Raw genomic sequence first — 49,524 nt, 5'->3', positions numbered from 1 at the left:
CCGCCGACACGACGCCTCCGCGCCGAGCGCGGCGCACGCGCCGCACGGGGGGCCGCCCCGTCGGCCGGCGTGGCCCGCGCCATCGAATTCCCGGACGGATTCGTCATCGCGGCACCCGATCAGCGCGCGGCCCACGCGGCGAACCGCTGGTCCAGATCGTCGCCGTGCTCGTCCCAGAACTCGCGATCGTTCACCACGCCCACCGCGGCGTGCTCGGGCGTGTTGGGCAGGCTCTTGCGCTGCTCGGGCGACATCGCCGCGAGCGCCTTGGCGTTCGACGGGCCGCCCGGCTGCCGGGCGAGGAACGCGGCCTGATGATCCGCGGCGATCGTGTAGCCGATGAACTTCATCGCCTCGTCCTTCATCGGCGTGCCCTTCGGGATCACCCAGTAGTCGTAATCCGAAATGGCGCCGTTCCAGACGATGTCGAGCGGCTGGCCCGATTTCTGCGCGGTCACGATGCGGCCGCTGAACACGGTCGACATCGCCACGTCGCCGGACACGAGGAACTGGGCCGGTTGCGCGCCGGCATCCCACCATTGGATCGCCGGACGCAATTGATCGAGCTTGCGGAACGCGCGATCGACGCCGGCCGGCGTGGCCAGCACGCGATAGACGTCCGCCGGCTTCACGCCGTCGGCCATCAAGGCGAACTCGAGATTGCCGCGCGCGGATTTGCGCATGCCGCGCTTGCCGGGAAATTTCTTGACGTCCCAGAAATCGGCCCAACTGGCCGGGGCGGTTTTCAGCAGCTTGGTGTTGTAGGCAAACGCGTTGGCCCAGGCGAACAGGCCGACGCCGCAGCGCGTCTTCGCGGCCGGGTCGAGATTGGCGGCGTCCGGCAGCTTCGACCAGTCGATCCGTTCGTACAGGCCGTTGTCGCAGCCGCGGCCCACGTCCGTCGATTCCACCTCGACGACGTCCCAACTCACCTGATGGCCGTCGACCATCGCCTTGACCTTGGCCTGCTCGCCCGAATACGAGGAGGCCGTGACGTCGATGCCCGTCGCCGCCTTGAACGGCGCGACGAACGCGGCCTGCTGCGCATCCGCCAGCGTGCCGCCGTAATTGACGACCGCCAGCGGACGCGCCTGCGCGCCGAAGGCGAGGAACGATTGCAGGGCGATCGAGAGCGCAACCGCGCCGATCCGTTGTGATTTACGCATGGTATCCACCTCAGTTGACTGAAACGTTCTTGTTAGAAGATCCGGACGTGCTGTTCGGAAAAGCACAGAACGACCTCGTCGCCCCCGCCGATCCGCGCGAGACCTTCGTCGTCGAGCGGCACCTTCACGAAACCCGGCACCTGGTTGTCGAGCTCGTACCGAAAGCGCACGTGGTCCCCGAAATAGAGGGTGCCCGCGCAACGGGTTCGGATCCGGTTGTGTGCCGGGGCCGGCGAAGCCGCCGCCTGCGTGCGCAGCGAGATGCGTTCGGGGCGCACGCAGGCGCGAACCGCATCGCCGACGCGCGGCGCGCCCACCACGCGGCCGGCCAGCACCGCGCCGCCGGGCAGCCCCACCTCGCCCCGCTCGCCGTCCACCTTGAGCAACCGGCCGACGAAAATATTGTTGTCGCCGACGAAGTTCGCGACGATGCCGTTGCCCGGCGTTTCGTACAACGCATCGACGCGGTCGATCTGCTGGATCCGCCCCGCGTCGAACACGGCGACGCGATCGGACATCGTCAACGCCTCGCTCTGATCGTGCGTGACGTAGACGAACGTCAGGCCGAGCCGCGCGTGCAGATCCTTCAGTTCGACCTGCATGTGTTCGCGCAGCCGCTTGTCGAGCGCGCCGAGCGGCTCGTCCATCAGCACGAGGCGCGGGTTGAACACCAAGGCGCGGGCCAGCGCGATGCGCTGCTGCTGGCCGCCCGACAGGCTGCCGGGCAGGCGCGAGGCGAACGCCGACATCTGCACCATGTCCAGCGCCCGCGCCACCGCGGCGGTGCGTTCGGCGGCCGGCATGCGGCGCACGGTGAGCGGATACGCCACGTTCTGCGCCACCGTCATGTGCGGAAACAGCGCGTAGTTCTGGAACACCATGCCGATGTTGCGTTTGTGCGCCGGCGTGGTGTTGAGCAGCGTGTCGCCGAGCCAGATCTCGCCCTCGCTCGGCGATTCGAAGCCGGCGAGCATCATCAGGCAGGTGGTCTTCCCCGAACCCGACGGCCCCAGCAGCGACAGAAACTCGCCTTCGTGAATATCCAGGTCGAGCCCCTCGACCACGCGGTGAACGCCGTCGTAGCTCTTGCCCACGCCGCGAAAGCGCACCAGAGGTTGTTGAGCTTGGGTCATGTCGGTCTCCCTGTGTCCCGTTCCCGATTCGCGAGGCCCGTTCAGGCCATCGCCGCGACCACGAGGTCGCCCATCTGCGCGGTGCCCACCCGCTTGGTGCCGGGCTCGACGATGTCGGCGGTGCGATAGCCCGACGCCAGAACGCGGCGGACCGCGCGCTCGATGCGCGTGGCCGCGTCGTCGGCATCGAAGCTCATGCGCAGCATCATGGCCGCCGACAGGATCGACGCGATCGGGTTCGCCACGTCCTTGCCGGCGATATCGGGCGCGCAGCCGTGCACCGGCTCGTACAGCCCCTTCCTGCCGTTGCCGATCGACGCCGACGGCAGCATGCCGATCGAGCCCGTCAGCATCGACGCCTCGTCGGACAGAATGTCGCCGAACAGGTTGCCCGTCACGATCACGTCGAAATGCAGCGGCGCGCGCAGCAGCGACATGGTCGCCGCGTCGATGTACAGATGTTCGAGTTCGACGTCCGGGTAATCGCGCGCCACTTCCTCCAGCACCGTGCGCCACAGCTCCATCGACTCGAGCACGTTGGCCTTGTCGACCGAGCACACGCGCGAGCGGCGGCCGCGCGCGGCGCGGAACGCCACGTGTGCGATCCGGCGGATTTCGTCTTCGTCGTAGCGCATCGTGTTGATGCCGACGCGCTTGCCGCCCGCCTCGACGATGCCGCGCGGTTCGCCGAAGTACAGGTCGCCGGTCAGCTCGCGAACGATCAGCAGATCGAGCCCGTCGATATACGACGGCTTGAGCGGCGACGCGCCGAACAGCTCGGGATAGGCCACCACGGGGCGAAAGTTCGCGAACAGATCCAGTTCCTGGCGCAGCGCGAGCAGCGCGTCGCCGGGGCGCAGCCCGCGCGGCAGCGTCTCGTACTGGAAGCCGCCCTCGGCGCCGAACAGGATCGCGTCGGCATCGCGGGCAAGCCGCAGGGTTTCCGGCGGCAACGGGTGTCCCGTGCGATCGTAGGCCGTGCCGCCCACCAGCGCCGGCTCGAATTCGAGCGGCAGGCCGTCGCCGGCGATCACGTTCAGGACTTTCAGCGCTTGCTCGGTCACTTCCGGGCCGATCCCATCGCCCGCCAAAACGGCAACTTTCATATGCATTCCTATATAGATTCCGTTCGATCGTTCACAACCAACCGGCCCCGCACGTCACATGGCTGGCAACACCACGCCGCGGCGCCGTTCGTACCTTTCTATTTCCGCGACGAGCCGCAACGTGAGATCGATCTCGTCGGTCCCGTCCAGCAGCGCCTGCTTGGAAAATCCGTCGATCTCGAAGGTCGCGGCCGCGCCGTTCGGGGCAAGCACCCGCTGCGCCCGCAAATCGACCGCCATCGCCGCACCGGGCGACATCGTCAGTTCGCCGATCGCGCGCTCGACGAATGCCGCGTCGGCGCGAATCGGCAAGATGCCGTTCTTCATGCAGTTGACGAAGAAGATGTCGCCGAACGTGGTGCCGACGATCACGCGAATGCCGAAATCGGCCAGCGTGTGCACGGCCTGCTCGCGCGACGATCCGCACCCGAAGTTCGGCCCGACCACCAGCATCCGCGCCTGGCCGTATTCCGGCCGGTTCAGCACCGACGTGGCCAGCGGCGCGCCGGTGCGCGCATCGAAGCGCTGATCGTGAAAGCAGTAGCGGCCGTAATCGACGCGGCGCGCGTGCATGAAGCGGGCCGGCAGGATCTGGTCGGTATCGATGTCGCCGCCCGGCATCGGCACGGCGACGGCTTCCAGCGAATCAAGCGGTTGCATGGCCGAGCAGGCTCCTGTAATCGACGAGGCAGCCCGTCACGGCGGCGCCCGCCGCCATGCCTGGGCTCATCAGATGGGTGCGCACGCCGCGCCCCTGGCGTCCGACGAAATTACGATTGGTGGTGGAGGCGATACGCTCGCCGGCGCGCCCTTCGTCGCCGTTGATCGCGAGGCACATCGAGCAGCCGGGCTCGCGCCATTCGGCGCCCGCGTCCCGGAAAATCCGGTCGAGCCCCTCCGCATTCGCGCTGTCCTGCACCGCGCGCGAGCCCGGCACGATCAAGGTAGGAATGCGAACCTTCCGGCCCTTGAGCACGGCTGCGGCGGCACGCAGATCCTCGAGGCGGCCGTTGGTGCACGAGCCGATGAAGACCCGGTCGATCGCCAGGCCTTCGAGCTTTTGCAGCGGGCGCAGGCCCATGTAGTCGAGCGCCGCGACGGAACGCGCGCGCAATGCCGCATCGGCGATGTCGGCAGGCTCGATCACGGCACCGCCGATCGACGTCGACTGGGCGGGATTGGTGCCCCAGCTGACCATCGGCGCGATGCGCGCGACGTCCACGGCGATCTCGCGCGAAAACGCCGCGCCGTCGTCGGTGGCGAGCGCGCGCCACCGCGCGACCGCGGCGTCCCAGGCCGCGGCGCCCTGCGGCGCGAACGGCCGGCCGCGCAAATACGCGATCGTCGTGTCGTCCGGCGCGATCAGGCCGGCGCGCGCGCCGGCTTCGATCGACAGATTGCAGAGCGTCATGCGGGCCTCGACGGACATCGCGTCGATGGCGTCGCCGGCATACTCGATCACATGGCCGACGCCGCCCGCCACGCCGATCCGGTGGATCATCGCCAGCGCCACGTCCTTCGCGGTGACGCCGAACGGCATGCTGCCGGCGAAGCGCGCGCGCATCGTCGCGGGGCGCCGCTGCCACAAGGTCTGGGTGGCGAGCACATGCGCCACCTCCGACGCGCCGATGCCGAAGCCGAACGCGCCCAGGGCGCCGTGCGTCGACGTGTGACTGTCGCCGCACACCACCGTCATGCCGGGCTGCGTCAGCCCCTGCTCGGGGCCGGTCACGTGCACGATGCCGTGCCGCGGATCGTCGAGACCGAACATCGCGACGCCATGCTTGCCCGTGAACCGGATCAGGTCCTCGACCAGTTCGCGCCGCTCGTCGTCCACGATAGCGCCCAGCGTGCGGCCGCGGGTCGAGGCGTAGTGGTCGGCCATCGCGAACGTCGCGTCCGGCCGGCGCACGGCGAGGCCACGGCGCGACAGGCCCGCGAATACGTCGCGCGGAAGATCGTCGCCGACATAATGCCGATCGATGTAGATGAGCGTTTGCCCGTCGTCGCGCTCGTGGACGACATGGTCGTCCCACAGCTTGTCGAACAGGGTGCGCGCCGGAATCGAAGATGAACTCACGCGAACTCCGTACAGTCCTCGCAGCCCACGGGCAAACGCGTTGCCCGGCCGCTCGGTATCCATGAACGGAACTCAGTCTGCGTGCGTCAAAATTACGGCTGAAGTCGTATTTGGGAACGCTCGATGCGTGAACCGCGATGCCAGAAATCGGCCTGACGCCGCGCTTACGCGGTCAGGAAATCGGCGAGCAGGCGGGTGGCCGGCTGCATCTCCTCGTCCTTGCGGATGCACAGCTTGTGCAGGCGGCTGGCCCACGGCTCGTCGAGCGCGATCTCGGTGATCTGCATCGCCAGCGCGCGGTCGCTCACGAAATAGTCGGGCACGATGCCGACGCCCAGTTCGGCCTGGGCCATGCGGCAGACCGCATCGAATCCCGCGACGCGGATCCGCGATTTCATCACGCGCCCCGCCGCGGTGGCGAGGCGCTCCACCAGGCCCTGTATCGAACTGTAGGGCTCCTGCATGATCAGGGTGTGGTCGAGCAGCTCCTCGAACCGGATCTTGCGGCGGCTGGCGAGCGGATGCGATTTCGGGGCCACCACCACGAGCCGGTCGACGTAACACGACATCACGTTAAGATCGTCGACGGCCTGCTCGCCCCAGAAGATCCCGAGGTCGGCCGCGCCTTCACGCACGGCGCGCACCACGCCCGTGCTGGTGTCGGGCTGCAGTTCGACGGTGATATGCGGGTAATCCCGCATGAATCGTCCCAGCGAATCGGGGAAGAAGCCGAACAATGCCGATTCGTTGGCCGATGCGCGGATATGCCCGCGCGCGCCCTTCGTCGCCGACGAAAACTCGGACATTTCCGTTTCGAGACGCAGCACGTCGCGCAGCAGGCGGCGGGAATGCGACAGCAGCGCCTCGCCCGCATGCGTCAGGCTGACCCCGCGGCGATGCCGCTCGAGCAGCGGCACCCGCACGGCGGCCTCGAGATCCGCGAGCCGCTTGCTGACCGCCGACGGCGCGAGATGCTCGCGGTCGGCGGCCTTGGCGATGCTCGCTTCCTCGACCACGGCGATGAACAGGCGCAGCGTGACCAGATCCAGGCGCGGAAGCAGGTTGCCGCGGAACAACGCGTGAACGTCGTCGGCGCCGGGGCCGGCATGGTCGGAGCGATTCATGGTCGATGGCGTGCGCTGCGGTTGGGTTGGGATGGAACGGCGACGCCACCATCATAACGATTCAAAAAGTACGGCACCGCACGCCGGGCGCCGTACCCGGCACGGCTTAGAACTTGTGACGCATCGCGATCCGCGCCATGACTTGCCGATTGGTCGACGCCGGGCCCGCCGTGTCGGGATTGGCGGCGAATTCGAGGCCGGTCCCCGCCACGGACGCCGCATTGGCCACCAGCACATAGGCGGCCTGCACGTACACGTCGGTGCGCTTCGACAGGTTGTAATCCGCCATTAGCCCGAACTGATGATACTTCGGCGAAGCGCCGCGCCCCGACGTGCCATTGAAGCGCGCGCGCGTGTAGGTGTACATGCCGCCCACATAGAAGGCCGGCGCGAATTGGTATTTCGCGTTCACCTCGACGTTGTCGAAACGTATCGACGACGCCGCGCCGAGCGTCGGGCTGGCCGCGAAATTCGCGTACTGCGTGTCGGTCGGATTCGCGAGATCGGTTCGGATGAACGACAGGCCGAGCGTGGTCGCGCCGATCGTGTAGTTCACGCCGGCGCCCCAGATGCGCTGCCGCCGCGCGGTCCAGCTGCCGTCGGGGCTGCCGTTCGGGCCGATCGACACCGCGCCGCCCGCGTCGGCATTCGGATCGTTGATCTGCAGATAGGCGGCGCCGAGCGCGAGCGGCCCGTTCTGATACTGCGCACCGGCGCTCCAGGCGCGGTTGCGGCCGAACGACGTGCCGTTGCTCATCGCCAGCATGCCGCCGAAGCTGAAGCCGTGGTAATCGCGGCTGGCGTATTTGATGGCGTTGTTCAGTCGGAACGTGTCGTCGGTATTGTCGTTGTCGTACGGATGCGTGAACACGCCGCCGCCCCAGTTGCCGTTCGCGGTCAAGCCGGCCAGGTAATCGGTGACCGAATCGTACTGACGGCCGAGCGTCACCGTGCCATAGCTGGCGCTGGACAGCCCGACGTAGGCTTGACGCCCGAACGCCCGCCCCTGCTGGCCCAACTTGCCGTTGTTGAGATTGAAGCCCGATTCGAGCCGGAAGATCGCGGCAGCGCCGCCGCCGAGATCCTCGCTGCCGCGCAAGCCCCAGCGGCTGCCCTGCGTGTCGCCGCTCGACATCGCGATCAGCCGCTTGCCGCCCACGTTGTTGGTGTAGTTGAGGCCTTCGTCGATCAGGCCGTACAAGGTCACGCTGCTCTGCGCATGCGCCATCCCCGTCGCCACGAGACATCCGCCCGCCGCTGCCGCCATCCACTTTTTCATTGCGATCTCCGTTGGAATGAATCCGTTCCGAGTGCTGCTCACACTCTGTCTTTCACTTTTTTTGATACGTACTACGAAACTATTTTTCGACCTCGAATTCCGATGAAGGGGCGAACGCCGCCCTTATCGCATCGGATAATCGTTTCGATTCATCGGGAAAGCGCGCGCCCGGGCGCGCGGATCATGCAGAAAGCCGGCATGCACCGGCGTGGGCACGCGGCTCAGCCGGAAGCGCGCCCTCGGGACTTGTCGTCGGCCTCTCGGTCGTCTTCGTCAGTGGAGCCCGCTTCCTCGCGCTCCTGATCGAGCATGGCGCGCGCCTGGAAGGTGAGCTTCTCGAGAATGCCGGGCAGCAGGTCGCGTTCGGCCTTGGTCAGGCACGACAGCAAACGCGCGTTGCGCTCGTCCGCCACCGGAAACACCTGCGCCACGAGCGTGCGGCCCGCGTCGGTCAGCGTGATGACCACGCCGCGGCCGTCGTTCTCGTCGGCTTCGCGCGCCACCAGGCCACGCTCCTCGAGGCCGCGCACGGTGCGGCTCGTCAGGCCGCGATCGAACTGCGCATGCTCGGCGAGCCGGTTCATCGACATGCCGCGCCGCCCATGCAGCAGCGCGATGCAGCGCCATTCGTTCATGGTCAGGTTGAAACGGCGCTCGTACGAGCTCGACGAGCCCTTGGTGTAGATATTCGACAGTTGCCGCAACTGGAAGGACACCAGATCGCGCAAATCGCGCAGCCCCACCACGCTCGTCTCCGGCTTCTGCCGCCCTGCCTTCTTGTCCGACGTACTCACGTTCCGCTCCCGCATCGATGCCCGCTCCCGGCAGGAGCGGAATTACATGACAACGTCAAATATTTTATCAGAGCGCCGCGCTCAAGCCCGCTCCTTGCGGCGGCCGCCGACCCATTGCAACGCCAGCAACGAGACGACCGAAATCGAGATCAGCAGCGTGGAGATGGCGGTGATGGTCGGATCAAGCTGATCGCGGATATCCTCGAACATCAGCCGCGTCAGCGTGGCGTTGTCGCCGCCGGACACGAACAGCGCGATCACCACCTCGTCGAACGAGGTCATGAAGGCGAAGAACGCGGCGGCATAGATCGACAGCTTGATCTGCGGCAGCGTCACCGTCAGGAACGCACGCAACCGCGAGGCGCCGAGGCTGCGGGCGACCAGTTCCTGATTCGGATCGTAGGTCTCGAGGCCGCCGTTGACCGAGATGACGACGAACGGCAGCGCCAGCATCGTGTGCGCGATCACCAGCCCGATCTGCGTGTTGTTGAGATCGGCACGCACGTAGATGAAGAACGTGCCGATCGCCACCAGGATCAACGGCACCATCATCGGCAGCATCAGCACGGTACGCAGCACGCGCGCCCAACCGCTTTCGATCGCACGCAGCGCATAGGCCGCCGCCGTGCCCGCGATCACCGACGCGATCGTGGCCGAGACGGCCACGCGCAGCGACACGCCCGTGGCGGCTCGCCACTCGTCCGAGGAGAAATACGCGTGATACCAGCGCAGCCCCCAGTGGTGCGGGGGGAACTCCAGGTAGCTGGCGTTCGAGAACGACATCGGCACGACGATCGCACAGGGCAGGATCAGGAACAGCATCACCACCGCGCAGAACACGTAAAGCCAGAGCCGCTGCGCGTGCGTGACCTGGGTGTCGGTTGCATAGCCAAGCATCTCACTTCCCTCCATACATGCGTTCGACGCCGAACAGGCGGCCGATCGCCGCGAGCACGATCATCGTCAGGACCACAAGCACGATGCCGAGCGCACTCGCCGAGCCCGGGTTGCCGTAGATGGCCACGTCGGACTGGATCTGCATCGACAGCATGTTGATGCGCCCGCCGCCGAGCAGCGCCGGCGTGACGTAGAAACCGAGGCACAACACGAACACCAGCACCGTGCCGGCCGACAAACCCGGCAGCGTCATCGGGAAATAGGCTTGCCTGAACGCCTGCGCCGGCGTCGCGCCGCAATTGGCCGCCGCACGCATATAGACCGGATCGATCGCCTTCATCGCGCCATACAGCGGCAGCACGAGGCAAGGCAGCATCACGTGCGTCATGCCGATCGCGGTGCCGGTGAAGTTGTTGACGAGCTGCAGCGGATGATCGATCAGCCCGCTCGCCGTCAGCCAGGTGTTGATCAGGCCGTTGCGCTGCAACAGCACCATCCAGGCATAGGTACGCACGAGCGTCGAGGTCCAGAACGGCAACACCACGAACACCATGCAGATCGACGCGATCCGCGCCGGCAACTGCGACAGCATGTAGGCCAGCGGGTAGCCGAGCAGCAGCACGAGCCCAGTGACCAGCGCCGACATCTCGAAGGTCGAAATGAAGGCGTTGCGATACAGCGGCGAGAACAGCCGCGTGTAGTTCGACAGCGTCAGCATGCCCGACACGTCGAGCAGCGATTGCCAGCCGAGCCAGAGGATCGGCGCGACCAGCACCATCAGCACGATCAGCAGGGCCGGCACCATCAGCGCACCGAGGCGCAACTGCTCGCCCAGGCGGCTGCGCGCCAGCGCGGCCTGATTCTCCGCGCCCGCCGCGGCGGCGGGCAGGTCTCGCATCATCACGGTAGCGTTCTTCATGATCAGTCCCGCACCACCACGCTGTCCTCGGCGCGCACGCCGACGGTGATCCTGTCACCGGGTTCGAGCCTCGGAGCGCCGGCATCGGCGCCGCCCGTGCCGCGCCGGATCATGATTTCGTTGCCCTGCGGCAGATCGACGTAGAACAGGTTCGAATCGCCTTGATAGATCCGCTGCCGCACCACGCCGGGCAGGCAATTGAGGTCGGCCACCGGCGCGTCGAGCAGGATGGCCCGGTCGGGACGCAGCGCCAGCCACGGCCGGCCGGTGCCGTCCGGCACCGGCGCCTGGGTGCGGAACGGTGCGCCGAAGGCCGAGAACGCGCCGCCCGCTTCGTCGAGCGGCACGAACGCCGTCTCGCCGATGAAGTCGGCCACGAACTTGCTGGCGGGACGCTCGTAGATCGCATCGGGCGTGTCGAACTGCGCGAGCTGCCCCTTGTTGATGATGGCGATCCGGTCGGACATGGTCAGCGCTTCCGTCTGATCGTGCGTCACGTAGATCGTGGTCATGCCGAGCTGCTCGTGCAGGCGGCGGATCTCGATCTGCATGTGCTCGCGCAGTTGCTTGTCGAGCGCCGACAGCGGCTCGTCCATCAGCATGATGTCGGGCTCGAACACGATCGCGCGCGCCAGCGCCACCCGCTGCCGCTGTCCGCCGGACAGGTGCGCGATATTGCGCTCGCCGAGATCGTCGAGCCGCACCACCGACAGCGCCCGACGCACCTTTTCGGCGATCTCCGCGCGATTCATGCGACGCAGCCGCAGCGGGTAGGCGACGTTCTGCGCCACCGTCATGTGCGGAAACAGCGCGTAATTCTGGAACACCATGCCAATGCCGCGCTTGTGCGGCGGCTTGAGCAGCAGCTCCTCACCGCCCACCTTGACACTGCCCGAGCTCGCCCGCACGAACCCGGCGAGCACCATCAGCAGCGTCGTCTTGCCCGACCCGGACGGGCCGAGCAGCGTGACGAACTCGCCTGCCTGGATGTCGAGCGACACGTCGCGCAGCGCCGTGAAATCCTCGTAGGTCTTGCAGACATTCCTGATCGACACTTGCGATGCCATCTTTCCACCTCGTTCTCAAACCTTGGACGCCCCCGCCAACGGCGGGCAGGCGTCGTCCGCACGCCGCAATCAGCGGCTGATCAGCGCGCGCAGCGCTTCGTTACCTTTCTGCAAGTTGTCGTCCTGCCCCCAGTACGCACCGTTCATCTGCACCTGCTGGGTGCGGTTTTGCGGCGAGGAATTGGCCTTCGCCATCACGTCCGGCGAGAACTTGCGCACGTCGAACGCCTTCGCGTTGACGGGGCCGTAGAACGGCATCACTTCGGGGATGTTGGCCTGGATCTGCGGGGTCATCACGTCGGCGATCACCTTGCGCGCCTCGGCCGCATGCTTCGCGCCCTTCGGAATCGCGAGACAGGCGTAGGCCAGCAAACCCTGATTGAACGTGAAGCCGACCGGCGCGCCCGAGGCGATGACCGGTGCGACGCGGCTGCCCCAGATCGCTTCCATGTCCACTTCGCCGTCGCGCAGCAACTGCGCCGACTGCGCGCCCGTCGTCCACCAGGCGGCCACGTTGGGCTTCAGGCGCCCGAGCGCGGCCAGCGCGCGCTTCTGGTCGAGCGGATAGAGCTTGTCCGCGCTCACGCCGTCGCCGAGCAGCGCCACTTCCATGGTTTCCTGCGGCTGGAGCGCCAGCGCGCGGCGGCCCGGGAATGTCTTGGTGTCGAAGAAATCGGCCCAGGTCTTGGGCGGATTGTTCTTGTACTTGTCGGTACGATAGGCCAGCACCACCGAGTAGTAGTTGCTGGCGATCCAGTCGTCGGCGTGCGCGGCGGGCGGAATCCCGTCCAGGTTGATCAGCTTGTAATCGAGCTTTTCGAACAGGCCTTGCGCGGCGCCGGTGGCGCACTCTTCCGCGCCGAGCTGCACGATGTCCCAGGCCGGACGGCCGGACGACACCTGCACCCGCACGGTGGCCAGCCCGTCGTGGCTCTCGGTGCGCAGATCGACGCCTTCCTTCTCCGCGGCCGGTTTGATCAGCGCCTTGACGATGTTCTTCTGATAGTCGCCGCCGTAGCCGGCGAAGGTGACCGAGCCGGCCGCCAGCGCCGGGGCTGCGATGCCCCCCAGCAGCGCGGCGACGGTGGCGGCGATCAGGCCGCGCGAGACCGACGGAATAGTACGCGTGTGATTCATGAAGCTTCTCCGATTCGCATCCTGTTGTGGCCGGGGCCGACGCCCCGGCCTTGCCGCGCCCCGCGCCTCAGCGCGTGCCGCGCACCGTGGCGAGCGCTTCGTCGAGCGCCGTGTCGAGCCGTTCGAACAGCAGGTCGAGCTCGCTTTCGTTGATGATCACCGGCGGCGCGATGCAGATCGCATCGCCGAGCGGACGGACGTTCAGGCGCGCCTGCGCCGCGAAGGCGGAGACGGACGCCGCCACCTTGCGCTCGGCCGGGAACGCGGCGCGTGTGGCCTTGTCCTCGACCAGTTCCAGCGCGCCCATCAGGCCGAGGCCGCGCGCCTCGCCAACCAGCGGATGCTCGGCGCGCTCGCGCAGCTTGCGCTGGAAGATCTCGCCCATCTTGCTGGCGTGACCGATCACGTCGCGCTCGCGATAAATCTCGAACACTTCGTTCGCCACCGCCGCGCAGACCGGATGGCCGCCGTAGGTGTAGCCGTGACCGAACAGGCCGATCTTCGCGGTCTGGGCCTTCAGCACCGCGTACACCTTCTCGTTGATCAGCAGCGCGGAGATCGGCAGATAGGCCGACGACAGGCCCTTCGCGCTGACCAGCATGTCGGGCTCGAGCGCGTAGGCTTCGGCGCCCCACCAGTGGCCCGTGCGACCCATGCCGCAGATCACTTCGTCGACGATGAACAGGATGTCGTATTTCTTCAGCACGGCCTGCACGCGCTCGAAGTAGCCGCGCGGCGGCACCACCACGCCGCCCGTGCCCATCACCGGCTCTGCGATGAAGCCGCCGACCGTGTCCGGGCCTTCGCGCAGGATGGTCTGTTCGAGTTCGTCGGCCAGGCGTGCCGAGAAATCCTCTTCGGTTTCGCCCGGCTCGGCGCCGCGATAGAAATGCGGGCAGCTGACGTGGACGATGCCGGAGATCGGCAGGTTGAAATCGCGATGGATGTGCGGCAGGCCGGTCAAGCTGCCGGTGGCGATCGAGGTGCCGTGGTACGAGCGCTGACGGCTCACGATCTTGCGCTTCTCGGGCTTGCCGATACCGTGGTGGTAATACCAGACCAGCTTCATCGCCGTGTCGTTGGCTTCCGAGCCCGAGCTCTGGAACAGCACCTTCGACATCGGCGCCGGCGCGTGGCGGATCAGGTTCTCGGCGAGCTGGATGGCCGGCTCGGTCGCCTTGTTGGCGAAGTTCTGGTAGTAAGGCAGGCGGGCGAACTGGCGCGCGGCGGCATCGGCCAGGCGCGGCTCGCTGAATCCCAGGTTCGTGCACCACAGCCCCGACATGCCCTCGAGGTATTCGTTGCCGGCGTCATCGGTCACGAACACGCCGCGACCCGAGGCAATCACCATCGGGCCGGCCGCTTCGTGCGCGCCGAAGTTGGTATGGGGGTGGATCTGATAGGCAATGTCGCGATCCCGCAGTGAAGTGTGTTCCATGACGCTCGTCTACCTCTGAAGAAAATGGGGTGGGAGAATCGGGCCGGTGTTGCACCCGTGTCGCCGCCTGAAAACCAGATTAAGTGACAAAGTCACATACGTCAAACGATCAAAAACAAATTGGCGTCGAGATTTACCCTTGCTTCGGGCGAACTGCGCCAAGCACGAACGCGGCGCAGCGTTCGCCGATCATGATCGCGCTCGCATTCGTGTTGCCGCTGACCAGTGACGGCATGACAGAAGCATCCGCCACGCGCAGGCCCGACACGCCCTGAACGCGCAACTGCGGATCCACGACGGCCAGGCGATCGGTGCCGATCCGGCAGCTTCCGGCGGGATGGAAGACCGTCTTGGCCACCGTCCGGATGTGCTGTTCGAGTGCCTCATCCGTGACGTTGTCACTCGATGACGGCGCCAGCTCATGGTCGATCCAGGCTCGCAGCGCCGGCGCGCGCAAGATCGCCCGGCTGATCCGTACGCCCCGCACCATCGCGGCCATGTCGTAGGGATCGCTGAAGAATCGGGCATCGATGCGTGCCGGCGCGGCCGGGTCGCGGCTGGCGAGCCGCACCGTGCCGCGCGACTTCGGCCGCAGCACGCAGGGGCCGATCGTGATGCCATGGCCTTCAAGCGGCTTGCGATCGACATCGCCGACGAGAATCGGCGTGGTGTGAATCTGAATGTCCGGCCGCCCTTCCCCCGCCGTGTCGATGAAGGCGCCGCTCTCGATCACGTTGGAACTGAGCAGGCCAGCACGCGTTGTCAGATAGCGCAGGCCGTGGGCGAGCGCACGCAGGCCGCGATCCTGTCCGAGCAGGCTGGTCGCGGCACGAGCCCGACCGTAGACGGGCGCCGTCAAGTGATCCTGGAAGTTCTCGCCGACGCCAGGCAGATCGTGAATCAAGGGCACGCCGTGCTCGCGCAGATGCTCGGCCGGCCCGATGCCGGACAGCATCAGCAGCTTCGGCGAGCCCACGCCGCCCGCACTGACGATCACCTCGTGACGGCATGCGAGCCGCCGTTCGGTGCCGCTCGCATCGCGCAGCAGCAGCCCGCTCGCGCGGCGGCCGTCGAACAGGATCCGCACCACGTCGGCATCGGTGACGACACGCAGCAGCGGACTGCGACGGACCCGCTTCAGGTAGGTCGCCGCCGCGCTACCGCGCCGCCCGGAAAAAGTAGTGGTCTGGAACAGCCCCGCGCCGTCCTGCCGCGTGCCGTTGAAATCCTCGGTCCGACGAATGCCCGCCTGCTCGGCTGCCTCGACGAATGCGCGCGAGAACGGATGCACGTGACGCGGATCACCGACCTTGAGCGGGCCGTCGCTGCCGTGCAGCGGCGCGCCGAACCGCGCGTTGCCCTCGCTGCGCACGAAGTACGGCAGCACGTCGCGCCAGGCCCAGCCCTGTGCGCCCTGCTCGGCCCAGCCGTCGAAATCCTCGGCCTGGCCGCGGATGTAGATCATGCCGTTGACCGAGCTGCCGCCGCCAAGCGTGCGCCCCTGAGGGATGAAAACCTGCCGGCCGTTGACGTGCGGCTGCGGCTCGGTGCGGTACATCCAGGTCCGGCGCGTGCCGTGGATTTTGAAGAAGGTCGCCGGGATATGAATGAATGGATGGTTGTCGCGCGGCCCCGCCTCGATCAGCGCGACGCTGTGGCCCGCCTCGACAAGCCTTGCCGCGATTGCGCAGCCGGCCGAGCCGCCGCCCGCGATCAGGTAATCGAATGTGTCCATGTGTACCCAGGTCATTGAAATTGGCACGGCCCTGGCTTCAGGCCGTGCGACACGCGTTCGACGTGCCGGCGCGAACGCGCAACGCAAGTGCGGCAGCGATCAGTGCGAGTGCGCCGATCACGAGCAGGCCGGCCGAGTAACTGCCGGTCCGGTATTTGACGAAACCCATCAGATAAGGCGCGCCGAAACCGGCCAGGCTGCCGATGGTGTTGATCACCGCGATGCCGGCCGCCGCACCCGTGCGTTGCAGGAACATAGGCGGAATCGCCCAGAACGGCGGCAGGGAGGCAAACGTGCCACACGCTGCCACGCCAAGGCAGACGATCTTCGGCAGCGCCCCGCTCGCCAGCGCCGCGCCGCCGAAGCCGAGCACGGCAACCACGAGCGGTGCGACGAGATGCCAGCGTCGTTCGTCGAACCGGTCGGAGCGACGCCCCCACAGCACCATCGCGACGGCACCCGCGAGAAACGGCAACGCAGTGATCAGGCCCGTCTGGATGCGGCTAAAGCCGAAGTCCGACACGATCAGGGGCAAGAAAAACACGCAACCGTAGCTGCAGGCGATCAGTGCGACGTTGACGGCACTCAGCAGCCAGACGCGCGGGTGCGCCAGCACGGCCCGCAGCGCGGCGGCACCGTGACCGTCGTTGCCACCGCCTGCCGCATTGGCTCGGGCGGCATCGGCAGCGAGACGCCGCATCAGCCAGTCGCGCTCCGGCGGTGCCAGCCACGCCGCGTCGCGCGGCGTGTCGGTCAGACGAAAGAAGCAGTAGATCGAGAACAGCACCGGCGGCACTGCCTCCAGCAGGAAGACCCACTGCCAGCCAGCCAACCCGGCAATGCCGTCGAGATAGAGAATCGATGCGGACAAAGGGGCGCCGATCACGATCGACAACGGGATCGCAAGCAGGAACCACCCGTAGGCGCGCGCCCGGTAGGCGGCCGGGAACCAGAACGAGATGTAGAAGATCAATCCGGGGAACAGGCCCGCCTCGGCAATGCCAAGCAGAACGCGCAACGTGAACAGCGAATGTGCGCCGACCACGAACGCCGTCGCGCCCGACAGCAGCCCCCAAGTGAGCATGATTCTCGAAATCCACAAGCGCGCGCCGAAACGGCTCATCAGCAGATTCGAGGGAATCTCGCAAACCACGTAGCCGATGAAGAAAATGCCGGCGGCCAGCCCGTAGTCGGCCGGGCTCAGGCCGAGCGCCCGGTTCATCGCGATCGCGGCCACCGCCAGATTGCTGCGATCGATATACGAAATCAGATAGCAGAACACCAGCACCGGCATCAGCCGGCCCATCACGCGACGCATCGCCTGCCGTTCCAGGTTCATCGTGTCGTCTCCATGGTTATGTGCGTGACGCGACGCGGCCGCATGCCGTGTCGCGTGGCCGCACGACGGCCCGAGCCGTCGCGCGGTGTGCCGTCCCGATCAGATGTCGAGCTGCGACACGTACTTCAGATTCAGATACGCGTCGAGCGCCTCGGCGCCGCCCTCGGTGCCGTAGCCGCTGTCCTTGACGCCGCCGAACGGCACTTCGGGGAACGCGATGGCGATCTGGTTCAGCGTCAGCATGCCGGTCTCGACTTCATCGATCACGCGATGCGCGGTGCGCTGCGAACGCGTGTAGGCGAATGCGCACAGCCCGTAAGGCAGGCGGTTCGCCTCGTCGATCATCGCGTCGATGCTGTCGAACGCGTTGAGCACCGCGATCGGGCCGAACGGCTCTTCGCTCATGATCTTCGCGGCCGCCGGGACGTCGGTCAGCATCGTCGGCGCGAAGAAATAGCCGCGCTCGCCGATGCGCTTGCCGCCCGCGCGCAGCGTCGCGCCATTCGATACGGCGTCGTCGACCAGCCCTTCGAGCGCATGCAGGCGGCGCACGTTGGCCAGCGGCCCCATGGTGGTGCCGTCGGCCAGACCGTCGCCGATGCGGATCTTGCCGATCGCGGCCTCGAATGCATCCGCGAAGCGTTCGAACACGCCGCGCTGGATCAGGAAGCGCGTCGGCGAGGTGCAGACCTGGCCGGCATTGCGCAGCTTGAACGCGGCCAGTTGCGCCGCCGCCGTCTCGACATCGGCATCGTCGAACACCAGCACCGGCCCGTGACCGCCGAGCTCCATCGTGACGCGCTTCATGTGCTGCCCGGCCAGCGCGGCAAGCTGCTTGCCGACCACGGTCGAACCGGTGAAGGACACCTTGCGGATCACCGGATGCGGAATCAGGTACGAGGAAATCTCGGCCGGGTCGCCGAACACGAGATTGATCACGCCGGCCGGAACACCGGCATCGGCGAATGCGCGAATCAGTGCCGCGGGCGCGGCCGGCGTTTCCTCGGGCGCCTTCACCACGATCGAGCAGCCAGCCGCCAGCGCGGCCGACAGCTTGCGCACCACCTGATTGATCGGGAAATTCCAGGGCGAGAACGCCGCGACCGGGCCGACCGGCTCCTTGATGACCATCTGGCGCGAGCCCGCGATACGCGACGGCACCAGTTTGCCGTAGGCACGACGACCTTCGTCGGCGAACCAGTCGATCAGGTCTGCCGCCGACATCGCCTCGCCGTTCGCCTCGGCCAGCGGCTTGCCCTGTTCGAGCGTCATCAATTGGGCAATTTCGGCCGCGCGTTCGCGCAGCAGTTGCGCGGCGCGGCGCATGATGCCGGCGCGCTCCCAGGCGCTGACGCGCCGCCATTGGGCGAAACCGCGCTGCGCGGCCGCCAGCGCCGCGTCGAGATCGGCGCGCTCGGCACGCGCGACCTGGCCCAGCACGGTTTCGTCGGCCGGGTTCAGCACGTCGATCGCGCGGCGTTCGGCGCCGTCACACCAGACGCCATCGATAAAAAGCTGCACATCCTGATACATGGAATCGGTCCTCGTTCGGAGTTCGAAGAAAGGGAAAGGCTTGGGACATCCGCAACGCTAGGCGCCGCCGCTGCCGTGCTCGCTGGTCGACGCGGGCAACGGGCCGATCGCGAACACGCCGCTCGCGGTCGCGACGATGTCGCCCGCGGCATCGCGCGCCACGGCCTCGCAGAACGCAAGCCGGCCGCCGCGTTTCAGCACCGAGGCGCTGGCGCAGAGGCGGCCGCGCGCCGGACGCAGATAGGAAACGGTGAGCGTGGCCGTGCCGAAGTTGTCGACCTCGCCGCTGGCGCGGGTGGCCGCGCCCATCGCCGTGTCGAGCAGCGCCGCCACCAGCCCGCCGTGCGCATTGCCGTGACGGTTCACGTGCCGCGCGAACACGTCGCACGACACTTCGGCCCAGTCGTCGCCGCTCGCGCTCAACGCGAAGCCGTGGTCAAGGCAGAACGCCGAGTCGATCCGCGGAGAAAAGGCGGTGAGCGTGTCGATCGGGTCAGACATGACCTTGCTCCACGCGCTGCGCGAGCGCCGGATGGAACCCGGTGCGCGCGACACGGCTCGACAGTTGGCGGCCGAGTACGTCCTCGCAGGCTCGCGAGATGTCGAGCAGCGCGGCCAGATCGAGGCCCGTGCCGACGCCCATGGTTTCGAGCACGTTGACGAAATCTTCCGTGCAGACGTTGCCCGTCACGCCGCCGCCGTACTTGACCTTGGCCGGGTGGCCGCCCACCCCGCCGAGCGCGACGTCGAACCAGCGCACGCCGGCCTCGTATGCCGCGAGGTAGTTGACGATGCCGGTGCCGCGCGTGTCGTGGAAATGCGCGATCGCCTGCACCTCGGGAAATTCGCGCAACACCTGCGCGAACAGCGCCTGGGTGGAGGCCTGCGTGGCCGTGCCGATGGTGTCGCCGAGCGTGACGTGCTTCACGCCGGCCCGCGCGAAGCGTTCGACGTCGCGCAGTACCGACGCCGGATCGATCTCGCCGTCGAACGGGCAGCCGAACGCCACCGAGATCGTGCCGATCAGGCGAAAGCGCCCCTGGGCGGCCGCCGCCATCGCCTCGACACGCTGCCATTGATCCTCGCGCGATTGCTTCAGGTTGCGCTGCGAATGCGATTCGCTGGCGGACACCAGCAGGCTGATCTCGTTCGCGCCGTAGCCGGCATCGAGATCGGCCAGCGCGCGCTCGACCGCGCGCAGGTTCGCGCAGGTGGCCTTGTAGTGGACGCCGGGCAGACGCGGAAGATCGCGCAGCACCTCGGTCGCGTCGGCGAACTGCGGCACCACGGCCGGATTCGAATAGGAGGTGGCCTCGACGCGGACGAAGCCGGCGCGGGCAAAACTGTCGATCAGCGCGACCTTGCGCGCCGTATCGATGAAGTCGGGTTCATGCTGTAGCCCGTCTCGGGCAAAGCATTCGCAGAGGATCAGGTCGGACATGATTCGCGGTCGTTCATCTTAGATGCGTGACAATGCAACACATCTAATCAAACGAAAGAGACAATGTCAATCAACTCGACGGAAGCCATCCTCGTGCAACCCACCCGCTACGGCACTTGACCATCCATGTATCGAGCACTCGAATAACCTAGAGTTAATGCATTAAATTCAGTAACTTGCTCGATAAATCATAACAAATGACAAACTTGCTGAAGCTCGATCTCATATCACCTGGCAGCGGGTAAACACCGATCCGGGATCTGAAAATTTACGCATCAACGTCACTCAAATATTTGACTCACTCACGAAGCTTGCATTACTCTGCTTTCCATCGCGGCGCCTTTGCGTCGCCCTCCTCTCCCGAAACCGAGCTCCTACATGAATGCGAATTCGAGTCTGTTGATCGACGACCACGGCGCCGTGCGCGTGCTGACCATGGATCGCCCCGACAAGCGCAATGCGCTGAACAACGCGCTGACCACCGCGCTGCTGGACGCCTTGCACGAGGCCGACCGCGATCCGGCGATCCGCGCGATCGTGCTGACGGGCGCGGGCAAGGCGTTCTGCGCCGGCGCGGACGTCACCGAATTCGGTGGTTTCGTGAATGCTTCGGATTCGACCTCGGCAGCGCAGGCCGCGCTGGCGCGCGCGCATCTGACGACCAACCTGCACCGCGCGTTCTCGCAGATCGGCAAGCCGGTCATCGCCGCCGCGCACGGCTACGCGATGGGCGGCGGCGCCGGCCTCGCGCTGGCCTGCGACATGGTGGTGGCGGGAGACAGCCTGAAGCTCGGCTATCCGGAACTGAAGCACGGCATCGTCGCCGCGATCGTGATGGCGAATCTGGTGAAGCAGGTCGGCCGCAAGGCGGCGTTCGAGCTGGTGTCGCTCGGCGAAGCGCTCGATGCGCCGCGCGCGCTGGCGCTCGGCATGGTCAATCGCGTGGTGCCGGACGCGTCGATGCTCGATACGGCAATCACCCTTGCCGATCGCCTCGCCGCGTTCGACGCGGCGGCCATGACGGCCACCAAGCGGCTGTTCCACCGCGTCGCGGACCTGCCGCTGCAGACCGCGCTCGACGCTTCGCTCGACACGAACATGATGATGCGCGGCTTCCGCCAGCCGCGTGGCGAGCAAGCATGAACACGCCCGTCAAACCGCTGTCGAACGTCACCATCGTCGAGCTCGCGCGCGTGCTCGCCTGCCCGTTCGCCGACATGATCCTCGCCGAGCTCGGCGCCACGGTCATCAAGATCGAACAGCCCGGCAGCGGCGACGAGACGCGCAGCTTCGAACCGCAGGTCGGCGACCAGTCGGCCTACTACTTCGCCTGCAATCGCAGCAAGCTGTCGGTCACCGCCAATCTCAAGACCGAAGCCGGCCGCCGGATCGTGCGCGAGCTGACGGCCGGCGCGGATGTCCTGCTCGAGAATTTCCCGGTCGGCACGCTGGCGCGCTACGGGCTCGATCACGCCACGCTGCGCGCCACGCATCCGGGGCTGATCTACGTGTCCTGCACCGGCTTCGGTCAGACCGGCCCCTACGCGAAGCGCAAGGGCTACGACACCGTGTTTCAGGCTATGGGCGGGCTGATGAGCCTGACGGGCGAGCGCGACGGCGGCCCGGTCAAGCCGGGCCTGCCGATCGCCGACCTGTCCTCGGGCCTGTGGATCGCGATCTCGATCCTCGCGGCGCTGAACGGTAGGACGCTGACGGGCACGGGCACCCATATCGACTTCTCGATGCTCGATGGCCAGGTGAGCCTGTTGACGCTGGCCGCCGCCCGCTACTTCGCGCTCGGCGAAGTGCCGCCGCGGCTCGGCACCGAACATCCGGGGCGCGTGCCGTCCGCCACCTTCGCCTGCTCCGATGGCCGGCACGTGCATATCACCTGCAGCGATCAGCACTGGATTCCGCTTTGCACGCTGCTGCGGCTCGACGCGCTCGCGGCGGACCCGACGCTGAGCACCAACGCCGGACGCGTCGAACATCGCGAACGCGTGATGGCCGCGCTCACCGCCGCCATCGCCGGCTGGACCCAGCCCGCGCTCTGCGCAGCCTGCGACAACGCCGATGTGCCGGCCGGCCCGATCAACGACGTCGCCCAGGTGCTGGCCGATCCGCACGTCCAGGCGCGCGGCATGGTCGGCGCGTTCACGCATCCCGAAGTCGGCGAATTCGGCGCGCTGCCGATGCCGTTCCGTTTCGACGGCTTCGCCAATCCCGAGATGCAGCGGCCGCCGCTGCTCGGCGAGCACACCGAACAGGTGCTGCGCGACCGGCTCGGCTACGACGCGGCGACGATCGACGCGCTGCGTCGCGAACGCGCCATCTGACCCGCTCGCGGCCCCTATCGACACACCGAGGCGATGGCGCGTTCAGCGCGCCATCGCGACACGAGGAGCATGTATGGAGACACAAGCGACCCTGATCGTCGAGACCCGCGAAGGCGTGGCCGAGATCGTCCTGAACCGCCCGGACCAGCGCAATGCGCTGAACGGCGAGATGTGCGACGCCCTGCGCGCCGCCGCCGATGCACTGCGCAAGGACAGCGCCGTGCGCTGCGTGATCGTGCGCGCCAACGGCCCGGTGTTCTGCGCCGGCGCGGATCTGAAGGAACGTAAGGGCATGGATATCGATGCCGTGCGCGCCCGCCGGCTCAAGGCATTTGCCGCCTACGACGCGCTGGAGCGGATCGGCAAGCCCTGCATCGCGCTGGTCGAGGGCCCCGCCGTGGGCTCGGGCGGCGAAATCGCGATGGCCTGCGACTTCATCGTGGCCACGCCGAACGCCGGCTTCCGCACGCCGGAAGCGCTGTGGGGCACGGTCGGCGCGACGCAGCGACTGCCGCGCGTGGTCGGCAAGCGTCTCGCCAAGGACATGGCTTACACGGGACGTACGCTGTCGGCAGCGGAAGCGCAGGCATTCGGGCTGGTCACGCGCGTGGTCGACGCCGACGGCGCGCTCGCCGAGGTCCGCGCGATGGCGACGGCGATCGCTGCCGCACCGCCGCTGGCCATGCACCTGACGCGCGACTGCATCGATCGCGGCGTCGAGACCGACCCGGCCGGTGCGCTGGCGATCGAGATCCTCGCGATCGACACGCTGCTGCACAATGCCGACTGGAAAAGCACGATTTCGAATTTTGGCAACACCGCCTCGAGCGGGATCGGCGCGGGAGGCCGTCATGACTGAGCAACACGCCTATCTTCACTACGCGGAACAGTTCGGACTGCCGAACCCGGTCACGCTGCCCGCCGTGCTTGCCGCGCGTGCCGCGGCCACACCCGATGCCGAGGCGCTCGTGATCGACGACGAGCGGATCGATTACCGCACGCTGGCCGCGCGCGTGGACAGCGCCGCCGCGAAGATGATCGCGGCCGGCGTGGAGCCGGGCGAGCATGTCGGCATCATGATGGGCAATTCGATCGACTGGGTCGTGCTGTTCTACGCGGCCGCCTCGATCGGCGCGATCACGGTGCCCGTCAACACGCGCTTCAAGACCGACGAACTGAACTACTGCCTCAAGCAGGGCGACGTGCGTGTGCTGTTCTACGTCGATACGTTCCTGAAGATCGATTACACGCAGTTGCTGCGCGAAGTCGAACCGGCCTTCGACCGCAGCCTGCCCGGCGAGACCCTGCCGCTGCTGCGCCGCGCCGTGATGGTCGGCAAGTCGGCTCGCGGTCTGCCGGCCGGCGTCGAGCACTTCGACGCGCTGCCCGATACGCCGGCGCTGCGCGATGCGGCTGCGTTACGCGCCTTGCAGGTCACGCCCGACGACATCCTGCTGATCCAGTACACGTCGGGCACCACCTCGTTCCCGAAGGGCGTGCTGCTGCGCCACCGCAACATGCTGATGAACGCGGCCGCCTCGGCGCTGCGCATCGGCGTGCGCCCCGACGATCGCTATTTCAGCGTGCGTCCGTTCTTCCACGTGGCGGGCACCACGCTGTCGATGCTGGTCGCGCTGGTGACGGGCGCCTGCCTGCTGTCGGTGCCGTCGTTCGACGTCGCCACGGCCTTGACGCTGCTCGACGAGGAGCGTTGCACGCTGACCTCGGGCAACGACACGATCTTCCTGATGCTGATGAGCCACCCCGAATTCCGGCGCGAGCGGATTCATCTGCGCGGCGGCTGGGCCGCCGCCGGGCCGGAGATCATGCAGCAGATCCACGACGTGATGGGCGTGCCGCACATGGTCGGCGCCTACGGGCAATCGGAAGCCTCGCCGAACGTCGTGCTGAACGACTGGCGCGATCCGCTCGACGTGCGCGTCGGCGGCTGGGCGCATCCTCATCCCGGCATCGAGATCCGCACGGTGTCGACCGACACGCATGCGGTGCAGCCGGCAAACGAACCCGGCGAAATCCAGGTGCGCGGCTGGAGCGTCATGCAGGGCTACTACAACAAGCCGAAGGAAACCGCGCAGGCGTTCAGCGAGGACGGCTGGCTGCGCACGGGCGATCTGGGCGTGATCGACGGCGACGGCCGCCTGCGCATGCTCGGCCGCCTCAAGGACGTGTTCCGCGTCGGCGGCGAGAACGTCGCGCCGGCCGAGGTCGAGGAAACGCTCTTTGGCCACCCGGCCGTGCAACTCGCGCAAGTGGTGGGCGTGCCCGATGCACGCCTGGGCGAAGTGCCGGCCGCGTTCATCGTGCTGCGCCCCGGCTCCGACGCTTCCGACGAGGAACTGATCGCGTTCTGCAAGGCGCGCTGCGCGAACTTCAAGGTGCCGCGCTATCTGCGGATCGTGCCGTCGTTCGACGAGATCGGCATGACCGGCAGTTCGAAGGTGCAGAAAAACAAGCTGCGCGACTATGCGATCCGCGAGTTCGGTCTCGCCTGACACCCGGAGCATCATGAAGCCCACCCGAATCAGCCGCCTGCTCGGCATCCGTTATCCGATCGTCCAGGCCGGCATGAGCTGGGCGTCGTCGAACGCCGCCCTGCCGGCCGCTGTCACGCTGGCCGGTGGCCTCGGCGTGATCGCCGCCGGCCCGATGTACCTCGATGCATTCCGCGACACCGTGCGTGCCGTCCGGCTGGCCGCCGGCGGCGCACCGTTCGCGGTCAACCTGCCGCTCTACCGCCCCGAAGCCGAACGCTTCCTCGATGTGATCGAGGAAGAACGCGTGCCGATCCTGATCGCCTCGCAGGGCGGCCCCAAGGCGCACCTCGCGCGATTCCGCGCGCTCGGGACACGCTGGATTCATGTCGTGTCGACGCTCGAGCATGCGCGCAAGGCCGCCGATGCCGGCGTGGACGGGCTGGTGGTGGTGGGCGCCGAGGCCGGCGGCCATCCGCCCGCCAATGGCGTGGGGACGCTGGTGGCCGTGCGGCGCGCGATCCAGGCGCTGCCCGAGATGCCGATCATCGCGGGCGGCGGCGTGGCCGATGGCTTCGGCGTGGCTGCCCTGCTCGCGCTGGGCGCGGACGCCGTGCAGCTCGGCACGCGCTTTCTCGCCACCCGCGAAGCCGGCGTGCATCCGAACTACAAGCAGGCCGTGCTCGATACCGAAATCGACGCGACCGCGCTGGTGGGCATCCGCAAGCTGCCGGTGCGCATGACGCGCAATGCGTTCGCGCAAGACGTGCTGCGCGCCGATGGCGAACAGATCGACGACGAGGCGTATGCCGCGCTGTTCGGCAGCAGTTCGCTGAAACAGGCCGCGCTGGACGGCGATACCGTGCGCGGCAAGGTCGAACTCGGGCAATCGGCGGGATTGATCTCCGATCTGCCGAGCGCCGCCGAGGTGGTGGCGCGCTTGGTCGACGAGTATCGTTGCGCCGTTTCGCGGCTGATCGAGGGAAGCTGACGGCGGCGCGGCGCGGCGCGGCGAACGTTCGGTGACGCCGCCGCGCCCTCGCTTCGAGGCACGCCGACGCCACCCAACCTCAGTGCGCCGCCAGATACCCCTTCACCGCCGGCAGCCCCGGCTTGCCGTCCAGCGTGGTCACGCCGCTGAGCCAGCCGTCGAGCACGCCCGGATTCGCCTTGAGCCAGGTGAGCGCCGCCTGATTCGGATCCTGCTTGTTCATGATCGGAATCATCAGGCGGTTCTCCATGTCCGTCGTGAACTTCAGGTTCGCGGCGAAGCGCGCCACGTTCGGGCAGCGCGCCGCGTAATCGGGCGTCTGCACCGTGTAGACCTTCGCTTCGCCGTAGTTCGCGCCGAACACGTCGTCGCCGCCCGACAGGTAGTCGATCTTGTAGAGCGCGTTCATCGGATGCGGCTCCCAGGCGAGAAACACCACCCACTGCCGGTCGCGGATCGCGCGATTCACCTGCACGAGCATGCCGGCCTCGCTCGATTCGATCAGCTTGAAATCGCCGATGCCGTCCTTGTTCGTCTTGATCATCTTGCCGATCAGCTGGTTGCCGTCGTTGCCGGGCTCGATGCCGTAGATCCGATGCTGCAGCTTGTCGGCGAAGCGCGGCAGATCCGCGAACGAACGCAATCCCGCCGCGTAGACGTAGTCGGGCACGGCCAGCGTGAACTTCGCATCCTTGAGGTTCGGATCGGGCAGCACCTTCACCCCGCCGCTCTTGACGAACGGCGCGATGATCGGGTCCATCGACGGCGACCAGTAGCCGAGAAACACGTCGATCTGGCCGGTCTTCACGCCGGTGAAGGCGATCGGAACCGAGGCGATCGTCTTCGACGGGCTGTAGCCCAGCGCCGTGAGCACGGTGGAAGCCAGGCCCGTGGTGGCGGCGATGTCGCTCCAGCCCACGTCGGCGAATCGCACCTGCCTGCACGCCGGCGCCTCGGCCGCGCCGGCTGCCGAGCCGAACACGGTCAGGCCCGTCAGTATTGCCATCGTCACTGCTTTCATAGCGTCTCCTCGCTGAATGGGATCGGTGATCGGGATGGGTTGGCCGGCCGCGCATCGGTGGGCGGCCTGCGCTCGTGGCTCGGCGCGTGCCCGTAGAACGACCGGAACGCGCGGCTGAAATGCGTGCTGGTGTGAAAGCCGGCCGTTTTCGCCACGTGCGCGATGGGCAGGTTGCTATGCCGGATCAGCTTGCGGGCGTGACGCATGCGCACGCCGAGATAGTATTCGTTCGGCGTCACGCCGAGCGCCTGCCGGAACACGCGCTGCAGATGGCGCATGGACACGCCGGCAAGGCGGGCCAGGTCGGGCACATTGAGCGGATCCTCGACGTTGGCCTCCATCAGGCGCACCACCTCGATCAGCTCGGCGCGCGCGAAGCCGGGCCGCGCCGGCACCGGAATCGGCTGCAGATCGGTGGGCTCGCGCACGCATTCGATCAGGAACTGCTCCGAGATGTCGCGCGTCATTCTCGGGCCGAGCGCCTCGCCGATCAGATGCAGCATCATGTCGAGCGGCGCCGTGCCGCCGGTGCAGGTGAGGCGATCGCGATCCACCGCGAAGATCTCGTCGACGAACCGCACCGCGGGAAAGTCTCGATGAAACGCGCACAGCTCTTCCCAGTGCACCGCGCAGCGATAGCCGTCCAACAGGCCCGCTTCCAGCAGTGCGTACGCCCCGGTGCACAAGCCGCCCAGCACCACGCCGCGCTGCGCCAGGGCGCGCAGCAGGCGGCGCGTCGGCTCGTTGGTCGCGGCGCGCACGTCCCATCCGCCGCACACGAGCACCACGTCGGGCAGCGCTTCGCGCAGATCGGGAACGCGGCACGGGCCCGTGGCGATGCCGTTGCTGGCGGCAACCTCGCCCGCCGTCGCGCTGAGCATCTCCCACTGGTAGTAGTCGTCCTGCTTCAGTTGATTGGCCATGCGCAGCGCCTCGATCGCACTCGACACCGCGATCATCGAATAGCGCTGCAAAATGAGGAATCCAAATCGTCTTGCGGGGGAAGTCATAAGCTTTCTCGCCAGCAGATTACGCCGGGCCGGGCGCGCTTCGCGCGCGCCCCGCCGATCTCACCGCCCAGTCACTTCGCGCACATCCTGACGATCCAGTCGCAGAAGATCCTGGCCTCCGGGCTCAACAGACTGTCGGCCGGGTACAGCAGGAAAAAGCCGCGCCCGGTGCGCACGCTCGTCTCGATCGGGCGCACCAGCACGCCGGCGTCGAGCATGTCGTCGGCCAGGTAGCGCCAGCCCATCGCGACGCCCTGCCCGCCGAGCGCGGCCTGCAGCACCGCCGGATAGTTGTTGATGTAGAGATCCTGGCGCGGCTCGCCGAGCGCGAGATCGTTGCGCGCGAACCAGGTGGGCCAATCCATCCAATCCCAATGCCGCGTCTCGAGATGAATCAGCGTGCAGTTCAGCAAATCTTCCGGGCCGCGCATCGATGTCTGCCGCGCCAGATAGGCCGGGGAACAGACCGGGCAGATTTCCTCGTCGAGCAGGAACCGCGAGCTGCAGGCGGGCCAATGCCCGTCGCCGAACTGGATGGCCACATCGGCACCCTCGCGGATATGCGTCGTGTCCTCGTCCGACGCATCGACATGGATGACGATCTCGGGGTGCGCCTCCCGGAATTGCGGCAGGCGCGGAATCAGCCAGTGCGAGGCGAAGGCCAGATCGGTCGATACCGTGACGGTGGACGACGAAGCCTGCACGCGCAGTTCGTAGGCGGCGGACGCCAGCAGTTCGAGCGCCGCGTTCACCGTCCGCTGGAACTTCCGGCCGCCTTCGGTCAGCGTCACCGCCTTGTGGCTGCGCACGAACAGCGGGCACCGCAGCGTCTCCTCGAGCAGCCGGATCTGCCGGCTGACGGCGCTCTGCGTCAGGCACAGCTCCTCGGCGGCGGCCGTGAAGTTTTCGTGGCGTGCGGCGGCCTCGAACGCGGCGAGATAGGAAAGCGGCGGAAGCTGCTTGGATCGACTGACCATATCGGAGTGGCTTGCCTCGACAACCGATTCTTGGGGCGCGGCGGCCTTGCGAGGCCGCCGCGGCTCGTGCTTACTGCTCGTGCTTACTGCTGGCGCTTCAGCGCGATGCCGGCACCGGCCTGGGCCGGCCACGGCGCGTCGCGATGCCGGGCTTCGAGTTCCGCGAGGCGATCGAGCGTGGCCTGACGAAACGGCGTGCTCCGGCGCGCCGCCATGTCGACGTGCAGCAGCAGCGCCTCCATGGTTGCCAAGGCGTGCGCGCCGCCCGCGCGGTCCCGCATCGTCAGAAACAGGCGCATTTTCTTGCCGTCGTACTCGAGCAGCCGGGCCGTCACCACGAACGGCTCGCCCTGCCCGATCTCCTTCAGGTAATGCACCGCCGTCTGCAGCGTGTAGAGCGTGATCTGCTCGCGCGCGCGGGCTGCCGCATCGAGGCCGATGCGATCCATCGTCGCGTCGATCGCATCGCTGAACACGCGCACGTAACAGGCGTCGTTCATGTGGCCGTTGTAATCGATCCATTCGGCCCGCACCGATGCCGCGTAGACAAGCACGTCCTCGTTCATCCCGATGCTCCCTGGTTGCGCCGTCGTTGCCGGCTCAGCGCGCCGTCACGCGCCGCTCGCCGCCGCCCGCGTCCGGCAGCGGCGCGCCCTGCATCGCCCGGCTCGCCTCGACGATCTTGCGATCGCGTTCCGCCGCCAGTTGATGGAAGCTCGCGCCGTGCGCCGCCGCCGTCACCCCGGCGGCGAGCGCCTCGATGGTTCGCGTGTCGAGCACCGGGTTGCCGAGGTCGGCCCACCAGCGGTGGAACGACGGCGCAAACCGCTCGCAGAATACGCCGAGACCATGACCGCCGCTACCCAGATTGAACAGCATGTGCGGCCCCATCACCGACCAGCGCAGCCCCGGCCCCGCGTACACGGCCTTGTCGACGTCCTCGACGCTGGCCACGCCTTCCGTCACGAGATGGATCGCCTCCCGCCAGAGCGCGGCCTGCAGCCGGTTCGCGACGTGCCCCGGCACTTCCTTGTTGACGCGGATCGTCGTCTTGCCGCACCCGGCGTAGAACTGCTCGGCCAGCGGCAGCACGTCGGCGTCGGTCCGCTCGTTGCCGAGCAGTTCGACCAGCGGGATCAGATGCGGCGGATTGAACGGATGCCCGAGGATGAAGCGGCCCGGATTGGCCCAGCCCGCCTGCATCTCCTTGACGAGCAGCCCCGAGGCGCTCGAGCACACCACGGCGCGCGGATCGAGCCTCGGCTCGATGCGGGCATAGATGTCGTGCTTGATCTCGATGCGCTCGGGCACGCTTTCCTGCACGAACTGCGCGCGTTCGACCGCGGCCTCGGGCGTTCCGAAAAAGCGCAGACGATCGGGATTGCCGCGCGCGGTCAGCCCCAGGCGCTCGAGGCTCGGCCACGCATGGGCGACGTAGTCGCGCACGAAGGCCTCGACCTCGGCGGACGGATCGTAGACATCCACCTCGAGGCCGGCGGCCAGGAACAGCGCCGCCCAACTGGCGCCGATGGTGCCGGCGCCGAGCACGCTCACGACTTCGATAGGTTGCGGAATGGCTTGCACTGCGTTCATCGTCTCTTCCTTGTTCAATGGTGACTGCATGGGCCGCCTCAGAGATCGAGCACCAGCCGCTCACTGCGCGCGCGCGAACAGCACACCGCGATCACGTCGTTGGCCGCCTTTTCTCCGTCGGTCAGGATCCGATCGCGATGGTCCGGCACGCCCTCCGCCACATCGGTCAGGCAGGCGCCGCACACGCCCTGCTCGCAGACGGTGGGCACCGCCAATCCCGCCGCCCTGAGCACTTGCAGGATCGTCTTGTCGGCCGGCACGTCGAACTCGCGGCCCGAGCGGCGCAACACGACGCGGAACGCCGCGTTCGATGCGCCCGCAACCGGTTCGGCCGCGAAGCGCTCGAAATGCACGGCGCCCACCGGCCAGTGCGCGGACGCCTGCTCGACCGCGTTCATCAGGCCACCCGGGCCGCAGCAGTAGACGTGGCAGCCGTCGGGCGCCTCGGCCAGCGCCGCCACGACATCGAGCCCGCGCGCCGGATCGCCGTCGTCGAAGTGCAGCCGTACCGCGTCGCGAAACGGCGCGGCGTCGCGAAGCCGCGCGACGAACGCGGCGTCGCGCTCGCGGCGCGCGCAGTAATGCAGCGTGAACGGCGTGCCGTCGCGATGCAGTTGGCTCGCCATCGACAGGATCGGCGTGATGCCGATCCCGCCCGCGATCAGCACCGCGCGGCGCGCGCCCGGCGACATCGGGAAATGATTGAACGGCCCGCTGACCCGCAGCTCGGTGCCGACCCGCACCGCCTCGTGCAGGTAGCGCGAGCCGCCGCGGCTGGCCGGATCGTTCAGCACGGCGATCCGGTAGCGATCCGCCGGGCCGTGCGCCTCGTACAGCGAGTACTGGCGCGTGATGCCGTTGCCGAGGTGCACGGCGAGATGCGCGCCGGGCGCGTAGCCCGGCAGCGCGGCGCCGTCTGGCGCCGCCAGTTCGAAGCTGCGGATGCCGGCCGCCTCCTCGGCGATCGCGCGCACGACGAGCGGATGCCGATCGAGCGGCGTGACGTGGTTTGACATCGAAACAACCCTTTTGATGGAGAGGGAGACGGAGGCCCGCGATCAGGCGTGGGCGATCTGCACGTGCCGCACCGTCGTGTAGTTCTCCAGCGCGTACATCGACATGTCGCTGCCGTAGCCCGACGCCTTCATGCCGCCGTGCGGCATCTCCGCCGTGGCGATGCCGTGCGCGTTCACCCAGGTCATGCCGCAGCGCAGCCGCGAGGCGATCGACATCGCGCGGCCGACGTCGCGCGTCCAGATCGACGAGGCCAGCCCGTAGGCGCTGTCGTTGGCAAGGCGGATCGCTTGCTCGGCGCCCCGGAAGCGCGTGATCGACACGACCGGCCCGAAGATCTCGCGCTGCACGATCTCGTCGTCCTGGCGCGCGTTGGCAATGACCGTGGGCGCATAGAAAAAGCCGTTGCCCTCGGGCACGCGCCCGCCCGTCAGCACCTCGAGATGCCGCGCCTCGCGGGCGCGCTCGACGAAGCCGTGAACATGGCGGCGATGCCGCTCGGAAATCAGCGGCCCCATCTCGGTGCGGGCGTCGCCCGGCGCGCCCACGCGAATCGATGCGGCCCGGCTCGCGAACTCGGCCACGAAACGGTCATAGATGCCGTCTTCGACGTAGAACCGGCACGGTTGCGCGCAATCCTGCCCGGCGTTGAAAAACGCGCCGGCCCGCAACGCGTCGACGGTGGCGGGCAGATCCGCGTCGTCGAACACGATGACGGGCGCCTTGCCGCCCAGTTCGAGGTGCGTGTGGATCAGGTGCTGCGACGCCGCCGTCAGGATCCGGCTTGCCGTGGCGGGGCCGCCCGTCAGCGACACCAGATCGAGCCGGCTGTCACGGATCAGCGCCTCGCCGGTGGTCGCGCCGCGCCCCACGACGACATTGACCACGCCCTCGGGAAACAGATCGGCGGCCAGTTCGCCGAGCCGCAGCGTGGTCAGCGGCGTCAGTTCCGACGGCTTCAGCACGACCGGGCAGCCGGCCGCCAGCGCCGGCGCGAGCTTCCACGCCGCCATCATCAGCGGGTAGTTCCACGGCGCGATGGCGCCGACCACCCCCACCGCGTCGCGGCGGATCATCGAGGTGAAGCCGGCCACGTATTCCCCGGCGTTCGAACCCGACACGCATCGGGCCGCGCCGGCCATGAAGCGGATCACGTCCGTGACGAGCGGCAGTTCGTCCGCCGTCACCGAATGGCGCGGCTTGCCGCAGTTCGACGATTCGAGCTCGGCGAATTCGTCGGCGCGGGCCTCGATCGCGTCGGCGAGCGCGTGCAACGCGGCCGCGCGCTTGCCCGGCGGCGTGGCGGCCCAACCGGGGAACGCCGCCGCCGCCGCGCCGACGGCTTCGTCCACTTGCTCGACGCTGGCTTCCGCCAGTTCGACGAGGATCGCGCCCGTCGCGGGATCGACAACCGGGATGCGATCGCCCGCGCCCGCCACCATCTCGCCGGCAATCAGATTATGGGTTTGCATGAAACATGACCTCGCATTCGTCAGAAGCCGACACTGTCCTTGCCCTTGAGGCCGAGCCGCTCGCGCGCCTCGGCCGGCGTCGCCACGCGGTAGCCCAGTTCCTCGACGATGCGGCGGATCTTGCGCACCTGCTCCGCGTTCGACGTGGCCAGTTGGCCCTTGTCGATGTACAGGTTGTCTTCGAGGCCCACGCGCACGTTGCCGCCCATCACCGCCGACTGCGTCGCGAACCGCATCTGGTTGCGCCCCGCCGCCAGCACCGACCATTCGAAGCGGTCGCCGAACAGGCGCTGCGCGATGCTGTGCAGATGGCTCAGGTTGTCGGTATCCGCCCCCATGCCGCCGAGGATCCCGAAGATCATCTGCAGGAAGAACGGCGGCTTGAGCAGGCCCTGATCGACGAAATACGCGAGGTTGTAGAGATGCCCGAGGTCGTAGCACTCGAACTCGAAGCGCGTGCCGTGCGTCTCGCCGAGCTCGCGCAGCGTGTACTCGATATCCTTGAACGTGTTCTTGAACACGAAATCGCGCGTCATCTCGAGAAACGCGGGCTCCCAGTCGTGCCGCCACTCGCCGTGTTTCTTCAGCATCGGGAAGATGCCGAAGTTCAGCGAGCCGCAATTCAGCGACGCCATTTCCGGTTTCGCCACCAGGGCCGCCTCGAGACGCTGCTCGAGCGTCATGCCGAGGCCGCCGCCCGTCGAGATGTTGATCACCGCGTCGCAGTTCGCCTTGATCGCCGGCAGGAATTGCATGAACACCTTCGGATCGGGCGTCGGCCGGCCGGTTTCCGGATCGCGGGCATGCAGGTGGATGATCGAGGCCCCCGCCTCGGCGGCCGCGATCGACTCGGCCGCGATCTGCGCCGGCGTGATCGGCAGGTGCGCCGACATGGTCGGCGTATGAATGCCGCCCGTCACCGCGCAGGTGATGATGATGCTTTCAGACATCAGGAGTCCTTTATGAATTTTCGAATCGTCGCGTCTCGCCGCGCGGCCCGATCCGGTTACTTCAGTGCCTGCGCGTAGGCCTTCAGCACCAGTCCGTGGAAGTGATGCAGCGCATGCTCGCTCATGCCCGAGTGCGCCGGGTCGTTGACGATCCGGCCGCTCTCGAACGCGGGCGTCGCCATGCCGCGCTGCACGCTTTCCACGAGATCGATGTCTTCTCGCTGCAGCACGTCCTTGATGTAGTCGATCGCTTCCTGTTCCTGCGCGGTCGGCTCGGCGGATGCGAAATAGAAATCGTAGGTTTCGATCGTGCGATCCGGCGCGACGGGAATCACGTTCAGCACCAGGAAATTGGCGCGGCCCGGATAGCGCAGCAGGCAGGTGTTCGGCCAGAGCCACCAGACGGCGTGATCGTTGCAGGTCGCACCCTCGACGCTGTAGGCCGTGTTGTTGGCGTTGCCGCCCTTGGCCATGTGGCTCGAGTAGATGCCGTGCGTCGTCACCTTGTAGGTGTCGAACTGCAGCAGGCTGACGAAATCCTTGTGCGCCGTGGAACAGTGATAGCACTCGAGGAAGTTGTCGACCACGTTCTTCCAGTTCGACTTGATATCGAAACTGAGCCGCCGCGAGAACGTCAGCGTGTCGATGTCGGGCGCGAATGCCTCGATTTCCTGCTGCAGCGCGCCGCTTTGCGATGCCAGCGACGGCGCGGCGGGATCGAGATTGACGTAGATGAAGCCGCAGAACGCTTCCACCTGCACCTGGGACAGGCAGATCTTGTCCTTGTCGAAGTTGACCAGCGTCTCGGTCATCGGCGCCTGGCGCAGGCCGCCGTCGAGGCCGTAGCTCCAGGCGTGGTACGGGCACGTGATCACGCGCGCCCGGCCTTCGCCCGTCAGCAGATGGTGGGCGCGATGCTGGCAGACGTTGTAGAACGCGCGCAGCGTGCCCTCCCGATCGCGCACCACCGCGATGCTGCGGCCGGCCACCTCGGCCACGTAGTAAGCGCCCGGCTCGCGCAGCTTTTCGGCGTGGCATACCCATTGCCAGCTGCGTCGGAAAATCCCGGCCATCTCGGTCTCGAGATACTTGGGCTCGATGTAGCACTTCGCGTTCAGCGTCGACGATGCCGCGACGTCATCGGCGACGAACCCGCGGCCGGCTGCCGCCAGATCGTCGTGCGTCAGCACTTCGCTCATGGAAATCTCCTCGTGTGGGGATGGCGACGCGGATCCGTGGACCGGCGTCATGGGTTGAAAATCTACCCACCGGCGATTGGCGGCGCAAACGAGGAATAAAAAGCCAAATGCCCCTGAAAAGCTGGGGCTCGTTGCTCGATGTGTCGAGGCTGGGGATGCGGGGCGATGCGGGCGTCTAGCGCGATATGGGGCGTCGCCCGGTATCGGCTGGGCGTACTGGCGAGAGAAACGGTATGCGGTATTGCCGGCGCGCGCCAGGTACGGTCTACGTCCACCGCCCGAATTCGACGTGATGAACGGCCAGGTGCGCGCCGCCTCGGCGCCCGATGTGCACTATGCAGGGCTGTCTTACCCCGGGTGCGACAGGGCAAGGGGGAGATTTCGGCGTTCGATACCGGGCGCCTGCCGGCGGACGCAACAGGCGCGAGGGGTGCAGGCGCCCGTGTGATCGCCAGCCCAGGCGCGATCGTTACTCGGCGGCGGACAGTTCGTCGACGATGCCTTGCGCCTGCTTGACCGCGGCGGCAAAGCCGCTGCTCGCGGCCGCGCGTTTGCCGTAGCACTGGGCGAAGGCGCCGCCCGGGCTGCCGTCCGCCTTGTCGCTCTGGTAGGCCTTCAGGCAAGCGGACGTTGCCGGCGCACCGGCCGTCCGATCCCATCGGACGTAGACGCGCTCGCCCTGCAGCAGGGCCACGCCGACCAGGTCGGGCGCCGCGTTCGGATCCTCGTCCTCGCCTTGCGTGAACAGGATGGCCTTGGCGACCGCGCCGGCCTTGGCCGCCTTGACCGGCAGGTCCGCGTACTTCACGACGGTGTTGGCGTTGTGGATGGCGTCGGCGCCCCCCTCATTGATCGCGCCGCCCCAAAAGGCGCCGCTCGACAAGACGCCGGCCGGGTTGGCGGGCAGCTTGACGCTGTGGCCATAGACCTTGAGCCAGGCGTCGAGCAAGGGCCGGGTGGTCGCGATCAGGTGTTTCCGGTCGTCCTGCGCAGCGTAGACCAAGCCGTCGAGGCCGCCGTAGCCCGGCTCGCCGGCCACCAGCGTTTGCAGCGTGATCTTGCCTTGCGCGGGAAAGCCCTTCACATGCTGCGGAGGAATCACGCCGCGCAGTGTGGTTTGCAGCCGATCCAGGGCCTTGGTTTGGGCCGCGCTCGTGGCGTCGTCCGAGCCCTTGGCGGCCACGCGGGCGACCTCGGCGGCGGACTGGGTTCTTTCGTTCAGGTAATCGCCGGCGGTTGCGGCCATGCACAGGGACGTGGAGGCGGCAAGAAGAAACGGGCTGGCGACCAGGGCTCGGAAGGTCATACGGTCTCTCATCGATTCGATTGTGTTATTGGGAAACTGGGCTGGGTTGCCGGCGATGGCTTCGCGTGTGCCTCACGCGTGCGCAATGTCGTGCGTTCGGGTTCGGGCAGCGCTGGAGCGCAATTCGTCGGCCTCGGAAACAACCGGAACCCTACTACATTTGGCGCCGGGTTGATGACATGGCGATTTTGGCGGGGGTCGGGCGTGTGCGGTGTGCGTCGGCGCTGTCGGTTTGAACGTGCATTCGCTCCTGCCGCTGGACGATGCCCGGGGGAAAATCGAGGCCTGGGCGGCAGGATTGAAACAACTTCGGACCGGACAGCTCGCTGGGCGTGGTGACACCACCGGAGTTCCGACTAGCACACGTCGACGCCGGAAATCCCCAAGCCCAGACGCTCGGCTAGTCGGGGGAGCACTACGTCGCCGATCACGTCGACCGGCTTGGGGACCAGAGTCATCGACAGTCAAACGTCGAAATTCGCCCGACCATGCAATCTCAGAAAATTCGAGGTTCAATAGCGTTCGTCAGCAAATATCTCTTCACTAAAACGTACGCGCTTGACTGATAATGTCTTCGACCACACTTAAGGAAAGAACATGAAAAAAGAGTTGTTTATCTATAGCTTTGATTGGGAGCCTTCGCCAGAGGACAAGGTCGATAGTGAGGCGTATCAGGCTGAGCTATCGGAATGTAAAGCGGCTATTGGGAGAGCCGGAGGGGTATTTGAATGTGCTCAGAAAAAAGGCGACAATCATCAGCGGTTCGACTTGATGATTCCAATTGCTACCTCAGTGATCGGCGCCATCGCGGGAATCGTGGGGACTTGGATCAAGGGAGCGAAGGACCGTCGCATCAGTGTGACAGTGAAAAAGAATGAAATCTCGATTAAAGCTAACAATGCTCATCAGGTTGAAAATTTGCTCCGAGCTGCGGGAAGAGCTCAAAAAAATATGGCTTCCCCCAAGACTTCCAAGCGGGCCAGAGGACACTAGCCCCTGACCCTCACACCGCGTGACCTCCCCCGAAAAACCGTAGCGGCGAAGACTGGAGATTTCTGGCAAATTTGAAGCCCTGACGGGCGGGAGGTTTGCATGAAGAAATCGAGGTACACGGAAGAGCAGATTGCCTTCGCGTTGAAGCAGGCCGAACTGGGCACCACGGTTCCGGAAGTCTGCCGGAAGATGGGCATTTCGGAGGCCACCTTCTACAACTGGAAAAAGAAGTACGGCGGCCTTGGCGTGTCCGAGCTACGGCGTCTGAAGCAGTTGGAAGAGGAAAATGCCCGGCTCAAGCGCATGGTGGCCGACCTCAGCCTGGACAAGCAGATGCTGCAGGAGGTGGTGCAAAAAAGCTATGAAGCCAGCGCGCAAACGCGCGCTGGCTGACTTCTTGATCCAGGCTATCGCGTCAGCATCCGACGGGCGACGGCCGTGTTGCAATTGCGACAGGCCACGTATTTTTATCAGCCACACCCGCGTGACGATCGCGCCGAGCGCCAGCGCATTCGGGAAATCGCCGAGACCCCGATTCGGTATGGCGCAGAGCGCATTCACGTCCTGTTGCGACGCGAAGGCTGGTTCATCAATCACAAGAAGACGTATCGGATCTACTGCGAAGAAAAGCTGAATTTGCGGCGCAAGCGGCCACGCCGGCGTGTGGCCACAGCACACCGCATGGAGCGGCTCGAAATCTCCACTGCCAACACGTTCTGGAGCATGGATTCTGTGGCCGATCAGCTGTTCAACGGGCAGAAAATCCGCGCCTTAACTGTGGTCGATAATTTTAGTCGGGAGAGCGTGGCGATCAAGGTCGATTACGCTTTGAAGGCGGCCGATGTAGTCGCTACGATGAACCATCTGAAATCGCTTCGTGGCACACCCAAACGCATACAGGTCGATAACGGCAGCGAGTTCATCTCACACGCCTTGGATCACTGGGCGTATGAAAACGGCGTCGAACTGGATTTCAGCCGACCGGGCACGCCCACTGATAATGCCAAGGTCGAAGGCTTCAACGGGCGCTTTCGGCAGGAATGCCTGAACGCGCATTGGTTCTTGTCATTAGCCGACGCGCAAAGCAAATTCGACGACTGGCGCACGTACTATAACGAGGCTCGTCCCCACTCCTCATTGCAGTGGATGACGCCAGCCGAATTCGCCCGTCAGGCAAGGGAATCCGCCTCGCCTGACGACTCAACCAAGCCGGAAATCTTCACTTCCAACCAGGACTAATTCTGGGTCAGGGTCAATCTCAGGAACGCCTGTACATCACTCCTCTGCCAAGCCACTCAAATCCAGTGGCTTAGGATTTAACTGCGCATCCACGGCACGCTGCAAGGTTCCAGATTTTCTACGAAGCGCGTACGCTCGCATCACTGACAGCGGTGCAAATTCAAGCCCCTCTATTGGGGTATGATCAACAATAACCGGCGTATTGAAATTTACATTCTTCTCATCATCAAGTGGCAGCGCCCATTTTCCATCACAGTGCACTCTGACAATTTCACCGAGAAATCGCGCAAACGTAACCACAAGACTTAACACATAATCCTTATCCTTCCCAGCAGACAAAATATCAAACAATTTCTCCAACTTCGGCAAATCATCGAGTTGAACATCCAACTCGAGGCCATGCTCATTCGCCTTCTCAGATAACCAATCCAACTGATCATCCATATTCATCAGAAAATCGTCAAATCCATCTTCAGCTGCTTTCCTATCAAAAGCCATTTCACACTTCCCTTACGGAATTTTAGGACCAATATGCGCGTCTACACCCGCCTTCTCCAAAGCATCGAGATATGGCTTTGACGCGCCTTGCTCAAGGATGTGTTCAACCTGCCAGCCTTGCTTGACTAATTCGCCGTCCTTCTGAATTGCCAAGATGTTCTCCTTCGTCAAACTTACGGGACCTGTCTTCAGTTGTCCAGCATACATCTCGTCCGCCTTCAGAATATCAATCTGACGATTTGTAAGAGGTGTCTTGAGCGTTCCCTCAGAAGCATCCATCGCCTCACGATATGCCGATTCACGCGCAGCACCAAATTGGTAATTGCGCATATTCGTGTCATATTGCTTGCTCCAAGCCTCGTAGTCTTTCTTCCCACCTCTTGCTTTGTAACTTTCCCATCTTGATGCTTTATGTTCGGGCGTACCAGGCTTTAGCTTAGCCTTAGCAGGCTTCAATACTTTAGCGCCGTCCCCTGTCGCACCTCCGGCACCGACACCATCAGTTGCGCCCGCTGCCTTGCCAACGACAGTGGGAGCGTCAGCTGCCTTGGCCCCCTCTGCGATAGTCCCTTCAGTCTGAAGAGCTTTTCCAGTGGCCGAGGCAGTCTTACTCAGTTCAACTCCTTCAGCAGCACCCACCCTACCTAAGGCAGCTACCCCTCTAATCCCGCCCTTGACAATCCCAGCCCCACCAGCAGCAAGCGACGCGACCGTCACAATCTTGTCGCCACCGGCCTGGGCTGCGTTGCTCATCTTGAACTTTGGCAACTCTATCGAGCCGGCGCTCGCCTTGACCTCCTGTGCCCCTTGCATCAGCGCATCAGCGGACTGCGTCTGCCCAAACGCGCCTTGCATCATAGCGGCCTGCTCCATTTCACCTGCGGTTTGGAGCGTACTGCCTTTGATCAGTAGTTCACCAATATCGGACGGTATGTTCGCAATCCCTTTGACCGCTCCCTTTGTCGCCTCCCATGGGTGATCTGCAGCCTCACTAAGTTCGTGCTTAGTGTTGCCCCACCATTTGGCGAGCCAACCCTCCTCCTCCGGCGTTTCCGCCTTCACTGGCGGATTGGCTGACGAGGCAGGGGCGCTCGACATGGCCGCCTGACCGTACAGTCTACCGACGGTATTGCCCTTATCGCCCACGATACGCTCCCCGACTTATTTCTGGCTCATCTGCTCTCGGACTTTTGCCGGCGGATCGGGCGGAAATTTCGCGCCTTTCTCGATCATCAAGGCACGCAAGCTTTTGAAGGTTTGCAGCATCTCATGCCCCTCCGGGGTTGCGCCAGGCGCCGATTGAGCTTGAGCCTTGACGACAGGTTTGCCATTTTGATCGAGCGTCACTGCTGTTGTGCTCGCTACCTTGGCATCCGGATCAAGGTGGTCGATTTCCCATTGCACCGAGTAGGCTACACTGACGCCATTGGATGTATGCGCATTGACATCAGCCCCGTGCTGGACCAGAAAGATCGCAAGGCTGGGTTTCGACACATCGATTGCCTTGTCCAAGGCGGTGCTGCCGATCGAGTCACGCAGATTAACGTTGGCACCTCGCTCCACAAGCATCCGAACGTTTTCTGGGGCCTTCTCTCCCTCCAGTGCACGTTGCAGCAAGGTCGTGCCGTCGTCTTCCCGCAGATTCGGCGATAGCCCGCCGTTCAACATTGCTTCGAGTATCCGTGGATCTTTGTTCGTCAGCGCAACATACAAAGCGCTTCCCAAACCCTCCACGACTTGCTTGTCAGGCTGCGCGCCACGAGCAACCAGCTCTCGAATGGCATCGTAATTCTTCTGCAAAATTGCGTACCACAGTAACGTCATGTCATCCCGACCCGGCGCATTAACATTGAGTTTGGCCAGCGATGCATCCAGACGCCTGTCGTCGTGCGCCTCGATAGCCTTTGCCGCATCCAGGTAGGGCCCCTCGAAGAACTTGCTGGGAGAATTTGAGCTCATATTGCATCCAGTGATAGCGAACGCCAGCGCGACAGACAACGCACTAGCCATTTGACGCCACGACTCACGGCCAAACCACGTGAGACGTTGCAGAAATTCAGTTGCCGACGCCATTACATCAGTGATCGAGCGCACGAAAACGGGTTAGAGTCCATCAGCCAATTTCCTTTGCAATGGTTGCCTGATCTTCGGTCTTTTGCTGCTCGATTCCATCAATTACCTTGTCCATGCCATGCTTCGCAACCGAGCCGCCCTGGCCCGGTAAAACGTGGGGTTCCCCAACCGCAGTGGGCATAAGGCCGTGACTCTTTTCCTGGACCGCAGTCAAAACCTCTCCGTCGACACGGTACGCTTGAATGTCGGAGGCCACGGGTGTGCCGCCGTAGCGAGCGACCGTCGCGGGGTTCAGCCCGGCAGAGTTGAATGTCGTCGCCGAAATGCCGCTCGTCCGTGATGCAGCCGAGGCCATGCCACCGCCCAGCGAGTGGCCGACGATATCGACATCTGCGCCGCTCTTCGCCAGCGACTTCCCGATCGAGACTGCCCTCGAGTAGTACGCGGAATCCTTGTTCATGCCTTGCAAGATGTTGTTTTTCCAATCGGACCAACTCTTCTTGTCCGTACCCTGGAACACCACCTGCGGCTTGAAGTCATTGCCGAATACGGCCTTGTCCGGCTCGTAGACTTGCGCGCGAAAGTTTGTACCAGGAACGGAAAAATCGCTCGATTTGAGCTTGTACTGCGCAAGCTTTGCGGGATCATCGCTCACGTTATTCCAACCCTCCGGCGCACCCAGCTTAGGGTTGTAAACGTTTTGCGCCAGTTTGGCCTGCTCGACCACGGAATTATTCGTCTCGAAACGATTGGCCGCAGCCAACAATTTGTCGCGTTCGGCTCCGGGAGGCAACGACGCTGCCTTCTTGCGCGCTTCGGTGATCTGGATCTTGCGTGCTTGCCACCGGGCTGCTTTTGCATCCTTCCCGCTGTAGTTCCCGTTCATCCAGAACTGATCGGCATGACGCACGACCATCTTGCTCTCGACCCGAACGGACTTGCTGTGATCTATCGGCCAGCATTTGGCGCCGACGGTTCCGCTCTCCACGCCATGTGCAACGCCAGCGGCGTCGCCGATGGTGTCCGGGGCAAAACTCGAATCGAACCGAACAATCGGATTGCCATTCGCAAACACTGTCTTCGACGTCATCTGGCTATCGCCAAGACTAGCCGTGACTGGATACGGTACGGGTGGTGTACTGCTGCCCATCGGGGTCTTGCACACGTCCGGCATCATCGACACGATGGTCCACTGGCCATCCTTGCGGGCCATTACGTTGTCGGCCATGCTGCCTCCGGTTCGCTCGTCACGGCCGCAGACTCCATCCGCAGCAGAGGGGCATGTCGATCCAGTTCGAAACGCGCTTCGCACACTCGAACCGCAGGCTCCACTGGAAAAACAACTCGCCACGTCACCAACACACGCATGTCCTCGGTATCGATCAGGAGCGTATCGAGCTTCATCTCCACTGGCACGACAGCTCCGCTCGCGAAGCGAAGAGCAACGAACGCGCGATGTCCGGGAAGCCGAGCACGCACAAATCCCGCATGAGAGTCGCCCGGTTGCGCGAGGTTGGCAAGCTCGAAGGCCGGGCCTGGCGAAGGCCACGCAATCTGCTGGTCTACCGGCGCTGCATTCCAGTAGTGGAAATCATGGTCTGCGGGATGGTACGGCCATCGTGTCTTGTGCCATACCTCATCGTAAGTTCCTGCGAATGGCAGGCGCGGTGCCCACGCCCGCCCCACCACGCCGAGACCGGTTGGCGTCGTGGCATAGCCGGCCGCGACTTCCTGCATCTGTTGTGCATCGAGCGCAGAAGACGGATGTTCAACGATATCGAGGCTGGACACTGGGTTGCCCCATGCTTCGATCTGTGGCGCAGGCAATTCGGAAATCTTCGACATCGACCTCAGCGCCGACGACGCATTCGACGTAGCCAACACCGATTTATCGGCAGCCAGCTCGAGAAAGCGCTTCTCGATCCATCCGCAACCCAACGGATTGGTGAAGCAGACCTCGTTCAATTCGCGTTCAGCGCTCACGCCAGCGGCGCCCTCGACACATTTGACGCGGCTTGCTCCACCATAGGCATGCTCCCAGCGAACGGCGACAGCCGCCACCGGTTCTGGATCGCCGAGTTTCCACCCCCGCCAGCCTTTGACGAACGAGCGCGCCCCCGTTATCCGCAGCCCCTTGTCGACCACCATTTCGCCAGCATCGAAAACCCGCACGCGCGCCGGCCATGAGGCGGCTGGCGTGCCGTGCGGCGCATAGGCCGTTGCGCGAATCAATACATCGCATTTCGGTTTGAAAGGCGCAAGATCGCTCTCCCACTTCACGCTGCTCGTGCCAATCTCACCCTCGTATTCGTCGGCCATCGCCAATGGAACAGTTTCGGCGCCGCCAAGCAGCACGCAGCGGTGGGTATCGCCATCAGCGCCTTGCCGCGGCATCGGCTCGAGGCGGTATGCCGCCTTTAGCGCAACCACGTGAATCTCGTTGCCTGGCACGTCGACGGCGTTGAACGCCATGGCATGGAGTGGCGTAAGGTTCCGGAATTCCATCGTCGCGGCGCTCAGTTCAGATCAACCGTGTTGCCATCCACCTTCACCGCGCCGGAACCGAGAATGTCGATGTCGGTGCCACTGATCGTGACGTGACCACTGCTCTCAAGAACAATCGACGCCTTCCCGGTCCTGAGCTCGATCCGATCGCCAACGGTAAGCGTATAGGTCTTGCCCACCATCGTCGATTTCGACAAGCCGACCTCTTCGGCGCTAGCCAATCCGACTGCCGTATTTGTCGCACCCGCCACCGTTACGGTATAGGCGCCACCTACGGTAAGTGCCTTTGCCAGTCCGACCGTTTCCGTCGACGTCAGCGCGACCAGCAAGTTATCCATGCCCTCGATCGTCTCATTTCGATTGCCGCCGACGGTCAGTGTTTCGTTGCTTCCCACCTGCTCGGTACGGTCCACCCCGATCGTGATGGTTTCATTGTTGTCGACGGTCTCGGTTCGATCGTGGCCCACATGCACGGTCTCATCGTGATCGATATTCTTTGTGCGGTCGTTTCCGACCCAATGCGACTCGTCGTGCTCGACCTCGATACGCTGGTCCTTCTCCGCGTGCAGCCAAACCTCTTCCGCACCTTTTTTGTCTTCGAAACGGATCGCATTCGCAGTATTGACGTTACCTGTCTTGGTCGAGCGCGTCAGAATCCCGCTCTGCGTCGCGTTGGCCGGAAGCGCCCATGGCGGCATGTTCTGGGCGTTGTAGACGCGCGATGTGACGAGAGGGCGGTCCGGATTGCCGTCAAGAAAACTCACGACCACCTCGTCTCCAATCCGGGGGATTTGCACCATGCCGAATCCACTACCGGCCCACGGCTGACTCACCCGAACCCAGCACGAGCTGCCTTGATCGCGTTTGCCGAGACGATCCCAGTGGAACTGCACCTTCACACGGCCCAGACTATCCGTATAAATCTCTTCACCTTTCGGACCAACCACGATCGCCGTTTGCGGCCCAATGATCGTCGGACGTTCGCCTTCGACAGCGCGACGATAAGGAATCTTCTTGCGAATGCAGGTGAAGCTGCAGGAGTAGGTGGAACTGCCCTCACCCGGCTGATAGTTGTTCGCCCCGGTATGCGAAACGGTAAGCAACAAAAACTGCCGGTCTTCCGGCGTGGAACCCGCATGATCGTAGTGATCATCGAGCTCGAAGTAACGGCACGGCATCATCCTCCGGCAGGTGGTCACCCCGACGAACGTCTTGCTGTGCGCAGCGAGTGCCTCCGTCCGAAACCGCGTCAGTTCCTCACCTCGGTCGCTATCGGCGAAGCCATGTTCTCCGAGATAGTCGTAGATCTCGTAGGCCGGCACTTCGCCTTGATCGACTTCCGTTCCGGCCGATACGAATCTCCGCGCCTGAGGGATCTTGTAGTCGAACGTCTTCAGGCCCACCGTCCCGGGTGCAAGCTGACGCTGCGCTTGAAACGACGTGATGACAGCCAGGTCGTCGAGTGATTCGCCCTGGTTGTACTGCAGCGTCGGACTGCTTCCATCAATCGGCTTGGCCGTCACCGAGTTATCCGCAATGATCAGCTTATGGCCGTCCTTCGCATGCTCGAAGTAATAAAACAGGCCGTCCTCGCGCATCAGCCTCTCGACAAAGGCAAGATCAGTTTCGCGATACTGCGTGCAGTAGCTGCGGTTTTTCGTTCCCTTCGACAGCCGGAATTCGAACGACGCGAGCTTCCCGTACTCTCGAAACACGCTTGCGAGAATTTCCTCGGTGTTCTGTTCCTGGAAGATCCTGATGTCCTGCCGACGCGACAGCATCCAGAGCCACGGAAGAATTGTCGCGCTGTACATGGCGAAGCTGCCATCGGTATCGAGATGCGAAAACGCCGCAACGTAACCGTGGAAATACCGTTCTTCGGAACTGGCGATCGCATCGGTCAACTGCAAGGTAATTGTCACCGACTGACCGATCAGCTTCTTTAGCTCGATGTTCGTGTCTTGAGATGCGAGTCGTACCTGAATTTCGAAATTCTGAGACAACCCCTCGGTACAATGGAAATCTGCGAGCACCAGATCCGATCGACCACTCAACGGTGTTTTGATCGAGATCATGCGATTACTTTGGAGCTGGAAGAAGCTCGCAATGTCTGACATTTGCATATCTAGCCTCGGAATCTCTCAGCTGAGCGGCAGTTTTTTAACGGCGCGGCTATTCTAATATGTGCATCGCGTGTCATGTGCAGGAACCTGCCCCTACAAACCGGGACAAGCTTTCGCTTCGCATCAAGAATTGTAAAAAAATGGAACATTTGCTACCACATTACGAACGCGAAGTGGGATTGCTGTCGCGTCACTTGACAGAATTTGCTCAACGCTTTCCAAAGATTGCTGCACGTATTGGTCTCGCTGGTTCGCATGTCGACGATATGCATGTCGATCGGATGATACAAACATTCGCTTTGCTTTCAGCGCGCATTGACCAGAAGCTCGACGACGCCTATCCACAATTCGCCGAGGCACTCCTTGAGGGAATCTATCCGCAGTACTTGCGGACCATTCCGTCATGCGCGATCGCATCGTTCGACCCGTCGTCCATGTTCGGCCAACTCACCACGCCTCTGATCATTCCTCGCGGCACGATGCTCGACGCAAACGCGGCACCGTGCCGGTTTCGCACCGTCTATGACGTCACGCTAACGCCATTGCGTATCGAAGCGGCGGGTTATTCGCCTGCGGTGTTCGCGCCCGCAGCAGCGCGTATTCCGACCGATACGACTGGCATTATTTCGCTTACTTTTGCTAGCGAAGCAGCATCACAATCTTTCGACGCCACTATTCCGTTCGGCCCGATCCGAATACATCTTGCCGGAGGGAAGCAGTTGCTCCCTGCACTAACCGACGCACTATTACTCAACGCCTCGACCGCTTATTTTGAGATAGACGGGAACAGACGCTGGATCAAATTGCCCAGAATTCCGATTGAGGGAGTAGGCTTTGACAGCAATGAGAATTTATTACCTGACGAACCATCAACACCCTCCCAATATTTCCGATCCCTGATTGAATACTTTACATTCCCTGATAAGTTCGATTTTATCGACATTGATCTTGGGCTGATACGCCACGCAGCGCACAACACCGGATCGCGCTTGACACTGCATGTCGCAGTGCGAAATGTAGGTAGCGATTCCAACACGGCTCAAGTGTTGACGACGCTGGACACGCACGCGTTTCGACTATTCTGCACGCCCGTCGTCAATCTCTTCGAGCGTGCCGCTACGCCAATACAGCCAACGAGTCGTGACGCGTCGTATCCCATCGTCCCGATCCCGCTCGCGACTGGCGTCCCCTTGAGCGTCTACTCGATCAACGGCGTGTACTTGAAGAACAGCAACGAATCGGACGACGACGAAGCCGTCACCGAGCACGCAATGTCGAGGGAGCAATTATTGCCCTACCGTGCGCCCAACCATGCTCAGCGCTCAACGACACCCTACTGGATCGCCCATCGCGATCCTGAAGCTGGGCCGAACGCCGCGCTTGCTACCTGTTGGCTTAGCTTGCTCGATTTGGAAGGTCGACCGACGAATCCCTTGGATCCTCAGATTGATGTCAGCGTGATGGCAACCAACGGGGATATGCCTTCACGGATACCGATCGGCGCGCCGGACAGCGATCTGCTGTACGAGGGTTCCGCACTTGCATGCCCGATCACTCTGCTTTCCCAACCGACCTTGCCCTTGGCAATGCCACGTGAAGGCGCGTTATGGCGTGTCCTGTCGGCGCTCGCGTCCCATCCTCTTGATCTCTCGCGAGCGAGCCTTCCTGATTTAAAGGCGTTTCTCCATCTACACGCGCCGCGATCCAATGTAATCGCCCAGCGCTGCATTGACGCGATCACCGGAATCGACTGCCAGCCAGCCACGAAGTGGCTGTCGCTCGCTAGCGCATTCCCGTCGTTCGTTCGCGGCATCGAAATCCTGATGTCGATGACGGAGTCGTCTATGCGAGACGTCAGCTTGCATCGAGTTGCCACCGTCATGGACCCGCTTTTCAGTCGCTATGCTCCGTCAAACAGCTTCTCGCAGCTCATCGTCCTGTCTGCCGAAACTGGCGAAGAACTGCTGCGGTGCGCTCCCCGCCCGGGAACACGTCCACTGCTATGAGTCAGTGGACATAGCCTGCCAGTAGCCCAACCCCGCCACCGAAACCCATACCCCCTGCATTCAGCCCGGCATTGACGCCGACCATGACCAGCAGCGCCTTTGCATGTTGCATCACTTGTTCCAGCATGAACGGGTTGATCGCGACCTGGCTCAACGCGAGCGAGAGCAAGGCGGCATTGATTCCAAGCAACATCACCGATCCACTGCCACCGCCCAGAATGAGTTCGGCGCTACCGTCCAGATAAACGGCGCCACCTTGCAAATCGGACCGTTCGAGCTCATTGCCGGAAAAGGCCGACGTCATATAAACCCAGCCCGTGCTAGGAAAAGCCTCTGCCGATCCGCTACCGCTGATCGCCTTGCCACTGATCGAAAGTTTCGGCAGCCGAATCTTCGGGAGCTTGACGCCAGCACCCAAGCCGAGCCCCAGGCCGCCATACCAGAAACGTTGAACCGTCCCCGTGGGGTTCTTCAACAAGATTTCGCCGCCTGAACCTACAACGAATTCGACACTTGCACCGAATGTCGAACCCGTCTGGTATTCCCACTGACTACGTCGCAAGAAAGACATGGATGTGTGCCGGAAGATCAGAATCGAGGAAAGCTGAAGAAACCACCTACCACGGCCGCAGCCCCGAAAAATCCCAGAAATATTGAAACGGTCCAGATCGCCAAGAACCGATCCAGCGTCGCCGAAGTTCGCGGCGACGCCGCCAGGTAACGCACCTGCACGGCATCGCCCACTTTCATGCCAAACACAAGACCACCTTGGGCGTATGACACATGCTCGCCAGCGGAGGTCGTGAACGCAATTTCCGGATGACTGCCGCCGGCATTCAACGCCACCACTTTCCCGCTGGCAACGTCGGCTTCCTTCAGAAAGGAACGCGTATCGATAATCGTGTAGATCATGCCGGCGAGTAACAATAAGCCGATCAGGAAAAAAAACGCGGCTTTTAATGTATCGGTCGACTTCGTCATGTTTTTTGCCTCACGTCAACTGATGGCGAATAGAATCGCGGCCCGTCGAAAGACATTACAGACCGAGTTTATCGGATCGCACGACGACAGGCTTAACAAAGATCACCTAGCTCAACGCCGATTGGGGATCATACGGCTGCATCTTGAAGTGCGATCGACGCCAACGCGGGCTCTTTTCGTGATGGTTTTTTTCTCCGACCTCCCCCCTGACGCGCTCGAGTGCTCCCAATCGAACAAGACAGGCCCAACGATATGGCGATCATACAGTCGCTCGATCTCCACGAGTCGCTCCCTGCGTTTGCGTTGCCCCAAACTCTTGAACTCCCGCGGCGCGAGGCTTTACGCTTGATTGAGCGCCACTTGTGAATCAGGAGTTTTGAGGTACAGGAGTGGACTGCCCAGGGAATGCTAGACGCTGCCGGCCTATGATTGGACTGCCCAGGGAATGCTAGACGCTGCCGGCCTATGATTTGAGCATAGGAGGGCGTCATGAGTGCACAGAGATTTACCCCGGAATTCAAGCAGGAAGCGGTTCGGCAAATCACGGAACGGGGCTA

Annotated in this window: 43 protein-coding genes and 1 pseudogene; 8 read left to right on the top strand and 36 right to left on the bottom strand. The window is 64.5% G+C overall.

Annotated elements, in window-relative coordinates; all coding sequences use genetic code 11:
- Positions 1 to 119: 119 nt before the first annotated feature.
- The 18 genes from G3N92_RS03760 to G3N92_RS03675 all read right to left on the bottom strand — a co-directional run bounded on the left by G3N92_RS03760 (position 120) and on the right by G3N92_RS03675 (position 20,188).
- The gene (locus G3N92_RS03760) at positions 120 to 1,166 is read right to left on the bottom strand and encodes an ABC transporter substrate-binding protein (protein ID WP_206126109.1); all 1,047 of its coding nucleotides are present in this window, start codon (positions 1,164 to 1,166) and stop codon (positions 120 to 122) included.
- 32 nt (positions 1,167 to 1,198) lie between these two features.
- Positions 1,199 to 2,299: an ABC transporter ATP-binding protein gene (locus G3N92_RS03755; RefSeq protein ID WP_206126108.1), complete on the bottom strand. Its 1,101-nt coding sequence runs from the start codon at positions 2,297 to 2,299 to the stop codon at positions 1,199 to 1,201.
- A gap of 41 nt (positions 2,300 to 2,340) precedes the next feature.
- The gene (leuB, locus tag G3N92_RS03750; protein WP_206126107.1) at positions 2,341 to 3,405 is read right to left on the bottom strand and encodes a 3-isopropylmalate dehydrogenase; all 1,065 of its coding nucleotides are present in this window, start codon (positions 3,403 to 3,405) and stop codon (positions 2,341 to 2,343) included.
- A 54-nt stretch (positions 3,406 to 3,459) separates the two neighbouring features.
- Positions 3,460 to 4,065 (bottom strand): 3-isopropylmalate dehydratase small subunit, encoded by a 606-nt coding sequence (leuD, locus tag G3N92_RS03745; RefSeq protein WP_206126106.1) that lies wholly within the window; start codon positions 4,063 to 4,065, stop codon positions 3,460 to 3,462.
- Positions 4,052 to 5,548 carry a 3-isopropylmalate dehydratase large subunit gene (leuC, locus tag G3N92_RS03740; RefSeq protein ID WP_206126105.1) on the bottom strand — a complete coding sequence of 499 codons (1,497 nt, stop codon included), beginning with the start codon at positions 5,546 to 5,548 and terminating at the stop codon, positions 4,052 to 4,054. Before leuC ends, leuD begins: the two co-directional genes overlap by 14 nt.
- 101 nt (positions 5,549 to 5,649) lie before the next feature.
- Positions 5,650 to 6,609 carry a LysR family transcriptional regulator gene (locus G3N92_RS03735; protein WP_206126104.1) on the bottom strand — a complete coding sequence of 320 codons (960 nt, stop codon included), beginning with the start codon at positions 6,607 to 6,609 and terminating at the stop codon, positions 5,650 to 5,652.
- 106 nt (positions 6,610 to 6,715) lie between these two features.
- Positions 6,716 to 7,888 carry a porin gene (locus tag G3N92_RS03730; protein ID WP_206126103.1) on the bottom strand — a complete coding sequence of 391 codons (1,173 nt, stop codon included), beginning with the start codon at positions 7,886 to 7,888 and terminating at the stop codon, positions 6,716 to 6,718.
- A gap of 221 nt (positions 7,889 to 8,109) precedes the next feature.
- Entirely contained in the window at positions 8,110 to 8,682 is a 573-nt protein-coding gene (locus G3N92_RS34860; RefSeq protein WP_206126102.1) for a MarR family transcriptional regulator, read from the bottom strand.
- A gap of 81 nt (positions 8,683 to 8,763) precedes the next feature.
- Positions 8,764 to 9,579, bottom strand: coding sequence for an ABC transporter permease (locus G3N92_RS03720; protein WP_206126101.1), 816 nt, complete (start codon positions 9,577 to 9,579; stop codon positions 8,764 to 8,766).
- Between the two features lies 1 nt (position 9,580).
- On the bottom strand, positions 9,581 to 10,498 hold the full coding sequence (locus G3N92_RS03715) for an ABC transporter permease (protein ID WP_206126100.1): 918 nt from the start codon (positions 10,496 to 10,498) through the stop codon (positions 9,581 to 9,583).
- A 2-nt stretch (positions 10,499 to 10,500) separates the two neighbouring features.
- Entirely contained in the window at positions 10,501 to 11,565 is a 1,065-nt protein-coding gene (locus G3N92_RS03710; RefSeq protein ID WP_206126099.1) for an ABC transporter ATP-binding protein, read from the bottom strand.
- 69 nt (positions 11,566 to 11,634) lie between these two features.
- A complete protein-coding gene (locus G3N92_RS03705; RefSeq protein WP_206126098.1) occupies positions 11,635 to 12,702 on the bottom strand; it encodes an ABC transporter substrate-binding protein in 1,068 nt (355 codons plus the stop codon).
- Positions 12,703 to 12,769: 67 nt separating this feature from the next.
- On the bottom strand, positions 12,770 to 14,140 hold the full coding sequence (locus tag G3N92_RS03700; RefSeq protein ID WP_206126097.1) for an aminotransferase: 1,371 nt from the start codon (positions 14,138 to 14,140) through the stop codon (positions 12,770 to 12,772).
- Between the two features lie 133 nt (positions 14,141 to 14,273).
- Entirely contained in the window at positions 14,274 to 15,962 is a 1,689-nt protein-coding gene (locus G3N92_RS03695) for a GMC family oxidoreductase N-terminal domain-containing protein (protein ID WP_241014573.1), read from the bottom strand.
- The gene (locus tag G3N92_RS03690; protein ID WP_241014574.1) at positions 15,913 to 17,181 is read right to left on the bottom strand and encodes an MFS transporter; all 1,269 of its coding nucleotides are present in this window, start codon (positions 17,179 to 17,181) and stop codon (positions 15,913 to 15,915) included. The genes G3N92_RS03695 and G3N92_RS03690 overlap by 50 nt, the downstream gene beginning before the upstream one ends.
- Before the next feature lie 132 nt (positions 17,182 to 17,313).
- A complete protein-coding gene (locus G3N92_RS03685) occupies positions 17,314 to 18,747 on the bottom strand; it encodes an NAD-dependent succinate-semialdehyde dehydrogenase (protein WP_206126095.1) in 1,434 nt (477 codons plus the stop codon).
- Positions 18,748 to 18,804: 57 nt separating this feature from the next.
- Complete coding sequence (locus G3N92_RS03680; RefSeq protein WP_206126094.1) at positions 18,805 to 19,248, bottom strand: PaaI family thioesterase; 444 nt, start codon at positions 19,246 to 19,248, stop codon at positions 18,805 to 18,807.
- A complete protein-coding gene (locus G3N92_RS03675) occupies positions 19,241 to 20,188 on the bottom strand; it encodes a hydroxymethylglutaryl-CoA lyase (protein ID WP_206126093.1) in 948 nt (315 codons plus the stop codon). Before G3N92_RS03675 ends, G3N92_RS03680 begins: the two co-directional genes overlap by 8 nt.
- Before the next feature lie 378 nt (positions 20,189 to 20,566).
- Here G3N92_RS03675 and G3N92_RS03670 point away from each other — a divergent pair, with 378 nt between their 5' ends.
- From G3N92_RS03670 to G3N92_RS03650, 5 genes are all read left to right on the top strand, one after another.
- Positions 20,567 to 21,331, top strand: coding sequence for an enoyl-CoA hydratase/isomerase family protein (locus G3N92_RS03670; protein ID WP_206126092.1), 765 nt, complete (start codon positions 20,567 to 20,569; stop codon positions 21,329 to 21,331).
- Positions 21,328 to 22,524 carry a CaiB/BaiF CoA-transferase family protein gene (locus G3N92_RS03665; protein ID WP_206126091.1) on the top strand — a complete coding sequence of 399 codons (1,197 nt, stop codon included), beginning with the start codon at positions 21,328 to 21,330 and terminating at the stop codon, positions 22,522 to 22,524. The genes G3N92_RS03670 and G3N92_RS03665 overlap by 4 nt, the downstream gene beginning before the upstream one ends.
- A 73-nt stretch (positions 22,525 to 22,597) precedes the next feature.
- Positions 22,598 to 23,383, top strand: a complete 786-nt coding sequence (locus G3N92_RS03660; protein ID WP_206126090.1) for an enoyl-CoA hydratase/isomerase family protein — start codon at positions 22,598 to 22,600, stop codon at positions 23,381 to 23,383.
- A complete protein-coding gene (locus G3N92_RS03655) occupies positions 23,376 to 25,037 on the top strand; it encodes an AMP-binding protein (RefSeq protein ID WP_206126089.1) in 1,662 nt (553 codons plus the stop codon). The genes G3N92_RS03660 and G3N92_RS03655 overlap by 8 nt, the downstream gene beginning before the upstream one ends.
- A 13-nt stretch (positions 25,038 to 25,050) precedes the next feature.
- Complete coding sequence (locus G3N92_RS03650) at positions 25,051 to 26,007, top strand: nitronate monooxygenase (protein WP_241014572.1); 957 nt, start codon at positions 25,051 to 25,053, stop codon at positions 26,005 to 26,007.
- Between the two features lie 79 nt (positions 26,008 to 26,086).
- Here the strand turns inward: G3N92_RS03650 and G3N92_RS03645 are convergent, their stop codons facing one another.
- From G3N92_RS03645 to G3N92_RS03600, 10 genes are all read right to left on the bottom strand, one after another.
- Positions 26,087 to 27,028, bottom strand: a complete 942-nt coding sequence (locus G3N92_RS03645; RefSeq protein WP_206126087.1) for a choline ABC transporter substrate-binding protein — start codon at positions 27,026 to 27,028, stop codon at positions 26,087 to 26,089.
- Entirely contained in the window at positions 27,025 to 28,002 is a 978-nt protein-coding gene (locus G3N92_RS03640) for a GlxA family transcriptional regulator (protein ID WP_241014571.1), read from the bottom strand. Before G3N92_RS03640 ends, G3N92_RS03645 begins: the two co-directional genes overlap by 4 nt.
- A 107-nt stretch (positions 28,003 to 28,109) precedes the next feature.
- Positions 28,110 to 29,015: a transcriptional regulator GcvA gene (gcvA, locus tag G3N92_RS03635; protein WP_206126085.1), complete on the bottom strand. Its 906-nt coding sequence runs from the start codon at positions 29,013 to 29,015 to the stop codon at positions 28,110 to 28,112.
- 83 nt (positions 29,016 to 29,098) lie between these two features.
- Complete coding sequence (locus G3N92_RS03630; RefSeq protein ID WP_206126084.1) at positions 29,099 to 29,581, bottom strand: thioesterase family protein; 483 nt, start codon at positions 29,579 to 29,581, stop codon at positions 29,099 to 29,101.
- Between the two features lie 34 nt (positions 29,582 to 29,615).
- Positions 29,616 to 30,608, bottom strand: coding sequence for a 3-hydroxyacyl-CoA dehydrogenase NAD-binding domain-containing protein (locus G3N92_RS03625; RefSeq protein WP_206126083.1), 993 nt, complete (start codon positions 30,606 to 30,608; stop codon positions 29,616 to 29,618).
- A gap of 38 nt (positions 30,609 to 30,646) precedes the next feature.
- Entirely contained in the window at positions 30,647 to 31,624 is a 978-nt protein-coding gene (locus G3N92_RS03620; RefSeq protein ID WP_206126082.1) for a PDR/VanB family oxidoreductase, read from the bottom strand.
- A gap of 42 nt (positions 31,625 to 31,666) precedes the next feature.
- Positions 31,667 to 33,094, bottom strand: coding sequence for a gamma-aminobutyraldehyde dehydrogenase (locus G3N92_RS03615; protein WP_206126081.1), 1,428 nt, complete (start codon positions 33,092 to 33,094; stop codon positions 31,667 to 31,669).
- Positions 33,095 to 33,114: 20 nt separating this feature from the next.
- Positions 33,115 to 34,044: a 3-keto-5-aminohexanoate cleavage protein gene (locus tag G3N92_RS03610; protein ID WP_206126080.1), complete on the bottom strand. Its 930-nt coding sequence runs from the start codon at positions 34,042 to 34,044 to the stop codon at positions 33,115 to 33,117.
- Between the two features lie 56 nt (positions 34,045 to 34,100).
- A complete protein-coding gene (locus tag G3N92_RS03605; RefSeq protein ID WP_206126079.1) occupies positions 34,101 to 35,243 on the bottom strand; it encodes a ring-hydroxylating oxygenase subunit alpha in 1,143 nt (380 codons plus the stop codon).
- A gap of 469 nt (positions 35,244 to 35,712) precedes the next feature.
- A complete protein-coding gene (locus G3N92_RS03600) occupies positions 35,713 to 36,549 on the bottom strand; it encodes a hypothetical protein (RefSeq protein WP_206126078.1) in 837 nt (278 codons plus the stop codon).
- Positions 36,550 to 37,146: 597 nt separating this feature from the next.
- Between G3N92_RS03600 and G3N92_RS03595 the strand changes: the two genes are divergently transcribed.
- Positions 37,147 to 37,542: a hypothetical protein gene (locus G3N92_RS03595; protein ID WP_206126077.1), complete on the top strand. Its 396-nt coding sequence runs from the start codon at positions 37,147 to 37,149 to the stop codon at positions 37,540 to 37,542.
- A gap of 99 nt (positions 37,543 to 37,641) precedes the next feature.
- Positions 37,642 to 38,781 (top strand): annotated as a pseudogene (locus G3N92_RS03590) (IS3 family transposase).
- A 36-nt stretch (positions 38,782 to 38,817) separates the two neighbouring features.
- Here G3N92_RS03590 and G3N92_RS03585 read toward each other — a convergent pair.
- The 6 genes from G3N92_RS03585 to tssI all read right to left on the bottom strand — a co-directional run bounded on the left by G3N92_RS03585 (position 38,818) and on the right by tssI (position 45,980).
- Positions 38,818 to 39,279, bottom strand: coding sequence for a hypothetical protein (locus tag G3N92_RS03585; RefSeq protein WP_206126076.1), 462 nt, complete (start codon positions 39,277 to 39,279; stop codon positions 38,818 to 38,820).
- Positions 39,280 to 39,291: 12 nt separating this feature from the next.
- Positions 39,292 to 40,425: a hypothetical protein gene (locus G3N92_RS03580; RefSeq protein WP_206126075.1), complete on the bottom strand. Its 1,134-nt coding sequence runs from the start codon at positions 40,423 to 40,425 to the stop codon at positions 39,292 to 39,294.
- A 15-nt stretch (positions 40,426 to 40,440) separates the two neighbouring features.
- Positions 40,441 to 41,238 (bottom strand): ankyrin repeat domain-containing protein, encoded by a 798-nt coding sequence (locus G3N92_RS03575; protein ID WP_206126074.1) that lies wholly within the window; start codon positions 41,236 to 41,238, stop codon positions 40,441 to 40,443.
- A gap of 154 nt (positions 41,239 to 41,392) precedes the next feature.
- The gene (locus G3N92_RS03570; RefSeq protein WP_241014570.1) at positions 41,393 to 42,580 is read right to left on the bottom strand and encodes a PAAR-like domain-containing protein; all 1,188 of its coding nucleotides are present in this window, start codon (positions 42,578 to 42,580) and stop codon (positions 41,393 to 41,395) included.
- Entirely contained in the window at positions 42,565 to 43,824 is a 1,260-nt protein-coding gene (locus G3N92_RS03565; protein ID WP_206126073.1) for a DUF2169 domain-containing protein, read from the bottom strand. Before G3N92_RS03565 ends, G3N92_RS03570 begins: the two co-directional genes overlap by 16 nt.
- A gap of 44 nt (positions 43,825 to 43,868) precedes the next feature.
- Positions 43,869 to 45,980 (bottom strand): type VI secretion system tip protein VgrG, encoded by a 2,112-nt coding sequence (gene tssI, locus G3N92_RS03560; RefSeq protein WP_206126072.1) that lies wholly within the window; start codon positions 45,978 to 45,980, stop codon positions 43,869 to 43,871.
- Between the two features lie 140 nt (positions 45,981 to 46,120).
- Here tssI and tssF point away from each other — a divergent pair, with 140 nt between their 5' ends.
- Positions 46,121 to 47,986: a type VI secretion system baseplate subunit TssF gene (tssF, locus tag G3N92_RS03555; protein ID WP_206126071.1), complete on the top strand. Its 1,866-nt coding sequence runs from the start codon at positions 46,121 to 46,123 to the stop codon at positions 47,984 to 47,986.
- A 1-nt stretch (position 47,987) separates the two neighbouring features.
- Here tssF and G3N92_RS03550 read toward each other — a convergent pair whose 3' ends face one another.
- Complete coding sequence (locus G3N92_RS03550) at positions 47,988 to 48,557, bottom strand: hypothetical protein (protein ID WP_206126070.1); 570 nt, start codon at positions 48,555 to 48,557, stop codon at positions 47,988 to 47,990.
- 17 nt (positions 48,558 to 48,574) lie between these two features.
- Entirely contained in the window at positions 48,575 to 48,967 is a 393-nt protein-coding gene (locus G3N92_RS03545) for a DUF3592 domain-containing protein (RefSeq protein ID WP_206126069.1), read from the bottom strand.
- Between the last annotated feature and the right edge of the window lie 557 nt (positions 48,968 to 49,524).

This window comes from Burkholderia sp. Ac-20379, from assembly GCF_017104645.1.
Classification (GTDB): domain Bacteria; phylum Pseudomonadota; class Gammaproteobacteria; order Burkholderiales; family Burkholderiaceae; genus Burkholderia.
The sequence above is the reverse complement of the archived record's forward strand: the minus strand, read 5'-3'. Positions and strand labels throughout refer to the sequence as shown.

Coding starts and splice junctions, on each gene's coding strand:
- G3N92_RS03620 (WP_206126082.1), bottom strand. CDS start 31,624: ATGTCAAACCACGTCACGCCGCTCGATCGGCATCCGCTCGTCGTGCGC.
- G3N92_RS03705 (WP_206126098.1), bottom strand. CDS start 12,702: ATGAATCACACGCGTACTATTCCGTCGGTCTCGCGCGGCCTGATCGCC.
- G3N92_RS03685 (WP_206126095.1), bottom strand. CDS start 18,747: ATGTATCAGGATGTGCAGCTTTTTATCGATGGCGTCTGGTGTGACGGC.
- G3N92_RS03615 (WP_206126081.1), bottom strand. CDS start 33,094: ATGCAAACCCATAATCTGATTGCCGGCGAGATGGTGGCGGGCGCGGGC.
- leuB (WP_206126107.1), bottom strand. CDS start 3,405: ATGAAAGTTGCCGTTTTGGCGGGCGATGGGATCGGCCCGGAAGTGACC.
- G3N92_RS03550 (WP_206126070.1), bottom strand. CDS start 48,557: ATGTCTTTCTTGCGACGTAGTCAGTGGGAATACCAGACGGGTTCGACA.
- G3N92_RS03595 (WP_206126077.1), top strand. CDS start 37,147: ATGAAAAAAGAGTTGTTTATCTATAGCTTTGATTGGGAGCCTTCGCCA.
- G3N92_RS03645 (WP_206126087.1), bottom strand. CDS start 27,028: ATGAAAGCAGTGACGATGGCAATACTGACGGGCCTGACCGTGTTCGGC.
- G3N92_RS03755 (WP_206126108.1), bottom strand. CDS start 2,299: ATGACCCAAGCTCAACAACCTCTGGTGCGCTTTCGCGGCGTGGGCAAG.
- G3N92_RS03650 (WP_241014572.1), top strand. CDS start 25,051: ATGAAGCCCACCCGAATCAGCCGCCTGCTCGGCATCCGTTATCCGATC.
- G3N92_RS03760 (WP_206126109.1), bottom strand. CDS start 1,166: ATGCGTAAATCACAACGGATCGGCGCGGTTGCGCTCTCGATCGCCCTG.
- G3N92_RS03600 (WP_206126078.1), bottom strand. CDS start 36,549: ATGACCTTCCGAGCCCTGGTCGCCAGCCCGTTTCTTCTTGCCGCCTCC.
- G3N92_RS03690 (WP_241014574.1), bottom strand. CDS start 17,181: ATGGGCCGGCTGATGCCGGTGCTGGTGTTCTGCTATCTGATTTCGTAT.
- G3N92_RS03610 (WP_206126080.1), bottom strand. CDS start 34,044: ATGTCTGAAAGCATCATCATCACCTGCGCGGTGACGGGCGGCATTCAT.
- leuC (WP_206126105.1), bottom strand. CDS start 5,548: ATGGATACCGAGCGGCCGGGCAACGCGTTTGCCCGTGGGCTGCGAGGA.
- G3N92_RS03585 (WP_206126076.1), bottom strand. CDS start 39,279: ATGGCTTTTGATAGGAAAGCAGCTGAAGATGGATTTGACGATTTTCTG.
- G3N92_RS03665 (WP_206126091.1), top strand. CDS start 21,328: ATGAACACGCCCGTCAAACCGCTGTCGAACGTCACCATCGTCGAGCTC.
- G3N92_RS03545 (WP_206126069.1), bottom strand. CDS start 48,967: ATGACGAAGTCGACCGATACATTAAAAGCCGCGTTTTTTTTCCTGATC.
- G3N92_RS03565 (WP_206126073.1), bottom strand. CDS start 43,824: ATGGCGTTCAACGCCGTCGACGTGCCAGGCAACGAGATTCACGTGGTT.
- G3N92_RS03680 (WP_206126094.1), bottom strand. CDS start 19,248: ATGTCTGACCCGATCGACACGCTCACCGCCTTTTCTCCGCGGATCGAC.
- G3N92_RS03575 (WP_206126074.1), bottom strand. CDS start 41,238: ATGAGCTCAAATTCTCCCAGCAAGTTCTTCGAGGGGCCCTACCTGGAT.
- G3N92_RS03735 (WP_206126104.1), bottom strand. CDS start 6,609: ATGAATCGCTCCGACCATGCCGGCCCCGGCGCCGACGACGTTCACGCG.
- leuD (WP_206126106.1), bottom strand. CDS start 4,065: ATGCAACCGCTTGATTCGCTGGAAGCCGTCGCCGTGCCGATGCCGGGC.
- G3N92_RS03670 (WP_206126092.1), top strand. CDS start 20,567: ATGAATGCGAATTCGAGTCTGTTGATCGACGACCACGGCGCCGTGCGC.
- G3N92_RS03675 (WP_206126093.1), bottom strand. CDS start 20,188: ATGTCCGACCTGATCCTCTGCGAATGCTTTGCCCGAGACGGGCTACAG.
- G3N92_RS03570 (WP_241014570.1), bottom strand. CDS start 42,580: ATGGCCGACAACGTAATGGCCCGCAAGGATGGCCAGTGGACCATCGTG.
- G3N92_RS03730 (WP_206126103.1), bottom strand. CDS start 7,888: ATGAAAAAGTGGATGGCGGCAGCGGCGGGCGGATGTCTCGTGGCGACG.
- G3N92_RS03655 (WP_206126089.1), top strand. CDS start 23,376: ATGACTGAGCAACACGCCTATCTTCACTACGCGGAACAGTTCGGACTG.
- G3N92_RS03700 (WP_206126097.1), bottom strand. CDS start 14,140: ATGGAACACACTTCACTGCGGGATCGCGACATTGCCTATCAGATCCAC.
- tssI (WP_206126072.1), bottom strand. CDS start 45,980: ATGCAAATGTCAGACATTGCGAGCTTCTTCCAGCTCCAAAGTAATCGC.
- G3N92_RS03605 (WP_206126079.1), bottom strand. CDS start 35,243: ATGAGCGAAGTGCTGACGCACGACGATCTGGCGGCAGCCGGCCGCGGG.
- G3N92_RS03715 (WP_206126100.1), bottom strand. CDS start 10,498: ATGAAGAACGCTACCGTGATGATGCGAGACCTGCCCGCCGCCGCGGCG.
- G3N92_RS03660 (WP_206126090.1), top strand. CDS start 22,598: ATGGAGACACAAGCGACCCTGATCGTCGAGACCCGCGAAGGCGTGGCC.
- G3N92_RS03625 (WP_206126083.1), bottom strand. CDS start 30,608: ATGAACGCAGTGCAAGCCATTCCGCAACCTATCGAAGTCGTGAGCGTG.
- gcvA (WP_206126085.1), bottom strand. CDS start 29,015: ATGGTCAGTCGATCCAAGCAGCTTCCGCCGCTTTCCTATCTCGCCGCG.
- G3N92_RS03630 (WP_206126084.1), bottom strand. CDS start 29,581: ATGAACGAGGACGTGCTTGTCTACGCGGCATCGGTGCGGGCCGAATGG.
- G3N92_RS03710 (WP_206126099.1), bottom strand. CDS start 11,565: ATGGCATCGCAAGTGTCGATCAGGAATGTCTGCAAGACCTACGAGGAT.
- tssF (WP_206126071.1), top strand. CDS start 46,121: ATGGAACATTTGCTACCACATTACGAACGCGAAGTGGGATTGCTGTCG.
- G3N92_RS03720 (WP_206126101.1), bottom strand. CDS start 9,579: ATGCTTGGCTATGCAACCGACACCCAGGTCACGCACGCGCAGCGGCTC.